This window comes from Vibrio sp. SSH13-20 (assembly GCF_040104475.1).
GTDB classification, from domain to species: domain Bacteria; phylum Pseudomonadota; class Gammaproteobacteria; order Enterobacterales; family Vibrionaceae; genus Vibrio; species Vibrio harveyi.
Window position 1 is genome coordinate 1 of sequence record NZ_JBECOU010000002.1, and the last position, 57,671, is coordinate 57,671.

Annotated in this window: 52 protein-coding genes and 6 tRNA genes (1 of these 58 running past the window's edge); 44 read left to right on the forward strand and 14 right to left on the reverse strand. The window is 45.3% G+C overall.

Features of this window, described 5'->3' with window-relative positions:
- Positions 1 to 623 precede the first annotated feature (623 nt).
- The 8 genes from ftsB to rpoS all read left to right on the forward strand — a co-directional run bounded on the left by ftsB (position 624) and on the right by rpoS (position 6,601).
- Positions 624 to 905, forward strand: a complete 282-nt coding sequence (gene ftsB / locus ABMY42_RS05260; protein ID WP_005452106.1) for a cell division protein FtsB — start codon at positions 624 to 626, stop codon at positions 903 to 905.
- Position 906: 1 nt separating this feature from the next.
- Entirely contained in the window at positions 907 to 1,617 is a 711-nt protein-coding gene (gene ispD, locus ABMY42_RS05265) for a 2-C-methyl-D-erythritol 4-phosphate cytidylyltransferase (RefSeq protein WP_050907763.1), read from the forward strand.
- Positions 1,618 to 1,631: 14 nt separating this feature from the next.
- On the forward strand, positions 1,632 to 2,108 hold the full coding sequence (gene ispF / locus ABMY42_RS05270) for a 2-C-methyl-D-erythritol 2,4-cyclodiphosphate synthase (RefSeq protein WP_009698769.1): 477 nt from the start codon (positions 1,632 to 1,634) through the stop codon (positions 2,106 to 2,108).
- A 45-nt stretch (positions 2,109 to 2,153) separates the two neighbouring features.
- The gene (gene truD, locus ABMY42_RS05275) at positions 2,154 to 3,197 is read left to right on the forward strand and encodes a tRNA pseudouridine(13) synthase TruD (RefSeq protein ID WP_349266104.1); all 1,044 of its coding nucleotides are present in this window, start codon (positions 2,154 to 2,156) and stop codon (positions 3,195 to 3,197) included.
- On the forward strand, positions 3,197 to 3,973 hold the full coding sequence (surE, locus tag ABMY42_RS05280; protein ID WP_009698768.1) for a 5'/3'-nucleotidase SurE: 777 nt from the start codon (positions 3,197 to 3,199) through the stop codon (positions 3,971 to 3,973). The genes truD and surE overlap by 1 nt, the downstream gene beginning before the upstream one ends.
- Positions 3,973 to 4,599 (forward strand): protein-L-isoaspartate(D-aspartate) O-methyltransferase, encoded by a 627-nt coding sequence (locus ABMY42_RS05285; protein ID WP_017189122.1) that lies wholly within the window; start codon positions 3,973 to 3,975, stop codon positions 4,597 to 4,599. Before surE ends, ABMY42_RS05285 begins: the two co-directional genes overlap by 1 nt.
- A 14-nt stretch (positions 4,600 to 4,613) precedes the next feature.
- Positions 4,614 to 5,537, forward strand: coding sequence for a peptidoglycan DD-metalloendopeptidase family protein (locus ABMY42_RS05290; protein ID WP_009698767.1), 924 nt, complete (start codon positions 4,614 to 4,616; stop codon positions 5,535 to 5,537).
- An 80-nt stretch (positions 5,538 to 5,617) separates the two neighbouring features.
- A complete protein-coding gene (gene rpoS, locus ABMY42_RS05295; protein WP_005452115.1) occupies positions 5,618 to 6,601 on the forward strand; it encodes an RNA polymerase sigma factor RpoS in 984 nt (327 codons plus the stop codon).
- 93 nt (positions 6,602 to 6,694) lie between these two features.
- Here the strand turns inward: rpoS and mutS are convergent, their stop codons facing one another.
- On the reverse strand, positions 6,695 to 9,256 hold the full coding sequence (mutS, locus tag ABMY42_RS05300; protein WP_349266105.1) for a DNA mismatch repair protein MutS: 2,562 nt from the start codon (positions 9,254 to 9,256) through the stop codon (positions 6,695 to 6,697).
- 85 nt (positions 9,257 to 9,341) lie between these two features.
- On the opposite strand from mutS, the gene pncC reads away from it, so the two are divergent.
- The 21 genes from pncC to luxS all read left to right on the forward strand — a co-directional run bounded on the left by pncC (position 9,342) and on the right by luxS (position 28,330).
- A complete protein-coding gene (pncC, locus tag ABMY42_RS05305) occupies positions 9,342 to 9,824 on the forward strand; it encodes a nicotinamide-nucleotide amidase (RefSeq protein WP_050907765.1) in 483 nt (160 codons plus the stop codon).
- A gap of 201 nt (positions 9,825 to 10,025) precedes the next feature.
- Positions 10,026 to 11,069, forward strand: a complete 1,044-nt coding sequence (recA, locus tag ABMY42_RS05310) for a recombinase RecA (protein ID WP_050907766.1) — start codon at positions 10,026 to 10,028, stop codon at positions 11,067 to 11,069.
- Between the two features lie 206 nt (positions 11,070 to 11,275).
- Entirely contained in the window at positions 11,276 to 11,743 is a 468-nt protein-coding gene (recX, locus tag ABMY42_RS05315) for a recombination regulator RecX (protein WP_009698765.1), read from the forward strand.
- Between the two features lie 142 nt (positions 11,744 to 11,885).
- Positions 11,886 to 14,468 (forward strand): alanine--tRNA ligase, encoded by a 2,583-nt coding sequence (alaS, locus tag ABMY42_RS05320; RefSeq protein WP_349266106.1) that lies wholly within the window; start codon positions 11,886 to 11,888, stop codon positions 14,466 to 14,468.
- Positions 14,469 to 14,670: 202 nt separating this feature from the next.
- Positions 14,671 to 15,858 (forward strand): aspartate kinase, encoded by a 1,188-nt coding sequence (locus tag ABMY42_RS05325; protein ID WP_005452123.1) that lies wholly within the window; start codon positions 14,671 to 14,673, stop codon positions 15,856 to 15,858.
- Positions 15,859 to 15,950: 92 nt separating this feature from the next.
- Complete coding sequence (gene csrA / locus ABMY42_RS05330) at positions 15,951 to 16,148, forward strand: carbon storage regulator CsrA (protein ID WP_004415691.1); 198 nt, start codon at positions 15,951 to 15,953, stop codon at positions 16,146 to 16,148.
- Positions 16,149 to 16,391: 243 nt separating this feature from the next.
- Positions 16,392 to 16,483 (forward strand) — tRNA-Ser (locus tag ABMY42_RS05335).
- A 31-nt stretch (positions 16,484 to 16,514) separates the two neighbouring features.
- Positions 16,515 to 16,591, forward strand: a tRNA-Arg gene (locus ABMY42_RS05340).
- A gap of 29 nt (positions 16,592 to 16,620) precedes the next feature.
- Positions 16,621 to 16,712, forward strand: a tRNA-Ser gene (locus ABMY42_RS05345).
- An 85-nt stretch (positions 16,713 to 16,797) separates the two neighbouring features.
- A tRNA-Arg gene (locus ABMY42_RS05350) sits at positions 16,798 to 16,874 on the forward strand.
- A gap of 56 nt (positions 16,875 to 16,930) precedes the next feature.
- Positions 16,931 to 17,007: transfer RNA gene (locus ABMY42_RS05355), tRNA-Arg, on the forward strand.
- A 57-nt stretch (positions 17,008 to 17,064) separates the two neighbouring features.
- Positions 17,065 to 17,141 (forward strand) — tRNA-Arg (locus ABMY42_RS05360).
- Between the two features lie 595 nt (positions 17,142 to 17,736).
- Positions 17,737 to 17,994 (forward strand): oxaloacetate decarboxylase subunit gamma, encoded by a 258-nt coding sequence (locus ABMY42_RS05365; RefSeq protein WP_005448441.1) that lies wholly within the window; start codon positions 17,737 to 17,739, stop codon positions 17,992 to 17,994.
- A gap of 33 nt (positions 17,995 to 18,027) precedes the next feature.
- Positions 18,028 to 19,821, forward strand: a complete 1,794-nt coding sequence (gene oadA, locus ABMY42_RS05370) for a sodium-extruding oxaloacetate decarboxylase subunit alpha (protein ID WP_005448438.1) — start codon at positions 18,028 to 18,030, stop codon at positions 19,819 to 19,821.
- Between the two features lie 9 nt (positions 19,822 to 19,830).
- The gene (locus ABMY42_RS05375; protein WP_005448436.1) at positions 19,831 to 20,961 is read left to right on the forward strand and encodes a sodium ion-translocating decarboxylase subunit beta; all 1,131 of its coding nucleotides are present in this window, start codon (positions 19,831 to 19,833) and stop codon (positions 20,959 to 20,961) included.
- Positions 20,962 to 21,109: 148 nt separating this feature from the next.
- Positions 21,110 to 22,060 (forward strand): NADP-dependent oxidoreductase, encoded by a 951-nt coding sequence (locus ABMY42_RS05380; RefSeq protein WP_009701936.1) that lies wholly within the window; start codon positions 21,110 to 21,112, stop codon positions 22,058 to 22,060.
- The gene (locus tag ABMY42_RS05385) at positions 22,054 to 22,515 is read left to right on the forward strand and encodes a YqaA family protein (RefSeq protein ID WP_349266107.1); all 462 of its coding nucleotides are present in this window, start codon (positions 22,054 to 22,056) and stop codon (positions 22,513 to 22,515) included. The genes ABMY42_RS05380 and ABMY42_RS05385 overlap by 7 nt, the downstream gene beginning before the upstream one ends.
- A gap of 9 nt (positions 22,516 to 22,524) precedes the next feature.
- Positions 22,525 to 25,368, forward strand: a complete 2,844-nt coding sequence (locus ABMY42_RS05390; RefSeq protein ID WP_349266108.1) for a pitrilysin family protein — start codon at positions 22,525 to 22,527, stop codon at positions 25,366 to 25,368.
- Positions 25,369 to 25,531: 163 nt separating this feature from the next.
- The gene (gene gshA, locus ABMY42_RS05395) at positions 25,532 to 27,100 is read left to right on the forward strand and encodes a glutamate--cysteine ligase (RefSeq protein ID WP_017817672.1); all 1,569 of its coding nucleotides are present in this window, start codon (positions 25,532 to 25,534) and stop codon (positions 27,098 to 27,100) included.
- A gap of 19 nt (positions 27,101 to 27,119) precedes the next feature.
- Positions 27,120 to 27,725: a hypothetical protein gene (locus ABMY42_RS05400; RefSeq protein WP_029790340.1), complete on the forward strand. Its 606-nt coding sequence runs from the start codon at positions 27,120 to 27,122 to the stop codon at positions 27,723 to 27,725.
- Positions 27,726 to 27,811: 86 nt separating this feature from the next.
- Positions 27,812 to 28,330, forward strand: coding sequence for an S-ribosylhomocysteine lyase (gene luxS / locus ABMY42_RS05405; protein ID WP_005448429.1), 519 nt, complete (start codon positions 27,812 to 27,814; stop codon positions 28,328 to 28,330).
- A gap of 92 nt (positions 28,331 to 28,422) precedes the next feature.
- Here luxS and ABMY42_RS05410 read toward each other — a convergent pair whose 3' ends face one another.
- Both ABMY42_RS05410 and ABMY42_RS05415 read right to left on the reverse strand, forming a co-directional pair.
- Entirely contained in the window at positions 28,423 to 29,697 is a 1,275-nt protein-coding gene (locus ABMY42_RS05410; protein WP_005446238.1) for a CNNM domain-containing protein, read from the reverse strand.
- Between the two features lie 154 nt (positions 29,698 to 29,851).
- Positions 29,852 to 30,646 carry an inner membrane protein YpjD gene (locus tag ABMY42_RS05415; protein WP_038897985.1) on the reverse strand — a complete coding sequence of 265 codons (795 nt, stop codon included), beginning with the start codon at positions 30,644 to 30,646 and terminating at the stop codon, positions 29,852 to 29,854.
- 213 nt (positions 30,647 to 30,859) lie between these two features.
- On the opposite strand from ABMY42_RS05415, the gene ffh reads away from it, so the two are divergent.
- The 5 genes from ffh (at position 30,860) to rplS (ending at position 34,444) form a co-directional block, all read left to right on the forward strand.
- Positions 30,860 to 32,242 carry a signal recognition particle protein gene (ffh, locus tag ABMY42_RS05420; protein WP_005446242.1) on the forward strand — a complete coding sequence of 461 codons (1,383 nt, stop codon included), beginning with the start codon at positions 30,860 to 30,862 and terminating at the stop codon, positions 32,240 to 32,242.
- 210 nt (positions 32,243 to 32,452) lie between these two features.
- On the forward strand, positions 32,453 to 32,701 hold the full coding sequence (gene rpsP, locus ABMY42_RS05425; RefSeq protein WP_004410028.1) for a 30S ribosomal protein S16: 249 nt from the start codon (positions 32,453 to 32,455) through the stop codon (positions 32,699 to 32,701).
- A 28-nt stretch (positions 32,702 to 32,729) separates the two neighbouring features.
- Positions 32,730 to 33,278: a ribosome maturation factor RimM gene (gene rimM, locus ABMY42_RS05430; protein ID WP_005446245.1), complete on the forward strand. Its 549-nt coding sequence runs from the start codon at positions 32,730 to 32,732 to the stop codon at positions 33,276 to 33,278.
- Between the two features lie 27 nt (positions 33,279 to 33,305).
- Positions 33,306 to 34,049: a tRNA (guanosine(37)-N1)-methyltransferase TrmD gene (trmD, locus tag ABMY42_RS05435; protein ID WP_349266109.1), complete on the forward strand. Its 744-nt coding sequence runs from the start codon at positions 33,306 to 33,308 to the stop codon at positions 34,047 to 34,049.
- A 41-nt stretch (positions 34,050 to 34,090) separates the two neighbouring features.
- Positions 34,091 to 34,444 (forward strand): 50S ribosomal protein L19, encoded by a 354-nt coding sequence (rplS, locus tag ABMY42_RS05440; protein WP_005379971.1) that lies wholly within the window; start codon positions 34,091 to 34,093, stop codon positions 34,442 to 34,444.
- A gap of 288 nt (positions 34,445 to 34,732) precedes the next feature.
- Here rplS and yacG read toward each other — a convergent pair whose 3' ends face one another.
- The 8 genes from yacG to nadC all read right to left on the reverse strand — a co-directional run bounded on the left by yacG (position 34,733) and on the right by nadC (position 41,876).
- Positions 34,733 to 34,933 (reverse strand): DNA gyrase inhibitor YacG, encoded by a 201-nt coding sequence (gene yacG, locus ABMY42_RS05445; protein ID WP_026000212.1) that lies wholly within the window; start codon positions 34,931 to 34,933, stop codon positions 34,733 to 34,735.
- Between the two features lie 56 nt (positions 34,934 to 34,989).
- On the reverse strand, positions 34,990 to 35,730 hold the full coding sequence (zapD, locus tag ABMY42_RS05450; protein WP_005446251.1) for a cell division protein ZapD: 741 nt from the start codon (positions 35,728 to 35,730) through the stop codon (positions 34,990 to 34,992).
- Between the two features lie 27 nt (positions 35,731 to 35,757).
- The gene (gene coaE / locus ABMY42_RS05455) at positions 35,758 to 36,372 is read right to left on the reverse strand and encodes a dephospho-CoA kinase (protein WP_017817675.1); all 615 of its coding nucleotides are present in this window, start codon (positions 36,370 to 36,372) and stop codon (positions 35,758 to 35,760) included.
- Positions 36,373 to 37,242: an A24 family peptidase gene (locus tag ABMY42_RS05460; protein ID WP_005446255.1), complete on the reverse strand. Its 870-nt coding sequence runs from the start codon at positions 37,240 to 37,242 to the stop codon at positions 36,373 to 36,375.
- A gap of 72 nt (positions 37,243 to 37,314) precedes the next feature.
- Entirely contained in the window at positions 37,315 to 38,538 is a 1,224-nt protein-coding gene (locus tag ABMY42_RS05465) for a type II secretion system F family protein (protein ID WP_017817676.1), read from the reverse strand.
- Positions 38,539 to 38,571: 33 nt separating this feature from the next.
- Positions 38,572 to 40,257, reverse strand: a complete 1,686-nt coding sequence (gene pilB, locus ABMY42_RS05470; protein ID WP_017189132.1) for a type IV-A pilus assembly ATPase PilB — start codon at positions 40,255 to 40,257, stop codon at positions 38,572 to 38,574.
- Positions 40,257 to 40,724 (reverse strand): prepilin-type N-terminal cleavage/methylation domain-containing protein, encoded by a 468-nt coding sequence (locus ABMY42_RS05475; RefSeq protein ID WP_050933475.1) that lies wholly within the window; start codon positions 40,722 to 40,724, stop codon positions 40,257 to 40,259. Before ABMY42_RS05475 ends, pilB begins: the two co-directional genes overlap by 1 nt.
- A 264-nt stretch (positions 40,725 to 40,988) precedes the next feature.
- Positions 40,989 to 41,876, reverse strand: a complete 888-nt coding sequence (nadC, locus tag ABMY42_RS05480) for a carboxylating nicotinate-nucleotide diphosphorylase (protein WP_349266110.1) — start codon at positions 41,874 to 41,876, stop codon at positions 40,989 to 40,991.
- Between the two features lie 92 nt (positions 41,877 to 41,968).
- Here nadC and ampD point away from each other — a divergent pair, with 92 nt between their 5' ends.
- From ampD to lpdA, 5 genes are all read left to right on the forward strand, one after another.
- Positions 41,969 to 42,520 carry a 1,6-anhydro-N-acetylmuramyl-L-alanine amidase AmpD gene (gene ampD / locus ABMY42_RS05485; protein ID WP_017189135.1) on the forward strand — a complete coding sequence of 184 codons (552 nt, stop codon included), beginning with the start codon at positions 41,969 to 41,971 and terminating at the stop codon, positions 42,518 to 42,520.
- Between the two features lie 404 nt (positions 42,521 to 42,924).
- Positions 42,925 to 43,692: a pyruvate dehydrogenase complex transcriptional repressor PdhR gene (pdhR, locus tag ABMY42_RS05490; protein ID WP_005446261.1), complete on the forward strand. Its 768-nt coding sequence runs from the start codon at positions 42,925 to 42,927 to the stop codon at positions 43,690 to 43,692.
- A 55-nt stretch (positions 43,693 to 43,747) separates the two neighbouring features.
- Positions 43,748 to 46,411 (forward strand): pyruvate dehydrogenase (acetyl-transferring), homodimeric type, encoded by a 2,664-nt coding sequence (gene aceE, locus ABMY42_RS05495; protein WP_005446262.1) that lies wholly within the window; start codon positions 43,748 to 43,750, stop codon positions 46,409 to 46,411.
- A 30-nt stretch (positions 46,412 to 46,441) separates the two neighbouring features.
- Positions 46,442 to 48,343 (forward strand): pyruvate dehydrogenase complex dihydrolipoyllysine-residue acetyltransferase, encoded by a 1,902-nt coding sequence (gene aceF / locus ABMY42_RS05500; protein WP_017817680.1) that lies wholly within the window; start codon positions 46,442 to 46,444, stop codon positions 48,341 to 48,343.
- 243 nt (positions 48,344 to 48,586) lie between these two features.
- Positions 48,587 to 50,017 carry a dihydrolipoyl dehydrogenase gene (lpdA, locus tag ABMY42_RS05505; RefSeq protein ID WP_005446266.1) on the forward strand — a complete coding sequence of 477 codons (1,431 nt, stop codon included), beginning with the start codon at positions 48,587 to 48,589 and terminating at the stop codon, positions 50,015 to 50,017.
- 320 nt (positions 50,018 to 50,337) lie between these two features.
- On the opposite strand, the gene opaR is transcribed toward lpdA, so the two are convergent.
- On the reverse strand, positions 50,338 to 50,952 hold the full coding sequence (gene opaR / locus ABMY42_RS05510) for a transcriptional regulator OpaR (RefSeq protein ID WP_349266111.1): 615 nt from the start codon (positions 50,950 to 50,952) through the stop codon (positions 50,338 to 50,340).
- Between the two features lie 321 nt (positions 50,953 to 51,273).
- Between opaR and hpt the strand changes: the two genes are divergently transcribed.
- Complete coding sequence (gene hpt / locus ABMY42_RS05515; RefSeq protein ID WP_005446271.1) at positions 51,274 to 51,804, forward strand: hypoxanthine phosphoribosyltransferase; 531 nt, start codon at positions 51,274 to 51,276, stop codon at positions 51,802 to 51,804.
- Between the two features lie 88 nt (positions 51,805 to 51,892).
- Here hpt and can read toward each other — a convergent pair whose 3' ends face one another.
- Positions 51,893 to 52,561 (reverse strand): carbonate dehydratase, encoded by a 669-nt coding sequence (can, locus tag ABMY42_RS05520; protein ID WP_005446273.1) that lies wholly within the window; start codon positions 52,559 to 52,561, stop codon positions 51,893 to 51,895.
- Positions 52,562 to 52,844: 283 nt separating this feature from the next.
- On the opposite strand from can, the gene ABMY42_RS05525 reads away from it, so the two are divergent.
- From ABMY42_RS05525 to ABMY42_RS05540, 4 genes are all read left to right on the forward strand, one after another.
- Positions 52,845 to 54,515, forward strand: coding sequence for a SulP family inorganic anion transporter (locus tag ABMY42_RS05525; RefSeq protein WP_005446275.1), 1,671 nt, complete (start codon positions 52,845 to 52,847; stop codon positions 54,513 to 54,515).
- A gap of 233 nt (positions 54,516 to 54,748) precedes the next feature.
- Positions 54,749 to 55,666, forward strand: coding sequence for an ABC transporter ATP-binding protein (locus ABMY42_RS05530; protein WP_005446278.1), 918 nt, complete (start codon positions 54,749 to 54,751; stop codon positions 55,664 to 55,666).
- Positions 55,666 to 56,436: an ABC transporter permease gene (locus ABMY42_RS05535; RefSeq protein ID WP_005446280.1), complete on the forward strand. Its 771-nt coding sequence runs from the start codon at positions 55,666 to 55,668 to the stop codon at positions 56,434 to 56,436. Before ABMY42_RS05530 ends, ABMY42_RS05535 begins: the two co-directional genes overlap by 1 nt.
- A 141-nt stretch (positions 56,437 to 56,577) precedes the next feature.
- Entirely contained in the window at positions 56,578 to 57,507 is a 930-nt protein-coding gene (locus tag ABMY42_RS05540; protein WP_349266112.1) for a Kdo(2)-lipid IV(A) acyltransferase, read from the forward strand.
- A gap of 63 nt (positions 57,508 to 57,570) precedes the next feature.
- On the opposite strand, the gene panC is transcribed toward ABMY42_RS05540, so the two are convergent.
- On the reverse strand, positions 57,571 to 57,671 hold the final stretch of the coding sequence (panC, locus tag ABMY42_RS05545; RefSeq protein WP_029790348.1) for a pantoate--beta-alanine ligase. Its footprint extends 802 nt past the window's final position; the window shows 101 of its 903 coding nt (coding positions 803-903); its start codon lies beyond the right edge, outside the window; the stop codon is at positions 57,571 to 57,573.

A 57,671-nucleotide genomic window follows, 5' to 3' on the forward strand; every position in this document is an offset into this window, starting at 1 on the left:
GGAAGCTCTAAGTGAGCGCGCTCCTCCATGTTTCAAGGAAGCGGTCTCAAAGAAGTTAAAGGTCAAGCTTAATTCTTAACTGAATTAACAGCTTAACTTAAAGCTTTTGAAAACGCCTCGCACTTGCGGGGCGTTTTTTTATATGACGGAAGCTCTAAGTGAGCGCGCTCCTCCATGTTTCAAGGAAGCGGTCTCAAAGAAGTTAAAGGTCAAGCTTAATTCTTAACTGAATTAACAGCTTAACTTAAAGCTTTTGAAAACGCCTCGCACTTGCAGGGCGTTTTTGTATCTAACATATGAGAACGCTATGCTTCGAGAGGCAGGAACGGGCTTCGCCCTTCGGGAGCGCTTCTCTTCGAAAGGTAGGAGCGGACTTGGCTCTTCGAGAGCACTTCACTTAGATACATGAGAACAGGCTTTGCTTTTGGATGTCTTTCGCTTACGTTGATTTGTCATTCCCTAGAACGACGAAGGAGAGAGTAGGGAATCTCTTTGTTTCATTTTGCTGCTTTTTTCCTGTAAGGAGCGTGTGAGTCTCTTTTTCTACCCTAGAGCCAACCACGCATTTATGCTATATATGTCACCTTATCTAATCCCTTCCGGTACAGAATGTTAGCAACGATATGCGAATCTTTGTTATAGCCCTTACGTTACTGTTTGGCTGGCTTCAATATACCCTCTGGTTTGGCAAAAACGGGGTGTCTGACTACTACACAGTAGAAGATGAAATTGAAGTGCAGCAACAAGTAAACAGCAAGCTGCAAGCTCGTAATAACGAGATGTTCGCTGAGATTGATGACTTACGACAAGGTCTTGATGCAATCGAAGAACGTGCACGTCATGAACTTGGTTTGGTTAAAGATGGCGAAACCTTCTACCGAATTGTCGATGAGGAAGAGCATTAATATGTTGGATACTAACACTCCAACCCATATTGCTATTGTGCCAGCCGCAGGTGTTGGCAGTCGCATGAAGGCAGATCGCCCAAAACAATACCTGTTGATTGACGGCAAAGCGGTACTGGAACATACCGTAGAGAAACTGCTTTCTCACCCAAAAATTTCTAAGGTTGTCGTGGCTATTACCGACGGCGACCCATACTACCCTGAACTCTCCATTGCTCAACACCCTGATGTGATTCGCGTGGCTGGTGGTAAAGAAAGGGCAGACTCTGTGTTATCAGGGCTAAACTATGTAAGTACACATCTGGAAAGCGAGTGGGTATTAGTCCACGACGCTGCAAGACCGTGTGTATTAACATCCGATATTGACCATTTGATCGACGTTTGTAGCGCACACCCAACTGGTGGCATCCTCGCATCTCCAGTGAGAGACACAATGAAGCGAGCAAACGCAGCACAAGATATTGATCATACGGTAGATAGAGAAGCATTGTGGCATGCATTAACTCCACAAATGTTTAAAACTCAGCTGCTTACTCAAGCACTGACTGACGCATTAGAACAAGGTGCAACCATCACTGATGAAGCCTCGGCTTTGGAATGGTTAGGTGGAAAGCCGGCACTTGTTCAAGGGAATGCGAATAATATAAAAATTACTCAGCCAGAAGATCTTGCGTTAGCCGAGTTTTATCTAAGCCGTGAGCGCGGCGAATAAAGAAAGGATAGAAAATGATTCGAATTGGTCATGGTTTCGACGTACATAAATTCGGTGGTGAAGGTCCGGTAATCATTGGTGGTGTAGCGATCCCTTACGAACAAGGTTTGATTGCACACTCTGACGGTGATGTAGCGCTGCATGCGTTAACGGATGCCCTGCTTGGCGCTATTGCTGCAGGCGACATTGGTCGTCACTTCCCTGATACGGACGAAAAATGGAAAGGTGCAGACAGTCGTGAACTACTGAAAGACGTTTATCGCCGAGTCAAAGAGCAAGGCTACCGTCTTGGTAATGCCGATGTCACTATCATGGCACAAGCGCCGAAGATGGCGCCGCACATTGACGCAATGTGTGCTGCTATTGCCGAAGACCTTGAAACCGACATTAGCAACATTAACGTAAAAGCAACGACGACAGAACGTCTTGGTTTTACTGGACGCAAAGAAGGCATTGCAACGGAAGCAGTTGTACTTCTGTTTAAGCAATAATTAGCAATTTGCTCCTCTAAGCTGTGATATCAGCGGAAATACATCATGTCAGACATTTTATCTTCATTGGCTTACCTAACAGGTAAGCCAGTTGCATCTGCAAAAATCAAAGCGCAGCCAGAGCACTTTCAGGTTCGCGAAGATTTAGGTTTTGCCTTTACGGGTGAAGGCGAGCATTTAATGGTTCGTATCCGTAAAACAGGTGAGAACACCAGTTTCGTTGCTAACGAACTAGCAAAAGCCTGTGGTGTTAAGTCGAAAGACGTTAGCTGGGCGGGTCTTAAAGACCGTCATGCTGTGACTGAACAGTGGCTAAGTGTGCATTTACCAAAAGGTGAAACGCCAGATTTTTCAGCATTTTTGGCGCAATACCCGAGCATCGAGATCCTAGCAACGGATCGTCACAATAAAAAACTGCGCCCTGGTGACTTAGTAGGGAACGAGTTCGTGGTTACTTTGTCTGAAGTGACAGATATAGCGGATGTTGAACAACGTCTTGAAAAAGTGAAACAAGTGGGTGTGCCAAACTACTTTGGTAGTCAGCGTTTTGGTAACGATGGCAACAACCTTGAAGAAGCACGTCGATGGGGACGCGAGAACGTTCGTACCCGCAATCAAAACAAACGCAGCATGTATCTGTCAGCGGCTCGTTCGTGGATCTTCAACCGCATTGTTTCAGCTCGCCTAGAGAATGGTGTATTTGATAAGTTCATCGACGGTGATGTTGCGCAGACAGCTTCTGGCACTCAGTTAGTTGATGCAAGCAACATCGCCGAGTTACAAGCACAATTTGCTCAAGGCGAAGTGGCGATCACCGCGGCAGTGGCGGGCGATAACGCACTACCAACTCAAGCGGATGCGCTAACCTTAGAACAACCGTTCTTAGATGAAGAACCAGATTTGATGGCACTGATTCGCGGTAACCGTATGCGTCACGACCGCCGCGATATCGCACTCAAGCCACAAGACCTAGCTTGGACGGTCGATGGTAATAACATCACGATGACATTCTCGCTGGATGCGGGTTCATTTGCGACCTCAATCGTGCGTGAGCTGGTCATCGAAGAAAAGGTAGAAAGAGAATATTAATGGAAATGGATTCACACAACGCGAAGCCATTAAGAATACTGCTCAGCAATGATGATGGTGTTCATGCTCAAGGAATTCATGCGCTTGCTGATGAGCTGAGAAGCATTGCCGAAGTAACGATTGTCGCACCAGACAGAAACCGCTCTGGTGCATCTAACTCATTGACGCTGGAGCAACCGCTGCGTGTCACCGAGATTGCGCCAAAGACATTCTCTGTGCAAGGTACGCCAACAGACTGTGTACACTTTGCGCTGAATGAGTTGATGAAAGATGATTTGCCAGACCTTGTGCTGTCAGGCATCAATCATGGCGCAAATCTAGGTGATGACGTTTTGTACTCCGGCACGGTGGCTGCTGCTATGGAAGGACACTTCCTTGGCGTGCAGGCGATTGCTTTCTCTCTAGTCGGTAAACAACATTTTGAATCTGCTGCTAAAATTGCTCGCCAGTTGGTTGAGCAGCATCTGATTCGCCCAATCCCAACTAACCGTCTATTGAATGTAAACGTTCCTGATCTTCCGTTTGAAGAACTTGGTGAGATAGAAGTGACTCGCTTGGGTGCGCGTCATCACGCTGAGAATATGATTAAGCAGAAAGATCCACGCGGACATGATATTTATTGGCTTGGTCCTCCGGGTAAAGAGCAAGATGCTGGCATCGGTACGGACTTTTATGCCATTGAACATGGTTTTGTTTCAATCACGCCGCTGCAAGTCGATCTCACCGCTCATGAGTCGCTGCGCGCAATGGACAGTTGGTTAAAGGAAGAGAGTTAATGAGTAACCCACATGCTGACAGGTTGATAGCGTTTCTTATCTCCAGTGGCATCAGTGATCAACGTGTGTTGGATGCGATTTATCGACTACCGCGTGAGAGCTTTGTCTCACAAGCAATGATGCACCAAGCGTACGACAACAATGCGCTGCCGATTGGTCAGGGACAAACTATTTCTCAGCCTTATATCGTTGCAAAAATGACAGAGCTGCTTGATCTAAAATCGGACAGTAATGTTTTAGAAATCGGCACGGGCTCGGGTTACCAAACTGCAGTGCTTGCGCAAATTGTCGATCATGTCTATTCCGTTGAACGCATTAAGTCTTTGCAATGGGATGCTAAGCGCCGTCTGAAACAACTGGATATTTATAACGTCTCTACCAAACATGGAGATGGCTGGCTTGGATGGGAAGCGAAAGGTCCATTCGATGCGATTATTGTCACTGCGGCAGCGGAAAGTGTTCCCCAAGCACTTCTATCCCAGCTGAAAGAGGGCGGTAAGATGGTCATTCCTGTTGGTGAAGATGAACAACAACTATTAAAAATTGAACGTCAGGGTGAACAATATCTGTCGACCGTGGTAGAAATGGTAAGATTTGTGCCATTAGTTGCAGGTGATTTAGCTTAAGGGTTAAAGACTAGGTGAAGAAGTTATTACGTCGTTTTGGTATTAGCTGTTTATTGGCTGCGGGACTGGTTGGTTGCGCGGCTCATTCACCTGCACCTGTTTCAAGCCTAAATAAAGATTACTCGACGGTTGAGCGTGGTAGTTATAGAGGGAGTTATTACGAAGTAAAGAAAGGTGATACCCTTTATTTTATTGCCTACGTCACAGATAAGGATGTAAATGATCTTGTTCGTTACAATGAATTGTCTGCGCCTTACACGATTTTCCCGGGGCAGAAGTTAAAACTTTGGGCTCCGAAATATGTTGCGCCTAAATATGGTCATAAAGTGGAACCCGTTGTTGCTCCTGTAGTTGCGGCGAAACCTGTTCCAGTGACTAAAACATCAACAGCGTCAAAGCCGTCAAATTCAAGTAAAAGCTCTACTCAAAAACCTAAACCGACTAAGACTCAAGTTGCACAAAAACAGCCTCCAAAGAAGGTTGAACAATCCAAACCAAAGGAGTATGTTGGGTCAAAAGGTAATCAGAATGTTAAACCGAAACCGCCAGTAACTACCGCGAAAAACGATAAAGTATCGAAGTGGTTATGGCCAACAAAAGGGAGAGTAATCAAGAATTTCTCAGCGGGAGAACAAGGAAATAAAGGCATAGACATCGCAGGACAGCGTGGTCAGCCAATCGTTTCAACCGCAGCCGGCACAGTCGTGTACTCAGGTAATGCGCTACGAGGTTATGGCAACCTAATTATAGTGAAGCATAACGACAATTATTTAAGCGCATACGCACACAATGACAGATTGCTGGTCTCAGAAGGACAAAGTGTTAAGAGCGGACAAAAAATAGCGACCATGGGTAGTTCTGGTTCTAAATCCGTCAAACTTCACTTTGAAATTCGCTATCAAGGTAAATCAGTGAATCCAAAGCGCTATTTACCGTAGAACTTTGAATAACAACTTGCGACATCATTTAGCGACATATTGAGTTGTCATGTCTTGCTAACTCGCCAGGGGGAGGCGTTATGAGTATCAGCAACACAGTAACCAAAGTTGAAGAGTTCGAATATGATAATGCACAATCGGAAGGCATTTCTAACGGACTTGAAAAACCATCTAACGGAACCAAAACAGCAGCACGCGAAGAGTTTGATGCGAGCAGCAAGAGCCTAGACGCGACTCAGCTTTACCTAGGTGAAATTGGTTTCTCACCTCTACTTACTGCAGAAGAAGAAGTACTTTATGCACGACGTGCACTGCGTGGCGATGAAGCCGCTCGCAAACGCATGATCGAAAGTAACTTGCGTCTTGTAGTGAAGATCTCTCGCCGATACAGCAATCGTGGTCTTGCGCTTCTTGATCTTATTGAAGAAGGTAACTTAGGTTTGATCCGTGCGGTCGAGAAGTTTGATCCAGAACGAGGCTTCCGTTTCTCAACTTACGCGACGTGGTGGATTCGCCAAACGATCGAACGTGCGTTGATGAACCAAACTCGTACAATCCGTCTGCCAATTCATGTGGTTAAAGAGCTGAACATTTATCTGCGTACAGCGCGTGAACTTTCTCAGAAGCTCGACCATGAACCAACAGCAGAAGAGATTGCTGCACAGTTAGATATCCCAGTAGAAGACGTAAGTAAAATGCTTCGCCTTAACGAGCGTATTAGCTCTGTCGATACTCCAATCGGTGGTGACGGCGAGAAAGCGTTACTGGATATTATTCCTGATGCAAACAACTCGGATCCTGAAGTTTCCACTCAAGACGATGACATCAAATCTTCATTGATCCATTGGCTAGAAGAGCTGAATCCAAAACAGAAAGAAGTGCTGGCACGTCGTTTTGGTCTGCTTGGTTATGAGCCATCAACGCTTGAAGAAGTGGGACGTGAAATTGGTTTAACACGCGAACGTGTTCGCCAGATCCAAGTGGAAGGCTTACGTCGACTACGCGAGATCTTGATTAAACAAGGTCTGAACATGGAAAACTTGTTCAACGTAGAAGACGACTAAACGTAGGCAGCGATAGAGGCTAGATCAGAATAAACAAAAGGCTATGGGTGACCATAGCCTTTTTGCGTTTTACTGTACCAGTTAGCCCAAGAACTAGAGCATCTTCTTCAAGCGGTATAGCTCTTCCAGTGCCTGACGCGGCGTTAAATCATCAGGGTCGATATTCGACAATGCTTGTTCAACATCACTAGGTTCAGGGATCAGGCTGAGTTGGTTTGCCACATCAACGGTACTCGGACGAGGTGAGTCATTATCTTGACCTAATTGTTCAAGCTGCGACAGTTTGTGACGTGCATTCTTGATGACTGGTTTTGGAACGCCCGCTAAACCAGCAACCGCTAGACCATAAGACTTGCTTGCCGCGCCTTCTTGAACTGCATGCATAAAAGCAATGCTGTCACCGTGTTCTACCGCATCAAGGTGAACGTTAGCGAGATTTGGCAGCAAGTTTGGCAGCTCAGTCAGTTCGAAGTAGTGCGTTGCGAACAGAGTCATTGCCCCAATCTGAGTTGCAAGCCATTCTGCACTTGCCCATGCCAAAGACAGACCATCGTAAGTACTGGTACCGCGACCAATTTCATCCATCAGCACCAAGCTGTTCTTAGTGGCGTTGTGAAGAATGTTGGCGGTTTCAGTCATTTCTACCATGAAGGTTGAACGACCAGATGCCAAATCATCAGATGCGCCGATACGAGTAAAGATACGGTCTAGAGAGCCAATATGAGCTGATTCTGCAGGAACGTATGAACCAATGTGAGCCATCAAAGCAATCAATGCAGTCTGGCGCATGTAGGTCGATTTACCACCCATGTTTGGACCGGTGATGATCAGCATCTTACGATTTGAGCTCAGTTCAATTGGGTTAGCAATAAATGGTTCGCTTGTTACTTGCTCCACGACAGGATGACGACCCGCTTGAATGCTAATGCCCGCTTCTTTGTCCAATGTTGGGCGACAGTAATCAAGTGAATCTGCACGCTCGGCTAGGTTTTGTAGTACGTCCAACTGAGAGATCGCCGAAGCAAGGTTTTGCATCTTCTCAAGGTTTGGCATCAACAAATCAAATAGTTCTTCCCACAGTTTTTTCTCAACTGCTAGCGCTTTTGATTTTGAATTCAGAACTTTATCTTCGTGCTCTTTCAGCTCTGGAATGATATAGCGTTCTGCATTTTTCAGTGTTTGGCGACGTACATAGTGTGGTGGAACCAAGTGGCTTTGACCACGGCTAACCTGAATGAAGAAACCGTGTACAGCGTTGTAGCCAACTTTTAGGGTGTCGATACCATGACGTTCACGCTCGTCTGCTTCGAGTTTTTCAAGATACTCGGTTGCACCGTCTGCAAGCTTGCGCCATTCATCAAGTTCCGCATTGTAGCCTTCTGCAATCACGCCTCCCTCGCGAATAACCACTGGCGGGTTTTCTTTGATTGCGCGCTCAAGTAAGTCGCATACCTCATCCATTGGCGCAGCAAATTGAGCCAACTTTTTAAGGTATGGGTGAGCTAGAGAAGAAGTGACTGCTTCCAACTCTGGCAACTGTTGCATCGCATGGCGTAGACGAGCCATATCGCGCGGACGTGCTGAGCGCAGCGCCAAACGGGCTAGGATACGCTCGATGTCACCAATTTGTTTGAAGATTGGTTGAATGTCGGTGAACAAGCTCTGATCTTTGATCTCACCAATTGCATCAAGACGGTTGTTAAGAGTATCGACACAGCGCATTGGTTGATGTAACCAGCGCTTCAGCATACGGCTGCCCATTGGGGTCGCACAGTGATCGAGTACTTCGGCTAGCGTGTTATCGGTCCCACCAGATAGGTTTTGCGTCAACTCTAAGTTGCGACGTGTTGCCGCATCAAGAATGACTGAGTGATCTTGGCGATCAAACGTCAATGAACGAATGTGTGGTAGGGCAGTACGCTGAGTATCTTTTACGTATTGGATCAAACAACCCGCAGCACACAGACCCAGTGAAGCGTGCTCAACCCCAAAGCCTACCAAGTCGCGCGTACCAAATTGTTGGTTCAATTGCTGCTTAGCGGTATCTAGCTCAAATTCCCAGACAGGACGACGACGGTTACCGTTACGGTTCGACATCAGATGTACGGGTTCAAAATCTTCAGGGAAGAGTAATTCACGAGGTGCAGTACGTTGCAGTTCAGCAGCCATTGCTTCTTCGGTTTCAGGCTCAACTAATTGGAAGCGACCCGAAGTCACATCCAATGTCGCGTAACCAAACTTACCATTGTGATGGTAAATAGACGCAATCAGGTTGTCGATACGCTCTGACAGCAGTGCTTCGTCGGTTACTGTACCTGGTGTAACAATGCGTACTACTTTACGTTCAACTGGACCTTTGCTTGTTGCAGGATCGCCAATCTGTTCACAGATCGCGACAGACTCACCAAGCTGAACAAGTTTGGCTAGATAACCTTCAACGGCGTGGAATGGAACGCCAGCCATCGGGATAGGTTCACCTGCCGATGCACCACGTTTAGTCAACGAAATATCAAGCAATTGAGATGCGCATTTAGCATCGTCGTAGAAGAGTTCGTAGAAGTCGCCCATGCGGTAAAACAGCAAGATTTCTGGGTTCTCAGCCTTTAGCTTGAGATATTGCTGCATCATCGGAGTGTGTTTTTGTTCAGCTTTCACAGGTAAGTACTTTTGTTTATTTCCGTAGCGGCTTAGGATACGTGAATCCCTATCAAGTAAAAAGAGACAAAGGGCATTTTTGGCTATGGAACGAGCAACAAAATTGAGTGCCGATTTAGGTGGATTATTGGTTAAGCATGGACATGTTTTAACGACGGCAGAATCATGCACGGGTGGCGGTGTTGCAACTGCTATTACTGATATTGCTGGCAGTTCTGCGTGGCTTGACCGGGCGTTTGTCACTTACAGTAATGAAGCCAAAATGGAGATGCTTGGTGTACAAGCTTCAACGTTGGAAGCACATGGTGCGGTGAGCGAACCTGTCGTGATTGAAATGGTACAAGGTGCCATTCGTAATTCGAATGCTACTATCGGCGTGTCCATCAGTGGTATTGCTGGACCAGGAGGAGGCAGTGAAGAGAAACCTGTCGGTACGGTCTGTTTTGCCTTCGCTGATAACCAAAACTGGCAGCAAGTGGATACCATGCATTTCACTGGTGACCGTGCTCAAGTTCGCAAAAAAGCGGTCGAACACGCACTGACTCAATTGTATCAACATCTGATTTAGAATTTGTGAAATTGCCTTAGCCCAGATTTGATAAGGGCTAGAGCAAATCATGACTTTAGGTCAGTCAAATTTTTTTCATACAGGTATAGACACTGTATGAATCAACAGTATAATGGCTTTCATTGCTGAGCAGTTCTTCTGCTTAAGAAAAATGAATTACTATTCGTCGCCCAAAACAAGATGAATAAATCGGAGAAAGTAATGGACGAGAACAAACAGAAAGCGCTCGCCGCTGCGCTAGGTCAAATTGAAAAGCAATTCGGTAAAGGCTCTATTATGCGCCTTGGTGATAACCGCGCAATGGACGTAGAAACCATCTCAACGGGTTCTCTTTCTCTTGATATCGCTTTGGGTGCTGGTGGTCTACCAATGGGTCGTATCGTAGAAATCTACGGTCCAGAATCTTCAGGTAAAACAACGCTAACTCTTGAGCTGATCGCTGCTGCGCAACGTGAAGGCAAAACTTGTGCGTTTATCGATGCAGAGCACGCGCTAGACCCTGTATATGCGAAGAAACTTGGCGTTGATATCGATGCACTATTGGTTTCTCAGCCAGACACAGGTGAGCAAGCGCTAGAGATCTGTGACGCACTTGCACGCTCTGGTGCTATTGACGTTATGGTTGTTGACTCTGTTGCAGCACTAACACCAAAAGCAGAAATTGAAGGCGAAATGGGTGACAGCCACATGGGTCTTCAAGCACGTATGCTTTCTCAAGCGATGCGTAAGCTAACGGGTAACCTAAAGCAATCTAACTGTATGTGTATCTTCATCAACCAAATCCGTATGAAGATTGGTGTGATGTTCGGTAACCCAGAAACAACGACTGGTGGTAACGCACTTAAGTTCTACGCTTCTGTTCGTCTAGATATCCGTCGTACTGGCGCAATCAAAGAAGGTGACGAAGTAGTAGGTAACGAAACGCGCATCAAAGTTGTTAAGAACAAGATTGCTGCACCGTTTAAAGAAGCAAACACGCAAATCATGTACGGCCAAGGTTTCAACCGCGAAGGCGAACTGATTGACCTAGGCGTGAAGCACAAGCTAGTTGAAAAAGCAGGTGCATGGTACAGCTACCAAGGCGACAAGATTGGTCAAGGTAAAGCAAACGCTTGTAACTACCTACGCGAAAACCCAGAAATCGGTAAGACTATCGATACTAAACTGCGTGAAATGCTACTTTCACCAGCACTACCTGAAACACCAGAATCAGGTGAAAAATCAGAGCAAGAAGAAGAGTTTTAATCTTCTTACTGAGTCATATTGAACAAGGCCCTGCTATGCGGGGCTTTGTTGTATCTGCTGAAATAAAAATCGAAAAAACAAAGGCTGGGCTTATATCAATTAGGGTAGGCAAGCGATCAGAACTAGCGTGTTAGTAGGTTAGAGTGAGCGGTTATTTACTACGATTGAGATAAATCCTGTACAGCAAAAACAGTTTTAGGATCACCATGTACCAAAAGCGTCAAGCGCCGGCTCTATCTAGCAAAGAAGCGGCTATTCAATTATTGAGCCGTCGAGACCATGGGCAATACGAGTTATACCAAAAGCTGGCTCTAAAAGGTTATGAAGAGGCAGACATAGAATCGGCAATCAATTTTTGTCTCGACCACAACTATTTGGATGACCTGCGTTATGCCAAAAGCCAAGTGCGTCAACATGTTTACAAAGGGCATGGCGAGCGCCGAATTCGTCAAGAATTGAACCAAAAACGTGTAGCAGAATCCATCATCGATATGGCAATGGCAGAAGAGCCACAAGACTGGTTTGAACTGGCAAGAATGGCTGCTGAGAAGAAATTCAAAGGAATAAAAGCCAAAGACCAGAAAGAGTACGCTAAACAAGTGCGATTTCTGCAATATCGTGGCTACAGTTTTGACCAAATTAGCTACGCGCTGAGCTTTGAGGACGAAGATTAACGGTCAGTCGTTCGCACTGTTTTTTGTTTTGCTTCAAATTTTTTCTTCTAATGCCTCTTTTCCGCAAGAAAACTAGTCGTAGCTGATTGCATGATCTACAATACGGCAAAATTCTAACTCGACTATTTTCAGGAAGAGCTGCATGTACATGAGCACTGATGAGGTTCGTAACGCGTTCCTCAAGTTCTTTGAGAGCAAAGGACACCAAATCGTAGAAAGTTCATCGTTAGTTCCACATAACGACCCAACCCTGCTGTTCACAAACGCGGGTATGAACCAATTTAAAGATTGTTTCTTAGGCTTAGAAAAACGAGCCTACACTCGAGCGACTACGGCTCAACGTTGTGTACGTGCTGGTGGTAAACACAACGACCTGGAAAACGTTGGCTTTACAGCTCGTCACCACACTTTCTTTGAAATGCTAGGTAACTTCAGCTTTGGTGACTACTTCAAGGAAGACGCAATTTCTTTCGCATGGGAATTCCTAACAGAAACCCTTAAGCTGCCAGCAGACCGTCTACTTGTAACAGTTTACGAGACAGACGACGAAGCATTCGATATCTGGAACAAAAAAGTAGGCGTTCCAGCAGACCGCATTATTCGCATCGGCGACAAGAAAGGTGGTAAACCATACGAGTCAGATAACTTCTGGCAAATGGGTGACACAGGTCCTTGTGGTCCATGTACTGAAATCTTCTACGATCACGGTGAGCACATCTGGGGTGGCCGTCCTGGCACACCTGAAGAAGATGGTGACCGTTTCATCGAGATCTGGAACAACGTATTCATGCAGTTCAACCGTCACGCAGACGGCACTATGGAACCGCTACCAAAACCATCGGTAGATACTGGTATGGGTATCGAGCGTATCTCTGCAATCATGCAAGGCGTTCACTCAAACTACGAAATCGATGTATTCCAAGCTCTTATCAAAGCTGCTGCTGAAGTGATTGGTTACGAAGATCTATCAAACCAATCGCTACGCGTTATCGCTGACCACATCCGTTCATGTTCATTCCTGATCGTTGATGGCGTTATGCCTTCAAACGAAGGTCGTGGTTACGTTCTACGTCGTATCATCCGTCGTGCAGTTCGTCACGGTAACAAGCTAGGCGCACAAGGTGCATTCTTCCACAAACTGGTTGGTGTACTAGCGGAAATCATGGGTACGGCTGGTGAAGAGCTGAAGCGTCAACAAGCTGTGGTTGAAAAAGTACTGCGTATCGAAGAAGAAAACTTCGGTCGTACACTTGAGCGCGGTATGGCGATTCTAAACGAAGCGCTAGATAACCTAGACGGTAAAGTTCTAGACGGCGAAACCGTATTTAAACTTTACGATACTTACGGCTTCCCAGCTGACTTAACTAACGACGTTGCACGTGAACGTGAGTTTGCAATCGACGAAGAAGGTTTCGAGAAAGCGATGGAAGAGCAGCGTCAACGTGCGCGTGAAGCTGGTAACTTTGGTACTGACTACAACGCAGCAATCAAAGTTGATACGCAAACAGAATTCTGTGGTTACGCAGGCACTAAAGGCTCTAGCTCTGTAGCGGCGATGTTCGTTGAAGGCAACGAAGTAGAATCTCTATCTGCAGGCGACAAAGCAATCATCGTGCTTGGTGAAACACCATTCTACGCAGAGTCAGGCGGTCAGTGTGGTGACGCTGGTGAAATCCGCACTGAGTCTGGTGTATTCCGTGTTGAAGACACTCAAAAACTAGGTAACGCAATCGCACACCACGGTGTAATGGCAGAAGGCGTTCTAGCGAAAGGTGACGAAGTAGCAACTATCGTTGACGCAGAGCGTCGCGCAGCTATTTCTCTAAACCACTCAGCAACGCACTTGCTACACGCAGCACTTCGCCAAGTTCTTGGTGAGCACGTAACGCAGAAAGGCTCTCTAGTGAAAGCTGACAGCCTACGTTTCGACTTCTCACACCTAGAAGCCGTAACGGCAGCAGAGCTGAAAGAAGTAGAGCGTCTAGTCAACGCGCAAATTCGTCGCAACCACACGATTGAAACTAACGTGATGGACATTGAGTCTGCGAAGAAGAAAGGCGCAATGGCACTATTCGGCGAGAAGTACGACGACGAAGTACGCGTACTGTCTATGGGGGACTTCTCTACTGAACTTTGTGGTGGTATCCACGCTTCAAACACAGGTGATATCGGTCTATTCAAGATCACATCTGAAGGTGGTATCGCAGCAGGTATCCGTCGTATCGAAGCGGTAACGGGTGAAGGTGCGCTAGACGCAATCGAAGCTCAAGCGGCTAAGTACGAAGAGAAACTGGCTGAATCAGCGCAGAAAGCAAAATCTCTAGAGAAAGAAATCCAGAAACTGAAAGACAAGATGGCTGCGGCAGAAAGCGCAAACATCATGGGTAAAGTTCAGGATATCAACGGTACTAAAGTACTGATTGCTGCTCTAGAAGGCGCAGATAACAAGAACCTACGTACTATGGTTGATGACATCAAAAACCAAGTCGGTAGCGGCGTTATCCTTCTTGCAAACGTGAACGATGACAAGATCGGTCTGATTGCAGGTGTAACCAAAGACCTTATCGGCAAAGTGAAAGCGGGTGAGCTAGTTAAGATGGTTGCTGAGCAAGTTGGCGGTAAAGGCGGTGGTCGCCCAGATATGGCGCAAGCAGGTGGTACTGATGTTGCAGCGCTACCTGCGGCGATTCAGTCTGTACAGCCTTGGCTAGAAGAACGCCTATAAGCTTTTAAAAAATGATTTACGCTCAATCAAGCTTCTTTGATTGGGCGTAATTTTTTTATGGTAACCAAGTGGTTTAATTGACCGTATTTTAACCAGGTCATTTACGCTGCTTGGTTTTTGTTGTAACTACCGCTTATATAATTTATCTCAATGGAGTATGAGTGGTCCTAATGAGACTTTGGTCTTGGGAAGGTGAAGACTGGTGAAAAAGCCCCTTATCGTGCAAAAGTTTGGTGGAACCTCTGTGGGTTCAATTGAAAGAATCCACCAGGTAGCTGAACACATCATTAAGGCGAAGAATGATGGTAATCAAGTTGTCGTTGTTGTGTCTGCAATGTCAGGCGAAACAAACCGACTAATGGAACTGGCTAAGCAAGTAGATAGCGTTCCAACTGCTCGAGAACTTGATGTTTTGCTCTCTGCTGGTGAGCAAGTGTCGATGGCACTGCTAGCAATGACTCTGAATAAATTGGGTTACGCTGCACGCTCACTTACCGGAGCACAAGCGAACATTGTGACGGACAATCAACACAATGACGCGACGATTAAACACATTGATACTTCTACGATTCTGGATTTACTTGAACAAGACCAAATCGTGATCGTGGCAGGATTCCAAGGTGTGAATGAAAATGGGGATATCACCACATTAGGTCGAGGTGGCTCAGATACGAGCGCAGTGACACTGGCTGGTGCGTTAAGCGCTGATGAGTGTCAAATCTTTACCGACGTTGATGGTATTTATACTTGTGACCCACGTGTAGTAAAAAACGCTCAAAAGATGGCAGTTATTGATTTTCCTTCGATGGAAGCGATGGCTAGCCGCGGAGCAAAGGTCTTACATCTTCCTTCTGTGCAGTATGCGTGGAAGAACAATGTACCGCTACGCGTGCTTTCGACATTTGATTTGAACGAAGGCAGTTTGGTAAAAGGGGAAGCAGGCTCAAAAGCCGTCTCTGGTATAGCCATTCAACGTGACCTTGCCATTATTGAAGTCGACAACGAACATTTGTCTAGCATTACAAAGCAATGTCAGATGTTGGGTATCGACATTTGGAATGTGATCGAGGAAACAGAACGAACAGGTATCATGATAAAACAAGATGCATGTGCCAAGTTGGATCTGGTGTTCAGCGATAAAATCCGTAATAGTGAAGCTGTAAGCCTGTTGACCGCTGTGGGGCTAGAAGCCAATGGAATGGTTGACCATGCCTGTGAATTGTTGGCACAGCAAGATATTGCAATCAATTTCTGTTCAACGAATGCACTCACTATGATGCTAGTCTTACCACCTATGTGTGTGGATGCAGCAGCAAACATTCTTCATGATGCTTACGTTACATCTAGTGAAGCATTGAACATTCAGCAAAAACATGCCTTTTTGGGCTAATTTTCAGTGACAAGGTAGTTTACGAAAATATAACTTTTGTTGGATAATAGCTTTGTAGCAAGAAAATTTAGAGATTACTCAAGGAGCAAAGAATGCTAATTTTGACTCGCCGCGTAGGCGAAACACTTATGATTGGTGATGAAGTGACTGTAACTGTACTAGGTGTTAAAGGTAACCAAGTACGTATCGGCGTTAACGCTCCGAAAGAGGTTTCTGTTCACCGTGAAGAAATCTACATGCGCATTCAAGCTGAAAAAGGCAATGGTAACGTTGCTTCTGGTAACTACTAAGCTGCTCCTGTTTACAGAGCTTAGTTTGAATGAAAAAGGCTAGCCGAAGGGCTAGCCTTTTTAGTTTCTGATTAATGTCATTTTTTAAGAGAAGACTCTCTTTTTTTCATCATAATAGGGTGGTAAAGTTTGTTTAATAGTCACTTTGATTAAATCCGCATCGGTTAAGCGATTTTTGCGTTTTTTTTCAAAGAAAGTGTTTGACATATTTTCGGTAAAACGTAATATGTGCCTCCGCAAGACGGTGAGGTGGCCGAGAGGCTGAAGGCGCTCCCCTGCTAAGGGAGTATACGGTTTATCCCGTATCGAGGGTTCGAATCCCTCCTTCACCGCCATTCTTGCAACGTTGAGAAATCAACAAAAAGTGCGTCCTTAGCTCAGCTGGATAGAGTACCTGGCTACGAACCAGGCGGTCGGAGGTTCGAATCCTCCAGGACGCGCCATATCTCTTTTGAGATATAACAATGAAAACGGTGAGGTGGCCGAGAGGCTGAAGGCGCTCCCCTGCTAAGGGAGTATACGGTTTATCCCGTATCGAGGGTTCGAATCCCTCCTTCACCGCCATTCATTGACTGGCCCGACGGCCTTTTTTTTGTTTCGTAAGAAATGAATGTGATTTACTTCACAACTTCTTAGCAAGAAGATCTGCGCGTCCTTAGCTCAGCTGGATAGAGTACCTGGCTACGAACCAGGCGGTCGGAGGTTCGAATCCTCCAGGACGCGCCACTATTTAATAATTCGTTTGATAAACGGGTTATACAAAGTAAAATAAAGATTACTGCGCGTCCTTAGCTCAGCTGGATAGAGTACCTGGCTACGAACCAGGCGGTCGGAGGTTCGAATCCTCCAGGACGCGCCACTCTTTAGGGTTTCCTTGTGAACTCCTGATATTGGGAATACTGATATCGAAAACCGTGCGTCCTTAGCTCAGCTGGATAGAGTACCTGGCTACGAACCAGGCGGTCGGAGGTTCGAATCCTCCAGGACGCGCCACTCTTTAAAAAAGCCTCGCTTATGCGAGGCTTTTTTGTATCTGCTGCTTGGCTAAGATATTGTGTCTCTCTTGCGTATTTATCACCGCTTCTTCGCGCTAGATTCTGCTTCAAGCGCCTGATCCTGAGCTATTTTCGCTAATACGCTTGTTTCGCTTAAATAGTCATCTTAAAGCTCCACCTTGCGCTTTCTCGAGCCTGATTGATTTACGATGGTAGAGAACCCCATCCAAACATCGATAATAAAACTAATGTTTTATTATTGTTAATATCGTGTTTTTGGTGTGTTAATTTATTCTATCCTTTTGTTTTTATTTCACTTTATTCTTAAAGCCTCTTTTCATTTTGAAATCCCAATCGCAGTTTTTGCAAGTACTTTAATTTAGTGTGGTTATATGTTGAGCGATCCCACTAGGGAAGTGAATTTTAGTGCAATTTGTGATCTGAGTAGTGAATAAATAATCAATGTTAGAGATTATTTAAAAGCTTCCTTAAACAAAATTGACAAAATTTAACCAATCGAGATAATCCATTGGTCGGGATTTGACGCTATTAAAGTCCTGCGCATTGTCAGGATGACAAAGAAAGGAAGCAACATGACGAATATAGGAAGCCTGCTAGTAGATGCGGCCACCCTGATGCTAACAGGGATGGCGGTCGTATTTATTTTCCTCACCATTCTAGTTTATCTCGTTCGGCTAATGTCTAAATTGGTGCCAGAAGAAGTACCAGCGCCGATCGCAGCACCGAAAACAAATACCAACGTTCAATCAACCTCTTCAGCTGTTAGTCCACAAGTAGTGGCGGCGATCTCGGCTGCGATTCATAAACATCGCGCCTCAGTCGCGAAGTAGCCGAAAGATAGGATTAAAAAGGAGTTTAAGAGCATGTCTAAACCACTAGCTATCACTGATGTGGTCCTTCGTGACGCCCATCAATCCCTGTTTGCTACGCGTATGCGTATCGAAGATATGCTGCCTATCGCAGCTGAGTTAGATAAGGTTGGTTACTGGTCGTTAGAGACCTGGGGTGGCGCAACATTTGATGCGTGTATCCGTTTCTTGGGTGAAGACCCATGGGAGCGCCTACGCGAATTGAAAAAAGCAATGCCAAATACACCAATGCAAATGCTACTGCGTGGTCAAAACCTTTTAGGATACCGCCATTATGCCGATGACGTAGTAGAGAAGTTTGTTGAGCGTGCGCACGTGAATGGTATGGATGTATTCCGTATCTTTGATGCAATGAATGACGTACGTAACTTCCAAAAAGCGGTGAAAGCCACTGTTGATGTTGGTGCACATGCGCAAGGAACATTGTCTTATACCACGAGCCCAGTGCATAACGCAGACACATGGGTTGACCTTGCTAAACGTCTTGAAGACTTAGGTTGTCACTCTCTTTGTATTAAAGATATGTCTGGTCTGCTTAAACCTTATGAAGCGGAAGAGCTGATCACACGCATCAAAGCATCTTGTGATGTGCCACTAGCGCTTCACTGTCATGCAACGACCGGTCTATCTACTGCTACTGCCGTGAAAGCTGTAGAAGCAGGTATCGATATTCTTGATACTGCGATTTCTTCGATGAGTTGTACATACGGTCATACGCCTACTGAGACCGTGGTTGCGATGCTGCAAGGCACTGAGCGCGATACCAATCTGAAACTAGACCAAATCGAGCCTATCGCGGCTTACTTCCGTGAAGTACGTAAAAAATACGCGAAGTGGGAAGGTCAGCTAAAAGGTGTAGATTCACGCATTCTAATCGCCCAAGTTCCAGGGGGCATGCTGACCAACATGGAAGGTCAGTTAAAAGAGCAAGGCGCTGCGGACCGAATTGATGAAGTATTGGAAGAGATCCCACGTGTACGTGAAGATCTTGGCTTTATTCCACTGGTCACGCCGACATCTCAGATTGTTGGTACTCAAGCGGTAATCAACGTTCTGACAGGTGAGCGCTACAAGAGCATCACCAAAGAAACGGCAGGTGTTTTAAAAGGTGAATACGGTGCCGCTCCTGCGCCAGTTAATGCTGAGTTACAAGCGAAAGTACTTGATGGTAAAGAGGCAATTACCTGTCGTCCAGCGGACTTGCTTGAAGCGGAAATGGAAACCCTAACTGTTGATTTGATGGAGAAAGCGCAATCTGAAGGCATTAAGCTTGCGAGCGAACGTGTCGATGATGTATTAACTTACGCGTTATTCCCTCAAGTTGGTCTGAAATTCCTGAAAAACCGTGGCAACCCAGATGCGTTTGAGCCAGCACCAACGTTAGAAGCTGCGAAACCTGCCGCTGCACAAGTAACACAGGCTGCTGCTGGTGGTGTTGAAACATACAGCGTGCGAGTTGATGGGCAAGTTTATGAAGTTGAAGTAGGTCCGCAGGGGCAATTAACATCGGTAACGCCAAGTGGGGCAACCGCACCGGTTCAACCTGCAGCGCCAAATGCTCCTGTTAATAGTGCTGCTGAAGCGGTTCCTGCACCTCTTGCTGGTAACATCTTTAAAGTGAATGTTCAGCCCGGTGCTGAAGTAGCGGAAGGTGACGTTCTACTCATCCTAGAAGCTATGAAGATGGAAACTGAAGTTCGTGCTGCGCGCGGTGGGGTGGTTCAAGAACTGAACGTGAAAGAAGGTGATGCCGTTACTGTTGGTTCACCGCTGCTGAGTCTGGCGTAAGGGAGTATCATGGACGGATTGATGACCTTATGGTCAGAAACAGGGATCGCTAACTTTGAGTTCGGCCAAATCTGTATGATGCTGGTTGGTTGCACCTTGCTGTTTTTGGCGATCAAAAAAGGCTTTGAACCCTTACTGTTATTACCTATTGGTTTTGGTGCCATTTTAGCGAACATTCCCAATGCTGGCTTTACCGAACCAGGTGGTTTGCTCTACTACGTTTATTACATTGGTATCGAATCGGGCGTGTTCCCGCTGCTGATCTTCATGGGCGTGGGGGCGATGACTGATTTTGGTGCTTTGATTGCAAACCCAAAAACCTTGTGGCTAGGTGCTGCGGCGCAGTTTGGTATTTTCGCGACGCTGTTTGGGGCGATTCTGCTTAACTATGTTCCGGGTATGGAGTTCTCCATGGCGGATGCGTCGTCTATCGCGATTATCGGTGGTGCGGATGGCCCAACGGCGATCTTCTTAGCGAGTAAGCTCTCTCCAGACCTGTTAGGTGCGATTGCCGTGGCGGCATACAGCTACATGGCACTGGTGCCGATCATTCAGCCGCCGATCATGAAAGCCCTAACCACGAAGGAAGAACGCCAGATCAAGATGGCCCAGCTGCGTCACGTTGGTAAGTGGGAGAAAGTGATCTTCCCGCTTGCTGTGTTACTGATGACGATTTTGTTCTTACCTTCCGCGACACCGTTGGTTGGTATGTTCTGTCTGGGTAACTTGATGCGTGAAGCTGGCGTGGTGGATCGTTTATCGAAAACCGCTCAGAACGAGCTGATCAATATCGTAACGATCTTCTTAGGTCTTGGTGTGGGCTCTAAGCTGCAAGCTGAGCAGTTCTTGAATCTAGAAACGCTAGGTATCTTGGGACTCGGTGCAGTCGCATTCAGTATCGGTACTGGGGCAGGTGTTTTGATGGCGAAGCTTCTCAATAAGTTCTCGAAAGAAGACATCAACCCACTTATCGGTGCTGCAGGCGTTTCTGCAGTACCAATGGCAGCGCGTGTTGTGAACAAGGTCGGTTTGGAAGCAAACCCACAAAATTTCTTGTTGATGCACGCAATGGGACCAAACGTAGCCGGTGTTCTTGGATCGGCGGTTGCCGCTGGTATCTTACTGGCACTGGTGGGGTAGTACACCATCTTGAGTTGTTTGTTGGAAAATTGGTGAAATAGAATTATCTACCAATTTACAAATTGACGATTAACTTCGGTAAACAAAATGGTTTATAGTCAAAGGGATGCTCTTGCATCCCTTTTTGTTTTCTCTCAGGGAATGGGTTATGGAACACAAACAGATCGCTATTACCGAATTCGGCAACGCAGAAGTTCTTGCAATTCAAACCACCTCAACACCAACCCCACAAACAGGGGAAGTCTTAGTTAAAGTGGCATACTCTGGCGTTAACCCTATTGATGTCAAAACGCGAGCGGGGCTTGGTTGGGCTGCGGCACAAAACAAAGACAACTTACCTTGGGTACCCGGTTATGATATTTCGGGGAAAGTCGTTTCATGTGGCGAAGATACCTCTCGTTTTCAAGAGGGTGATGAGGTAGCTGGCTTTATCGGTTTCCCTATTCGAGGAGGCGGTTACAGCCAATACGTTTGTGTTCCTGAATCTGAATTAAGTCACGTTCCCAATTCGGTCGCCTTAGAGGCAGCGGCAGTATTACCACTTGCAGGTCAAACTGCGGCTCAAGCGCTGAGTAAAGCTAATGTGACCGAAGGTGACCGTGTATTGATACTTGCCGGAGCTGGTGGTGTTGGTCACTTAGCCGTGCAAATTGCAGTTGCGACCAAAGCAGAAGTGTTTACCACCTGTAGTGAACGAAATTTGGACTACCTCGCTACTTTAGGTGCACACGCAGTGAACTATCAATTTGCACCAGTGTCAGAACGTGTTGAAGATGTGGATGTTTTGATTGATCTTGTTGGTGGCGATGCCGCTTTAGACGCACTCAAATGCCTGACAGATAACGCTCGAGTCATTACTGTTCCAACGATTACTGCAGAACTGATTTGTGAAAAAGCCAAGCTACTTGGTTTTGAAGCCAGCGGTATGTTAGTCGAACCTGACCGTGAACAACTTGACACTTTGTTGTACATGGTTGGCGTTGGGCTGTTAAAAACTGAAGTACAACACGTCTATCCGATGACCGATGTTATTGAAGCTCACAAACAAGTCGAATCGGGGCGGACGCGAGGCAAGATCTTGCTTGATATGACATGTTAGAGGCATTTAATGCTGCCTTTGAAAACTTAGCTTTATGGTTTTCTGACTCCGCATTGTGGGTGCTATTCATTACTGGTTTTATTAGTGCCACTCTATTGCCAGGTGGCTCTGAAGCTGGATTGATTGCCACCTTATCGTTAAACCAATACTCGGTTTCTTCCATCATTATTGTTGCCACCATTGGTAATACCTTGGGCGGTCTCACCAACTATTGGTTGGGTTTGTGGATTCCAAATAGAACTCAGGATGAGAAGCATGGGCATACCGCATTGAAGTGGCTGTCCAAATACGGGTATTGGGGATTGTTTTTTAGTTGGTTGCCAGTGATTGGCGACCCGCTATGTTTAGCGGCAGGATGGTTAAGGATGAAATTTCTGCCGTGTTTGGTTCTTATATTTTTAGGCAAAGCCGCAAGGTATAGCTTGTTGGTCGCCATCTATCTCGGTTTATTTTAAGGAAAGCGCATGAGAATGTTTTGGGTTAGCGCGTGTTCACTATTAGTGGTCACGGGCTGTGCATCAAACTCCCCTGTATCATCATTGCCTGATGGAGTTACTTTCGTAGAGTCATCAAAAGCGGAAGAAGGCAAAGTGAAAATTCCATACCAGAAGTATCAGTTGGACAATGGTTTGACGGTCATTCTGGCACCTGAAGCGTCGGATCCACTTGTACACGTTGATGTCACATATCACGTTGGTTCGGCACGTGAAGAAATTGGCAAATCTGGTTTTGCTCACTTCTTCGAGCATATGATGTTCCAAGGTTCTGAGAACGTTGGTGACCAAGAGCACTTTAAGATCATTACAGAAGCTGGCGGTACACTAAACGGCACGACTAACCGTGACCGCACGAACTACTTTGAAACTGTTCCTGCTAATCAGTTAGAAAAAATGTTGTGGCTTGAGTCAGACCGCATGGGCTTTTTGCTCGATGCCGTCTCACAGCATAAGTTTGAAATTCAACGCTCAACAGTTAAAAACGAACGCGCGCAGCGTTATGACAACCGTCCTTATGGTTTGATTTGGGAACGCATGGCAGAAGCGCTGTACCCAGAAGGTCATCCATACTCGTGGCAAACGATCGGTTACGTTGAAGATCTTGACCGCGTTGATGTGAACGATCTGAAAGCCTTCTTCCTGCGTTGGTATGGTCCAAACAACGCAGTACTAACCATTGGTGGTGATATCGATGTTGAGCAAACATTAGCGTGGGTGAATAAGTACTTTGGTTCAATCCCTCGCGGACCTGAAGTGGAAAATGCACCTAAGCAGCCTGCAAAGCTAGCAGAAAGCAAATTCATCACCTTAGAAGATCGTATCCAGCAACCAATGGTTATGGTGGCATGGCCGACAACCTACAATGGCGAAGCCACTCAAGCGTCACTTGATACTCTATCAAGCGTGTTAGGTAGTGGTACTAACAGCGTGCTTTACCAAGACCTAGTAAAAACACAAAAAGCAGTAGATGCAGGTTCTTTCCATGACTGTGCTGAGCTTTCTTGTAATTTTTACGTCTACGCGATGGGTGATTCTGGTGATAAAGGCGACCTCACCAAGCTATATGATGAGCTGATGACATCGTTGGGTAAGTTTGCGAAGGACGGGGTGACGAAAGATCGTTTGGAGCAACTTAAAGGTCAATCTGAAGCCGATGCGATTTTCGCTTTAGAAAGTGTGAAAGGTAAAGTGACACAGCTAGCGTCGAATCAAACTTTCTTCGGCAAGCCAGATTTGATTGAGGAACAGCTTGAGCAACTTCGTGCTGTAACGCCTGAGTCGGTAGAAAAAGCATACAGTGATTTTATTCAAGGTAAGAACAAGGTTACCTTGAGTGTTGTGCCAAAAGGTAAAACAGAGCTTGCTGTGAAACCAGCGACATTCGTGACACCAAAACGCACTCTTCCTAAGTATGAAAAAATCTCAGACGATCAATTGGCTTACCGCCGAGCAACTGACAACTTTGACCGTTCTATTCAACCACCTGTGGGGGCGCCTGTTGAGGCAACCATGCCGAAGTTGTATGACATCCACTTCAACAATGGTTCTGAGTTGCTGGGTACAGTAAGCAGTGAAACACCAACCGTCACCATGCAGTTTAGTTTACCTGCGGGAACACGTTTCGTTGAAGCTGGTAAGGAAGGTTTGGCTCAACTGACTGCCGCTATGCTGCAAGAAGGAACAACCAAACGTTCAGTAGAAGAGATTCAAGCTGAACTTGATAAGTTGGGTAGTGTTATTTCTGTCGATGCGACAGGTTACACAACAGACATTAGTGTTTCCGCCCTGAAGAAAAACCTAGCGCCAACACTTAAGATTGTCGAAGAGATGTTGTTGTCTCCGGCATTTAAGCAAGAAGACTTTGACCGAGTTAAGACGCAAGCGTTAGAAGGCTTGGTGTATGAGCATCAAAAACCTAGTTGGATGGCGTCGCAAGCTAGCCGTCAAGTATTGTACGGAGATTCTATTTTTGCTCGTCCAAAAGATGGCACCAAAGCGGGGCTCCAAGCTCTGACTCTCGATGACGTGCGTGATTTCTATGCGAAGCACTACACACCTCAAAGTGCGCAAATTATTGCGGTTGGTGATATCAGCAAAGCTGACGTTGAGAAACAATTGTCGTTTTGGGCAAATTGGGAAGATGAAGCGGCACCTTTGTATGCCCCTCAAGCCATTGCTCCGCTAGGTCCACAAAAAGTTCATTTGGTTGATAAGCCAGGAGCTCCGCAAAGTGTGGTCATGATGGTCCGTCAAGGCATGCCTTATGATGCGACGGGAGATTTCTATCTGGGTCAGTTAGCAAACTTCAACTTAGCCGGTAACTTTAACAGTCGTATCAACCAAAACCTTCGTGAAGACAAAGGCTACACTTATGGTGCCTATGGCTATTTCTCTGGAAATGTAGAAACGGGTTCTGTTGTATTTACAGCGCAAGTGCGTGCGGACTCGACCATTGCCTCTATTGTAGAAATGGAGAATGAGTTGAATGAGTTCTCACAATCGGGCATGACTGAAGATGAATTGAAATTTATGCGCCAAGCAGTCGGTCAAAAAGATGCACTGAAATATGAGACGCCTACACAGAAAAGCAAACTCATCAGTGATATTTTGAAATACAACTTAGACAAAGACTACTTACAGCAACGAAACGCTATTGTTGAGACTGTCGAAAAACAGACTCTCAACGCTCTAGCACAGAAATGGTTCGACCCGAATGACTACCAGATAGTTGTTGTCGGGGACGCGAAATCCCTTCGCCCTCAACTAGAAAAGTTAGGGAAAGACGTGGAAGAGCTTGAAATCATTCGATAGAGTACACATTTAATAGCGGAGAGGAGACTCTCCGCTATTCGTTTCTAACTAGATAAATGACTTTTTGATGGGTTATTTATCTAGATGGATTATATATCAACAACTTAGCTTTCACTTGCCACGCTTGGCGAGTGTCCTGCTCCCAATATAAGCGAACCTCATTTTGACTGATTTTGCTGCGCGACTAAAACAAGTTGCATCAAACCCAGAAGTATTTAAGCAGTTTGGACGCGGTGTTGAGCGAGAAACTTTGCGCTATCGTCAGGATGGACACCTAGCAACAACACCTCATCCCGAGGGTTTGGGCTCAGCGTTCACAAACAAATGGATTACGACCGACTTTTCAGAATCTCTGCTGGAGTTCATTACTCCTGTATCGCACGAGATCCCTGAATTAATGGGGCAGTTGAAAGATATCCATCACTTCACTCAAACCAAAATGGGTGAAGAGAAAATGTGGCCACTTTCAATGCCATGTTACGTGGGCTCGGAGGATGATATTCAGCTGGCACAATATGGCTCATCGAACTCAGCTAAAATGAAAACGCTTTACCGTGAAGGTCTAAAACGCCGCTACGGTAGCCTGATGCAAATTATCTCGGGCGTGCATTTTAACTTCTCTTTTCCTGAATCATTCTGGGACGCTTTGCATGGTGAACAAGATGAAGAAGCACGCCAAGAAACGAAATCTGCTGCGTACTTTGCGCTGATTCGTAACTACTACCGTTTTGGCTGGATGATTCCGTACTTCTTTGGGGCGTCACCAGCACTTTGTGGTTCATTCATTCAAGGTCGTGAAACTGACCTACCATTTGAGAAAGTTGGCGGCACTCTATACTTGCCTAAAGCGACGTCGCTGCGCCTAAGTGATCTCGGTTACACCAACAGCGCACAAAGCGTACTTAAGATTGGCTTTAACTCTATCGAGCAGTATCTTGATGGTCTAGACGATGCAATTCGTCACCCATCGGAAGAGTTTGCTCAGATTGGGGTAAAAGTGGATGGTCAATACCGTCAACTTAACTCGAACATTCTGCAAATTGAAAACGAACTGTACGCGCCAATTCGTCCTAAACGTGTAACTAAGAGTGGTGAAAAACCTTCTGAAGCGCTTAAACGTGGCGGTGTAGAGTACATTGAAGTTCGTTCGCTAGACGTGAACCCGTTCAGCGCCGTTGGTGTGAGTGAAGAGCAGGTTCGCTTCCTTGATCTATTCCTTACTTGGGCGGCACTTTCAGATTCTGACCCAATGGACAACTGTGAGCTTGAATGCTGGCGTGACAACTGGAACAAGGTCATTGTGTCTGGTCGTGAGAAAGGTTTGATGCTACAAATCGGTTGCCAAGGTGAGCGCCTGTCTCTACAAGACTGGGCACATCGTGTGTTTGCTGACCTTCGTCAGATTGCGGTTGAAATGGACTCGGTTGCTGGTGGAAATGCGTACCAAGCAGTTTGTGACAAACTTGAGTCTTGGATTGATGAGCCAGAGCTAACCATTTCTGGTCAGTTGCTTGAGCTGACAAAAGAGCATGGTGGTTTAGGTAAAGTGGGTTGTGCGCTTGGCATGAAATTCCGCGAAGAAAACCTAGCACACAACTATGAACAATATTCAGCCGATGCAATGGAAACGGAAGTTGCAACATCGGTAGAGAAACAAAAACAAGCAGAGCAAAGCGATACTCTATCGTTCGATGATTTCCTAGAAGATTACTTTGCTTACTTAAAACAATAACCAGCAGTAAGGGCAGGGATTGGACATTAAGCCGTTAGTGGTGTCTGTGCTTGGGAGCGTGATGTTAGCCGGTTGTGCAACTGCGCCCCCAAAGCAACAAGATAACCTATGTGAAATATTCCGAGAAAAATCCGGTTGGTACGAAGATGCCAAAGACATGGAAGAAGAGTGGGGCACACCGATAAATGTTGCCATGGCGATCATTAAGCAAGAAAGTAGCTTTCGTCATGATGCTCGACCGCCAAAAGATTACATTCTCGGTTTTATTCCATGGGGACGTGTCAGCAGTGCTTACGGTTATGCTCAAGCTCAAGACCCTGCTTGGGAAGATTTTCAAAAAGCGACAGGACAAGGTGGTTCACGCACCAATTTTGACGATTCAATGATGTTTGTCGGTTGGTATACCCATGAGACTCGTCGTCAATTAGGCATTTCGTTATGGGACCCTTACAACCAGTATCTTGCGTACCATGAAGGACGTGGTGGCTATAAGCGTGGGACCTATAAAAGCAAACCTAGCTTAGTTAAAGTTGCAAGACGCGTGGAGCAAACCGCCAAGACTTATGGCTGGCAGCTGAAGCAATGTCGTCAGGAATTAGAAGACAACAGCAGCTGGTTCTTTTAGTCTCCCCCCTAATAGTCAGAGGGGAAATGAACAGAAATAATGACCAATACGTGTAAGTATTGGAGGTTACAATCAGGAGAGATGTAATGCCTTTATTAGACAGTTTTACCGTAGACCACACACGTATGCATGCGCCAGCAGTTCGTGTGGCTAAAACGATGCAAACTCCAAAGGGAGACACCATCACAGTATTTGACTTACGTTTTACTGCACCGAACAAAGACATCCTTTCTGAGAAGGGAATTCACACTTTAGAGCATTTGTACGCTGGCTTTATGCGCAACCACTTAAACGGTGATAGCGTTGAGATCATCGATATCTCACCAATGGGTTGCCGTACCGGTTTTTACATGAGCTTGATTGGTACGCCTTCAGAGCAGCAAGTGGCGGATGCTTGGGTTGCAGCAATGGAAGACGTATTGAAAGTAGAAAGTCAAAACAAGATCCCTGAGCTGAATGAATACCAATGTGGTACAGCTGCAATGCACTCTTTAGATGAGGCAAAGCAAATCGCGAAAAACATTCTAGAAGCGGGCGTTGCAGTCAATAAGAATGATGATTTGGCACTGCCAGAATCTATGCTGAAAGAGTTACGTATCGACTAACTTAGCGTTGAGTTTAGATCTCTGAAAACAAAAAAATAGCCTGACACTGTCAGGCTATTTTTTTGTTGATTAGAATATTCAAAGTGGTGAAGTTAACTGCTCTTCTTGAGCTTTGGGTACACCTTCACCAGCTTGATGCGGTTCTCTTCAATATCGACAATTTCCATTGGATGTCCGGCAACTTGCACACTCAAGTGGCTTTCAGGAATGTCTTCTAAATGCTCTAGAATCAGACCATTCAAAGTGCGTGGACCATCGGTTGGTAGTTTCCATTTCAAGCCTTTGTTGATGTCACGAATGTTGGCGCTACCTTCAATCAGGAAGCTGCCGTCACCTTGAGGAGTAATCTCTTCTGACAAGCTTGGTGCAATGGAAGTCGTAAATTCACCAACAATCTCTTCTAAGATATCTTCCAAAGTGACGAGACCATTAATGTCACCATACTCATCGACAATCAAACCGATACGCTGCTTGTTACGCTGGAATTTCAACATCTGCACATTCAGTGGCGTACCTTCTGGGATGTAGTACACCTCATCAGCAGCGCGCAGTAGTGTTTCTTTGTTGAATTCATTCTTCTCTAGCATTAATCGGTATGCTTCACGTAGGCGCAGCATACCAACGACTTCATCAATCTGATCACGGTACAACACAATGCGACCATGAGGAGAGTGAGTCAGCTGACGGACGATAGATTTCCAATCATCATTGATGTCGATCCCTGTGATCTCATTGCGTGGCACCATGATGTCGTTAACGGTGACGTGTTCTAGATCCAGAATCGATACCAGCATGTCTTGGTGACGACGAGGGATAAGACCGCCTGCTTCGTTAACGACGGTGCGCAGTTCTTCTGAGCTTAGATGATCTTCTGTGGTGTGGTCGGCTTTCACACCAATCAAACGGATAAAACCGTTAGTAATGAAGTTCACTAACCTCACCAGAGGTGACAGAATTTTCATTAGAATGGTGAGGAGAATGCTGCTCGCGTAAGAGACGCGCTCAGGGTAAAGCGAGGCGATGGTCTTCGGTGTGACTTCTGCAAACACAAGGACAACCATGGTGAGTGCGCCAGTGGCAATCGCAACCCCTAAGTCTCCGTATAACCGCATACCTAAAATGGTTGCGATGGCAGACGCGAGAATATTGACGAGGTTGTTACCGATAAGAATAAGACCAATCAGTCGATCTGGGCGGTCTAGTAGTTTTTCGACTCGCTTCGCCCCTTTATGCCCATTATTGGCTAAGTGCTTTAAGCGGTATCGGTTCAAAGACATCATCCCTGTTTCTGAACCGGAGAAGTAACCTGATATGACGATAAGACACGCGAGTAGCGCAAATAAGATACCCGTAGATATGTCGTCCAAAACGCTGCTGTTCCTTGTATGTGTTTGGTTAATTTATGACCGAGCTTGGCCATTAAGTCAATGCAATAAGGGTTACTCTATTTTATTTGCCCTTTAATATAAAGGATAAGGAGCCCTAGGCTCCTTATTAATTGCATTTTATAGATGGAGAACATCAACTTAAGATGATTTCTTTCACAAAGCGACTACCGAAGTACGCTAAGGTTAACAAGGTCGCCCCTGCTACCGCGAACCATGTCACTTTCTTGCCTCGCCAGCCTTTCTGGTAATGCCCCCAAAGTAGAATTGAGTACACAACCCAAGCGATGAAAGAAAGGATACCTTTATGAGCTTTTCCTTGAGCAAACATGTCTTGTACAAAAACAAAACCAGTAATCAAGGTTCCCGTTAGGAGCAAGTTACCAATCAAAATAATCTTGAACAGTTGACGCTCTACCATCATCAAAGGTGGCAAATTCGGATTAATTGCTAACGACTTCTTGGTTTTTAGTTTGTGGTCGAGCCACGCAAGTTGCAGTGCGTATAGGGCACCGATAGTTAAAGTTGCGTAGGAAAAGAGCGCAAATGAAATGTGTATAAGTAGCTTAGGGTCGTTCTCTAAATGCTTAATAAAAGTGCTTGGTAAGAAAGTAGCAGCAGTTAAATTGATGGCAGCAAAGCTATAAACCACAGGAAGAAGGAACCACAAGCGGTTCTTCAACATCGCAACGCTCATCACCAGTGAGATAATAAAGCTGATAAGAGAGGCGACATTAAGAATGCTGAGATTTTGCCCTGAACCGTCGAAAATCAGATCACTCAGAATCCAAGCGTGAAAAACCAACGCACATGCCGCGCTGGCAAATACGGTTTTCGCTTTAATTCCTGACTGTTGAGAGAGTCCGGGAATGATGGTCGCAATTGCCAGAACGTAAAGAATGGCGGCTGCGATGGCAATTAAGCTATCCATGAATCTTAAGAGTTATTGTGCACAATGGTGAAAATTATACCTTGCATTACTCTTTGGGGCTATGGGCTATGCCTCATCAATCACGAGAGATGAGATATTGAAATTAACGAGTTAGCCCTCAAGTTAAGGATAAGAGCCGTGTTCGGGTATGACTGTGACCTTGGCTAAGGTATACTCACACTAATTAATCGCCATTTTAGCGAAGAGACAAAGATGTTTGAGAATTTAACGGATCGATTATCCAAAACGCTGAAGAATATCAGTGGTAAAGGTCGTCTGACCGAAGACAACATTAAAGAAACCCTACGTGAAGTACGCATGGCACTATTGGAAGCGGACGTTGCGCTTCCTGTTGTACGTGAATTTGTAAACCGCGTTAAAGAAAAAGCGGTAGGTGTAGAAGTTTCTAAATCCCTAACGCCGGGTCAAGAGTTCATCAAGATCGTTCAAGCTGAGCTTGAAGCGGTAATGGGTGAATCTAATGAAGCACTGAACCTAGCAGCGCAGCCGCCAGCAGTGCTTTTGATGGCGGGTCTACAAGGTGCGGGTAAAACTACATCGGTAGGTAAGCTATCTAAGCTTCTAAAAGAGCGTGATAAGAAGAAAGTTTTGGTTGTGTCTGCCGACGTTTACCGTCCTGCAGCGATCAAGCAGCTAGAAACCCTAGCATCAGACATCGGTGTCGATTTCTTCCCATCTTCACCAGATCAAAAGCCACTTGATATTGCTAATGCAGCAATTGACCACGCAAAGAAGAAATTCTACGACGTATTAATTGTCGATACCGCTGGTCGTTTGGCTATCGATGAAGAAATGATGGGTGAGATTAAAGATCTTCACTCAGCGATTAACCCGGTTGAAACACTGTTCGTTGTTGATGCAATGACAGGTCAAGATGCGGCGAACACAGCAAAAGCATTCGGTGATGCACTACCACTAACTGGTGTGATTCTGACTAAAGTGGATGGTGATGCACGTGGTGGTGCGGCGCTATCAGTTCGTCACATTACGGGTAAGCCAATCAAATTCCTCGGTGTGGGTGAGAAAACCGACGCACTAGAACCATTCCACCCTGATCGTGTTGCATCGCGTATTCTAGGCATGGGTGATGTACTGTCACTGATTGAAGACCTACAACGCAATGTTGACCAAGACAAAGCAGAGAAGCTAGCGAAGAAGTTCAAGGAGAAGAAAGGCTTCGACCTTGAAGACTTCCGTGAACAGCTGGGTCAAATGCAAAACATGGGTGGCATGATGGGCATGCTAGACAAGCTTCCAGGCATGTCTCAGTTACCATCAGACGTGAAAGACAAAGTTGATGACAAGATGTTCAAGCAAATGGAAGCGATCATCAGCTCAATGACAATGAAAGAACGTCAACGCCCAGAAATCATCAAAGGGTCGCGCAAGAAACGTATCGCTGCGGGTTCTGGTGTTCAGGTTCAAGACGTTAACCGTCTGCTGAAACAGTTCACCCAAATGCAGAAGATGATGAAGAAAATGCAGAAGGGCGGCATGAAAGGCATGATGCGTAACATGCAAGGCATGATGGGTGGCATGGGCGGAGGCGGTGGCTTCAACCCATTTGGTCGTTAAACGATTGCCTAGACTTTAGTTTCAGGGTGTTAGCTACGTCACAAACTTGGATTTCAATTTATGTTGGTGAAAAAGTAACTAAACCCCTTGCATTGCTCCGGGATAAGAGTAAAATTCCGGAGCTTTATTTTGGCACGAGACCCCAGATTATTCAGTTTTTTGGATGATTGTTGGGGTTAATTTTATTTTTGAGAAAGCAAAGAGGACGACATGGTAACCATTCGTTTGGCACGTCACGGCGCTAAGAAGCGTCCATTTTATCAAATCGTAGTAGCGGACAGCCGCAACGCTGCAACTGGCCGTTTCATCGAGAAAGTTGGTTTCTTTAACCCAACTGCACAAGGTCAAGAAGAAGGTCTACGTCTAGACCTAGACCGCGTTAACCACTGGGTTGGTCAAGGCGCGTCTCTATCTGACCGCGTTGCTAAGCTAGTTAAAGACGCTCAAAAAGCGGCTTAATTTTTACTTTAGAAGTAGAAACTAGTTTATGTCGATGAAAGGTAAAGAAACAATGAGCAACGAAAAGATTGTTGTAGGCAAGTTTGGTGCTACTTACGGCATTCGTGGTTGGCTTAAAGTTTTTTCCTACACAGACAATGCTGAAAGCATTTTCGATTACAGCCCTTGGTTTATTAACCAAAAGGGTACGTGGGTTGAGTTCAAAGTAGAAAGCTGGAAGCGCCATAACAAAGGTATGGTGGCTAAGCTTGAAGGTCTGGAAGTTCGTGAAGACGCACACTTACTGACGAACTTTGAGATTGCTATTGACCCTGCGGTACTACCTGAATTGTCAGAAGATGAGTTCTACTGGCGTGAATTGTTTGGGATGCAAGTAGTAACTACTAAAGGTTACGATCTCGGTGTCGTATCTGACATTCTAGAAACTGGCTCAAACGATGTTCTGGTTGTTAAAGCAAATCTAAAAGATGCTTTCGGGCAAAAGGAACGATTAATCCCGTTCCTTGAAGAGCAAGTGATCATCAAAGTTGATCGCGAAGCTCAACGGATCGAAGTTGACTGGGATCCTGGATTCTAATCTCCAAAATTACAGAGCGAGATAAACATGTGGGTTGGCGTTATTAGCCTTTTTCCTGAAATGTTCCGTTCTGTTACTGATTTTGGGGTAACAGGTCAAGCGGTTAAAAAAGGTCTTTTGTCGATTGAGACTTGGAATCCTCGTGATTTCACTCATGACAAACATCGCACTGTCGATGACCGACCTTACGGTGGTGGTCCTGGTATGTTAATGATGGTTCAGCCTTTGCGCGATGCCATTCATACCGCGAAAGCAGCCTCACCGGGTAAGACGAAAGTCATTTACCTTTCTCCTCAAGGTCGTAAGCTCGACCAGAAAGGCGTTGAAGAACTGGCAACGAATGAGAATTTACTTCTGATTTGTGGTCGTTACGAAGGGGTAGATGAGCGCATCATTCAATCTGAAGTCGACGAAGAATGGTCGATTGGAGATTTTGTGATGACGGGTGGTGAGATACCTGCCATGACGTTAATCGATTCTGTCGCTCGGTTTGTTCCGGGTGTACTAGGGGATTTCGCGTCAGCAGAAGAAGATTCTTTTGCAAATGGTTTGTTAGATTGCCCTCACTATACGCGTCCAGAAGTATTGGATGACAAAGAAGTACCAGCGGTACTGATGTCAGGCAATCACAAGGACATTCGTCAATGGCGACTAAAACAGTCGCTGGGCCGAACTTGGCTTAGAAGACCAGAGCTCCTGGAAAACCTAGCTCTGACTGACGAACAGGAACAATTACTTGCTGAGTTCATTAGTGAACATAGTGCAAAGTAACCTAATTTATTTAGTATCAGTTTATTCTAGGAATTTAAAAAATGAGTAACATCATCAAGGCTCTTGAAGAAGAGCAAATGAAATCAGACCTACCTAAATTTGCACCAGGTGACACTGTTGTAGTTCAGGTTAAAGTTAAAGAAGGTGACCGTGAGCGTCTACAGGCTTTCGAAGGCGTTGTAATCGCAATCCGTAACCGTGGTCTTCACTCTGCTTTCACTGTACGTAAGATCTCTAACGGTGAAGGTGTTGAGCGTACGTTCCAAACACACTCTCCAATCGTTGATAGCATCGAAGTTAAACGCCGTGGTGCAGTACGTCGTGCCAAGTTGTACTACCTACGTGAGCGTTCTGGTAAGTCTGCTCGTATCAAAGAGAAACTTGCTAAGAAGTAATGCTATAACTAGCGTTCTCATAGTAAACGGAGCCCATTTGGGCTCCGTTTTTTTATGCGCGAAAAAGGACGTTATGCTTCGAGAATCAGGAATACTTGCTCTGATATAGTGGAGCGCTTCGGTTAGTGAGCGGCATTTGTCCTGCGAGAGAGTAAAAAAGGGATCCCCAACTCGCTCGTCCCTCGCTCTTGAGGATGACGAATAAAAAACAAAAAGGGCCGATGTTCTCACATCAACCCTTCTTTTTATTCTCGAAGCGTGGTGCTCTCGTTTCTGAGTTCTAGCTTCTTAGTATTGGTCTTCAGACCAACCATCACTGTCCGACATATCTGGTGCGCCAGGAATGGTATTTTCTTCGTCAGCCCATTCGCCAAAATCAATCATTTGGCACTGTTTGCTACAGAAAGGGCGGTGAGGACTTTGCTCTCCCCACTCTACGTCGGCACCACATTGTGGGCATGGAACGACTGTAATTTTAGACATCGTCATTCGTCCTATTTATTCGGTGTTCAAAGGTGTTATGGCAATAGTAGTGCGAGTTGCGCTTAGCTACAAACAGCGAGTTCAAACTCAACGTCTTGAGTACAAGCTTGACCGCTTTCAAAAGCCATGAATTTGATGGCAAAACGGTTTTTATGACCCGAGATCATCGGGTAGACACCGTATTCCATTGGAATGTGTAAACGCAGGATGTTGGCTTCGTCCGCGTCGCTTTGGAAGAATCCAGTGCGAGCGATTTGTGCTTTGAAATGTCCTGTTTCGCGAGTCAGCTTGAGCCAGAGTGCTAAGGCATCAGACAAAGGTTTTAAACTCGCTTGCCACTGTTCTGCATCGTGTTTTTTACGCTCAATAGGTAAATGAAGCCAGTAGTGCAACGCAGGAAGATCAAAACAACATGACCCTCCAGGTAAGTTAAAGCGTTGGCGAATTGAACTTAAGAAGCGATCTTCTTTAAGTGCCTGACCAAAACGCTCAGCAGTCATCAGTTGGCTATGGACCACGTCGATCTCTTTTAAGAGTTCGCTAAGGGCTTGCTGATCGACACCATCGACATTAAGCCAATTGCGATAAGCTAAACGTTGCTTTTCAAGATCTTTTGCCAGTTCGCTTTTTAATTGAATTTGCTCAAAGATCTCGATCATATCAAAGAGTGCACGGAAGAACAGTTGATACTGATGATTGTCAGCAAAACCAGAGGCTAGGTGAGCCTGACGCAACAAAGACTCAACTCTTAAATAAATGCGAGTTTTTTCATTTAGCGGATGTTCAAATTTGTGCGTGGTCATCGACAGTAGCCTTGGTGAGTTTCATTCCTATTTTCGCAGATTTTTCTTACACATGGCTAGGTACTTTTCGTGTAAATCTGTGATTTGAAGCAAAAGATCTGGGTCATCTGGATTATTCTTAACCACATCATCAGCCAGAGCAAGTCGTTGTTCACGAGATGCTTGAGATGCCAAGATAGCTTTTGCTTGCTCTTCGCTCACGTTATCGCGTTTCACCGTTCTTGAGATCTGGGTTTGTGGCTCGACATCAACAACAAGTACACGATCGCACAAACTATCGAGCTTGTTTTCTACCAATAAAGGTACAACTAAAAGAGCGTAGTCTGATGTGACTTGCTCCAAGTCTTCGATCATCTTTTCGCGAATCATTGGGTGCAATAACCCATTCACCCATGCTTTCTCCTCTGGGTTAGAGAAGATTTTTTCTCTCAATTTGGCTCTATCAAGTGTTTGATCATCTCGGACAATATCAGTGCCAAAGTGCTCAATGATGGCATTAAGTCCAGGTGTGCCTGGCTCTACGACTTCACGAGCCACAATATCAGCGTCAACGATGTCTATTTTGAACTGTTGTTTGAATAGGTTTGCCACGGTGGTTTTGCCGCTCGCAATACCGCCGGTTAGGCCAATAACAAAAGCCATTTACACTCCTAGAATCGACGTAAAGTACCAGTTGAGGATTTGATTGCCCCAAATTAGGCTCACCCATCCTGCAATTGCAAGGTAAGGACCAAAAGGAAAGGCTTTTTCGATACCTTGCTTTTGCAAGCGCAGCTGGATAAGACCAAAAATGACGCCTACTACCGAAGAAAGTAAAATGATCATTGGCAGAGATTGCCAGCCCAGCCAAGCTCCTAATGCAGCAAGGAGTTTAAAGTCACCATAGCCCATTCCCTCTTTGCCTGTGAGGAGTTTGAATAACCAATAAACACTCCAAAGACATAAGTAGCCTGCCATTGCTCCAATAATAGAATCTTGAAGACTCACAGGGCTGATACCGGCAAGAGCAAGAGCAATACCCGCCCACATCAATGGCAGTGTGAGTTGGTCTGGCAGCAACATGGTATCAAGGTCGATAAATGTGGCAGCAATCAATACAAAGGTAAAGAAAACCAGCGCCACAGTGAAGTAGCTAAAACCGAAATGAAAAGCGATAAAACCCGAACAAAAAGCGGTAAGCAGTTCGATAAGAGGGTAACGGGCACTGATAGGTGATTGGCAGTTGTGGCATTTACCTTTTAGTAATAGCCAACTAATCACAGGGATATTGTCTCTAATGCGGATATGTGTACCGCATTGCTGACAAGATGAGCGTGGCACGCTTAAGGTTAATGTCTCTTTTGGTGGCTCGATCTTGTATTCAGGGAATGATTCAGCACACTCGCGTCGCCATTCTAGTTCCATGATCTTAGGTAAACGGTAAATAACTACGTTGAGGAAACTACCCACGATCAAACCAAAAATAGCGGTAAATACAACGAATAGCCATGGGTAGTACTGGAATACTTCCATATCAGTCTCTTGAGCGATAAATCAAACGAGCAAGGTGCTGTTTTGATAGAATTAATTTGCTAAAGGATCATTCTATCCCAATACGCTCATCAAGTTAAAGATTGGTAAGTACATTGCTGTCACCAAACCACCGACAACGACACCCAGAAAAACAATGATCAACGGTTCCAAAATCTTACTTAGGTTGTCGACGGTGTTATCGACTTCGAACTCATAAATAGCGGCTATCTTGTTGAGCATGTCATCTAAGCGACCTGACTCTTCACCAATCATGACCATTTGCAATACCAATTCTGGGAAGACATTACAGTTACGCATGGCAATGTACATTGGCATACCAGCGGCAGTATCTCGATATACCTCTTCGATTGCCAATTGATAGTGCATGTTACCAGAGGTTTTTGAGGTAGTTTTCAAGGCGGTTAGGATAGGAATACCTGCGCTAAAACTGGTCGCCAAAGTACGGCTAAACTTCGCAATGGCAGCTTTGGATAAAACTGGTCCTAAAATAGGTACTCTTATACTCGACCGTGCAGTCAAAAGACGAAATGAGTCGGAGCGTTGTGACATGATTTTGCCAGAAATGAGTAAGCTCACAAAGCTCAGCCCAATGAAGGGACCCCAATTTTGGGTCCAAGCAGAAAGGTTGAGTACCATCTGGGTGAAGGCGGGTAATTCGGCACCAAAACCTGTAAACATTTTTTCAAACTCAGGAATAACCTTTGTCAGCATTAAATAAGAAACCCCAAGTGCTACTAATACCACCATCGCCGGGTAAATGAGCGCTTTAATAACCTTTGCACGCAACTGCTCGCTTTTTTCTCGGTAGGTTGCCAGACGCTCAAAGACTTGGGATAAGTTACCGGACTGCTCACCTGTTGCTATTAAGTCGGTGTAAAGTGGATCAAAGTGCGTGCTAGCGGTACGCATGGCTTTCGACATCGGTGTCCCTGCTTCTACCGCTCGCGTCACACTCATTAGAATCGACTTCATTTCAGCTTTTTTATGGTTCTCTGAAACTAACTTGAGTGCTTGAACAATAGGGACGCCAGTCATCAACATGGTGGCGATTTGACGAGTAAACACCGTAATGTCTTTGCCTTTTACTCGATGACTTATCTTGGTGATAAAAGAAATACTGCCTTTTTTGAGTTTTTTTATCTTGATGTGCTGAGCATCAAGGCGCTCTCTTACCTCGACTTCTGTCATTGCGAGCACGTTACCAGAGGTTTTTTTTCCCGAGCTATTAATGCCTTTCCAACGGTAGTTCTTAAGTTGTGGAGCGATGGTTTTCATAGTGTAAGTAACTGCCTAATAAAATCTGAGAAGTTAAAAATAGAGAACGCGTTGCAGCTCACTAAAGCTGGTGACGCCTTGTTTGAGCTTTTCAATGCCGGACATTTGTAGAGTCTGCATACCATTGGCAATCGCTAGCTTTTCTAATTCATGCACTGAAGCGCCTTTGATGAGCGCATTTGATAGGGATTCATCAAACTTCATCACTTCGTAAATGCCAGTGCGGCCAGAGTATCCTTGGGTGCATTCGTTACAACCATCAGGGTTCGCTTGGAAGATATCTTCAGTGCTGGTAATTCCAATATGTTGAAGTTGGCTGTTTGGTTCTTGAGGTAGTCTGCAATGTGGACAAAGTTTTCGAGCTAAACGCTGAGCAATGATCAAACTAAGAGAGGATGCGAGGTTAAAGCTTTCTACCCCCATATTTGATAAGCGAATGACCGTCTCGGCGGCGGAGTTGGTATGCAGGGTAGAAAGGACTAAGTGCCCGGTTTGTGACGCTTTGATCGCGATTTCTGCCGTGTCGAGATCTCGGATCTCACCCACCATGACCACATCGGGATCTTGACGTAAGAAAGAGCGAAGCGCTTCTGCAAAGCCAAAGCCGATCTTAGGTTGAACTTGAACTTGGTTAATGCCGGGTAAGTTGATCTCAACGGGGTCTTCAGCGGTGGAAATGTTGATCTCGGTTTTATTGAGAATGCTCAAGCCAGTGTAAAGAGAAACCGTTTTGCCGCTGCCCGTTGGTCCTGTCATTAGGATCATGCCTTGTGGGCGGCGCAGTGCTTCTAAATACAATTGCTTTTGATGATCGCTGTATCCGAGTTTATTGATATCTAATGCTGCAGAACTGCTGTCGAGCAAACGCAGTACGATTTTCTCCCCAAACAGAGTTGGCAGCGTGGAGACTCGCATGTCAATCGCGGTGTCTTGGTTTAATTTGAGCTTGATGCGACCATCCTGTGGTAAACGGCGCTCAGCGATATCAAGCTTAGATAGGATCTTTATTCGGGCTGAGAGGCGACGGCTTAAATGGCTCGGAGGCTGTTGAATTTCGATCAAGATGCCATCGCAACGCAAACGCACTCGATACATGTTTTCATAGGGCTCGAAGTGAATATCAGAAGCCCCTTTACGAACGGCATCGAGCAGAATTTGGTTAATATAACGACTAACAGGCGATTCATCTTGGCTGAGATCTTCAATGTTCTCAATTTCGTCCTCACCAATATCAACGAGACCTGCCAGTTCATCTTGGTTGATTTCTTTAAGACCGGACTTTTCTTGACCGAGTGCACGACCATATAAACGACGAATGGCTGCGGTGAGTTCTTTAAAGTCCGCCAGAACAAGCTCGACTTGTAAACCGGTAGCAAAACGAAAGTCATCTTCCGCTTGCAAGTTAGTTGGGTCTGCAACTGCGAGTATTAATGTCGAAGATGTGCGATTGAGTGGCAAGGCATTATGTCGAGTGATCAGATCGCGTAAGCCAAGCTTTTGGCACAGCGACGAGTACTCATACTGACTGAGTGATGTGCAGGAAAGCCCAAAGATGGAGCTAAGGTGCTCAGTCAATTCATGTGATTGGAAAAAGCCAGAACTGAGTAAAGCCTCCGGCATCGAAATGCCAGAAGCTTTTGCTTGCTCAAGTAACGATTCTTCTTGGGAAAAGGTCAGTATTCCCGCTTGACGAAGAACCGTTGAGAGGTTGGTTAACATTATCGTTCAGGACACCAATCACCAGTTGTGCCAGTCCCTAAACATGTAATTGCCCAAGTAACCCCTGACGTAGAGATCGTTGGTGTCAGCACCACTTGAGCATCGGAAGGCAGTGCCCCTTTTGCACCGCTAACTGAAGCTAAGATTGCACCTGTCGCAGTACCAATTGTTGCTTGCTCAACGGTTGAAGAAACAGTAAAGCTGTCAGTTGCATTTTTGGAGAATGCTTGCTGTGCAGGAACACCGCCTACTCCATTTTTACAGTCAGCTTGACCGTCCAATAGACAAATACCAACGGCGGTTTTGAAAGCAGCCGTTGCACTAGCCATTTCACTAGCGTGTGTGCTTTTGGTGTAGTTTTGATATGCAGGTACTGCAAATGCAGCCAAAATACCAATAATTGCAACCACAATCATCAATTCAATTAGAGTAAAACCCTGCTGCTTCTTCTGTTTATTCGTTTTCATCTTGTTTCCTTAAGATAAATTTAGTTAATGCTTATGCATGGGGCAGAAGAGTAAAAAGAGTAGGGAAAAGAGAAAACTGGGAAGGGAGAAGCTCTCGACTGAGATAAAAATCTTTACACTCAAGTTGCATATTGCATGCAAGGTTTTGCGAGTGGTGTTATTTTTTATGCGGATAAAAATAAAGAGCCGTGCGGCTCTTTATTGGTGTTTAATGGCAGTAACTCTATGAGTTAACGAGAATTACTTTTGCTTATTTAGTTTGGATTACTTGAAGCGCATCGAAAGATCCATCGCTTTTAGGTGCTTAGTTAAAGCGCCCACCGAGATGTAATCAACGCCTGTTTCTGCGTATTCAGCGATGGTTTCTAGAGTCACGTTGCCAGAGTTTTCTAACGCAGCGCGTCCTGCATTGATAGTGACGGCTTCACGCATCATATCGGTGGTGAAGTTATCGAGCATGATGATATCTGCACCTGCTTCAATCGCTTCTTTTAGCTCGTCCAAGCTTTCCGTTTCCACTTCAACTGGTTTACCTGGGTTCAATGATTTTGCTGTGGTAATCGCTTGAGTGATCCCGCCACATGCAATGATGTGGTTTTCTTTAATAAGGTAGGCATCGAATACACCGATACGGTGGTTGAAACCACCGCCACAGGCTACTGCGTATTTTAGCGCACTACGTAAGCCCGGAATGGTTTTACGAGTATCTAATAGACGGCACTCAGTGTGAGCAATTTTCTCTGCGTACTCAGCGGTAATAGTCGCGCAACCTGAAAGGGTTTGAATAAAGTTCATTGCGTTGCGCTCGCCAGTGAGCAAATCACGAGCAGGACCAGTCAGTGTGCAAAGTGTTTGGTTTGGTTCAACCTTGTCGCCATCTTTTACATGCCATTCGATCGCGACTTTGCCACCCAGTTGTTTAAATACTTCATCTGCCCATGCTTGACCACAAAATACACCGTGTTCACGAGTAATGATGGTTGCTGCGTTAATAGCGTCTGCTGGGATAAGCGATGCGGTGATGTCTTTGTCTGCATCCAATGTGCCACCTAGGTCTTCTTTTAGGGTATCGGCTACGGCACGAGTGATTTCTAATGGAAGCTGTTGCTTAAGGTATACTAGGCGTTCTTGGCTGTTGTGTGTGTTCTTCATCGCAAATCTTGTCTTGAAAGGGAGATGGCAACGAATGATACTCTCCGGTGTCAATAATTTCAGCAGTTAATTTGCAAAGTAGAGAGGTTGATATGTGCCTAAAAATCGAGAATGGTTGGTTGACGCAAGCAAAGCATGTTCCATCGCCATTCTTTGATGCTCGTTCAGACAAAGATGACATCTCTCTGCTGGTGGTTCACAACATCAGTTTGCCGCCAGGGCAGTTTGGTGGTTCATATATAGAGGACTTTTTTACTGGCAATCTCGATCCTAAAGCACATCCATTTTTTGAAGTAATTCACAAAATGGGTGTTTCGGCACATTGCTTAATAAAGCGTAATGGCGAAATTGTTCAGTTTGTTTCGTTTTTAGATAGAGCTTGGCATGCAGGGCAATCTAGCTTTGCTGGTCGTGAACGTTGCAATGACTATTCGATTGGTATTGAGTTAGAAGGCACTGAGTTTGTGGCTTATACAGAAGAGCAATATCAATCACTTACGGCTTTGGCTCATGCGGTCATGCATTCTTACCCCAAAATCACCTTACCCCGAATCACGGGGCATCAGTATATCGCTCCCTTGAGAAAAGCCGATCCTGGTCTAAGCTTTGACTGGGTCAAGTTCAGGCAACAAATACAACGCTAACTTGTAGCGAAAGTGTAAATTCAAAAAACAGAAATAAATAAGGCATACACTCAAGTATGCCTTTTTTTGATACGAGAAATATGAATGCTTGTTAAAAGTTAACTACATTTTGAACGCTCAAAACAGCAGTTGGTGAAAAAATGTACGGATAATTTTGTCATTTTTTGTTTTTGTTGATCAAAATTACTAGCACGCAGAGCTCCCATCTGTTTTGTTTATGTAATTGGTAAGACCAATTTTATTGCTGTTTTAATAGTCGATTGTTATCAGAGTGTTGGTTGTAAGTCCATTCTATGATTTAGGTCAATTTTTGGCTGGACAGTGGCGTTTTAATTATGTTAATTTCTGCACCATCTTAAAATTGGTATTACCAATTACCTGCAAGAGTAGAAGAACAATAAATTATGGCTTATCAAAGGATTCGTCAGCCAAAGCTCTCTGATGTTATTGAACAAGAGCTAGAAAGGTTGATTGTGGAAGGAACATTGTCTCCGGGGCAGCAGTTGCCACCAGAGCGCGAACTCGCTAAGCAGTTCGATGTGTCTCGTCCATCTGTCCGTGAAGCCATTCAACGCTTAGAAGCAAAGCGTTTGCTTACCCGTCGTCAAGGCGGTGGCACATTCGTTAGTGAAAACATCTGGAAAAGCTTTTCAGATCCGTTGTTGAACTTGTTGTCGACTCACTCAGAAACGCAGTTAGACCTACTTGAATCGCGCCATGCGATGGAGGGGATTTCAGCGTACTTTGCAGCTTTGCGTGGTACCGATGAAGATTTTGCACGCATTCAAGCTTGTTTGAATCAAATTAGCGAAGAGCAAAAAGGCGATAACGTTGAGGCAGAAGCCGCTGCAGTGATGCAGTTTCTGATTGCTTTGACTGAAGCGGCACACAATGTCGTCCTGCTTCATATTGTTCGCAGCCTTGCGCCTTTGCTTGAGCAAAATGTTCTACAGAATCTAAAGCTCTTACATCGCCGCGATGAAGTGGTCGATAAAGTAAGTAAACACAGAGCTAATATCGTGGATGCGATTGTTTCTGGTCAGCCTGAAAAGGCACGTGAAATGTCTCACTCACATTTAGCTTATATTGAAGAAACATTGTTGGATTTGACTCGAGAAGAGTCTCGACGAGAGCGTTCTCTGCGTCGAATTCAGCAAGGTAACGATTCTTAATACAAGAACCGCTTACTTAAATAAGTAGATCCAACCAACAGAAGGATAGATCGCCATGTCTGACATGAAGCATGACGTAGATGCACTGGAAACTCAAGATTGGCTACAAGCCCTTGAATCAGTTGTTCGTGAAGAAGGTGTAGAACGTGCACAGTTTCTACTAGAAACCGTTCTAGAAAAAGCACGTCTAGACGGCGTTGATATGCCAACTGGCATCAACACAAACTACATCAACACTATTCCAGCAGCACAAGAACCAGCTTACCCTGGTGACGTAACTCTTGAGCGTCGTATTCGTTCGATTATTCGCTGGAACGCAATCATGATCGTATTGCGTGCTTCTAAGAAAGACCTAGACCTAGGTGGTCACATGGCTTCTTACCAGTCAGCAGCGGCGTTCTACGAAGTTTGTTTCAACCACTTCTTCCGTGCTCCAAACGAGACGGACGGTGGCGATCTAGTTTACTACCAAGGTCACATCTCTCCGGGCATCTACGCTCGTGCATTCGTTGAAGGTCGTCTAACTGAAGAGCAGCTAGACAACTTCCGTCAAGAAGTAGACGGTAAAGGTATCCCATCATACCCGCACCCTAAATTGATGCCTGAGTTCTGGCAGTTCCCAACAGTATCTATGGGTCTTGGTCCAATTTCTGCGATCTACCAAGCGCGTTTCCTTAAGTACCTAGACGGTCGTGGTCTGAAAGACACGTCTGCACAGCGTGTATACGCGTTCCTAGGTGACGGTGAAATGGATGAGCCAGAATCACGTGGTTCACTTTCTTTCGCTGCGCGTGAGAAACTAGACAACCTAACATTCCTAATCAACTGTAACCTACAGCGTCTAGACGGTCCTGTAATGGGTAACGGTAGCATCATCCAAGAGCTAGAAGGTCTATTCAAAGGCGCTGGCTGGAACGTTGTTAAAGTTATCTGGGGTAGCAACTGGGATGCTCTACTTGCTAAAGATACAACAGGCAAGCTTCTACAGTTGATGAACGAAACTGTAGATGGTGACTACCAAACATTTAAATCTAAGGACGGTGCTTACGTACGTGAACACTTCTTTGGTAAATACCCAGAGACTGCAGCACTAGTTGCAGACATGACTGATGACGAAATCTTCGCACTTAAGCGCGGTGGTCACGAGTCTTCTAAACTGTACGCAGCTTACAAAAACGCAGCAGAAACTAAAGGTCGTCCAACAGTAATCCTAGCGAAGACTGTTAAAGGTTACGGCATGGGTGAAGCGGCTGAAGGTAAGAACATCGCGCACCAAGTTAAGAAGATGGATATGACTCACGTACTACACCTACGTGATCGTCTAGGTCTTCAAGACATCCTAACTGACGAAGCAGTGAAAGAACTTCCATACCTGAAACTTGAAGAAGGTACAGCGGAGTACGAATACCTACACGCTCGTCGTAAAGAACTAAAAGGTTACACGCCACAGCGTCTACCTAAGTTCACTCAAGAATTCAAAACACCTGAGCTAGAAGAGTTCGCTCCGCTACTAAGTGAGCAGAAGCGTGATATCTCTACAACAATGGCTTACGTTCGTACCCTTAACATCCTGCTTAAGAACAAGAACATTGGTAAGAACATCGTTCCTATCATCTGTGACGAAGCTCGTACGTTCGGTATGGAAGGTTTATTCCGTCAGATCGGTATTTACAACCCGCACGGTCAGAACTACACACCTCAAGATCGCGACATCGTTTCTTACTACAAAGAAGCAACTTCAGGTCAGGTTCTACAAGAAGGTATCAACGAACTAGGTTCAATGGCTTCATGGGTTGCAGCAGCAACGTCATACAGCACGAACGATCTACCAATGATCCCGTTCTACATCTACTACTCAATGTTTGGTTTCCAACGTGTAGGTGATATGGCGTGGATGGCTGGTGACCAACAAGCTCGTGGTTTCCTACTAGGTGCTACTGCAGGTCGTACAACGCTAAACGGTGAAGGTCTACAGCACGAAGATGGTCACTCGCACATCATGGCAAATACAGTTCCTAACTGTATCTCTTACGACCCAACATTCGCTTACGAAGTTGCAGTAATCATGCAAGACGGTATCCGTCGCATGTACGGTGAGAACCAAGAGAACGTGTTCTACTACCTAACGGTAATGAACGAAAACTACGCAATGCCAGCAATGCCAGAAGGCGCTGAAGAAGGCATCCGTAAGGGTATCTACAAGCTTGAGTCTTACGCAGGTGACAAGTCTAAAGTTCAGCTAATGGGCTCTGGTACTATCATGAACGAAGTACGTAAAGCAGCGACTATCCTAAGCGAAGAGTACGGCATCGCATCTGACGTGTTCTCTGTAACATCGTTCAACGAGCTAACTCGTGACGGTCAAGACGCAGAGCGTTACAACATGCTTCACCCAGAAGCAGAAGCAAAAGTACCTTACATTGCACAAGTAATGGGTACTGAGCCAGCAATCGCAGCGACTGACTACATGAAGAACTACTCTGAGCAAGTTCGTGCGTTCATGCCTTCTGAGTCTTACAAAGTACTTGGTACTGATGGTTACGGTCGTTCTGACAGCCGTGAGAACCTACGTCGTCACTTCGAAGTTAACGCGGGCTACGTAGTTGTTGCAGCTCTTACTGAGCTAGCGAAACGTGGTGATGTTGAGAAGTCAGTCGTCGTTGAAGCGATTGCTAAGTTCAACATCGACACTGAAAAAACAAACCCACTTTACGCTTAATACAGCGCTTAACTAGAAGGTAAATAAGCAATGGCAATCGAAATTAATGTACCTGACATCGGTGCGGATGAGGTTGAAGTTACTGAGATTCTTGTAAGCGTTGGCGACAAGGTTGAAGAAGAGCAGTCTCTTATCACTGTTGAAGGCGACAAAGCTTCTATGGAAGTTCCAGCGTCTCAAGCAGGTATCGTTAAAGAAATCAAAGTAGCAGAAGGTGATTCTGTTACGACTGGCTCTCTAATCATGATTTTCGAAGCTGAAGGTGCCGCTGCAGAAGCGGCTCCTGCGGCAGCTCCTGCAGTTGAAGCTGCACCAGTTGCAGCTCCTGCAGCGGCAGAACTGAAAGAAGTTCACGTTCCAGATATCGGTGGCGACGAAGTAGAAGTTACTGAAATCATGGTTGCAGTTGGCGACAGCATCGAAGAAGAGCAATCTCTTCTAACGGTTGAAGGCGACAAAGCATCAATGGAAGTACCAGCACCATTCGCCGGTACTCTAAAAGAGATCAAAGTTGCTGCTGGTGATAAAGTAACAACTGGTTCTCTAATCATGGTATTCGAAACTGCCGGTTCAGGCGCAGCAGCGGCTCCAGCAGCCGAGGCGTCGGACCGAGTAGAAGCTCCAGCAGCTCCAGCGGCAGCAGCTGACAAAGAAGTGAATGTTCCAGATATCGGCGGTGACGAAGTTGAAGTTACTGAGATCATGGTTAAAGTTGGCGACACAGTAGAAGAAGAGCAATCTCTAATCACTGTTGAAGGTGACAAAGCTTCAATGGAAGTTCCAGCTCCATTCGCTGGTACGGTAAAAGAAATCAAGATTGCAGCTGGCGATAAAGTAACGACTGGCTCTCTAATCATGGTATTCGAAGTAGCTGGCGCAGCTCCAGCTCCTGTTGCCGCACCTGCACAAGCAGCAGCTCCAGCACCTGCAGCGGCTCCTGCTCCAGCAGCAAAAGTTGAAGCGGCACCTGCAGCGAACGATTTCCAAGAGAACAACGACTACGCACACGCGTCTCCAGTTGTCCGTCGTCTTGCTCGTGAATTTGGCGTTAACCTATCTAAGGTTAAAGGTACTGGTCGTAAGAGCCGTATCCTAAAAGAAGACGTTCAAGCTTACGTTAAAGATGCGCTTAAGCGTCTTGAGTCTGGCGCTGGTGCGGCAGCATCTGGTAAGGGCGACGGCGCAGCGCTTGGTCTACTACCTTGGCCAAAAGTTGACTTCAGCAAGTTCGGTGAGACGGAAGTTCAGAAGCTTTCTAAGATCAAGAAGATTTCTGGTGCAAACCTACACCGTAACTGGGTAATGATCCCTCACGTTACACAGTGGGACAACGCTGACATCACTGAGCTAGAAGCGTTCCGTAAAGAGCAGAATGCAATCGAAGCGAAGAAAGACACTGGCATGAAGATCACTCCTCTTGTGTTCATCATGAAAGCAGTAGCGAAAGCACTAGAAGCGTTCCCTGCGTTTAACTCTTCACTTTCTGAAGATGGCGAAAGCATCATTCTTAAGAAGTACGTGAACGTAGGTATCGCAGTAGATACGCCAAACGGTCTTGTTGTTCCGGTATTTAAAGACGTGAACAAGAAAGGCATTTACGAGCTATCTGAAGAGCTAATGGCAGTTTCTAAGAAAGCACGTGCAGGTAAGCTAACGGCAGCTGACATGCAAGGCGGTTGTTTCACAATCTCTAGCCTTGGCGGTATCGGCGGTACAGCGTTTACGCCAATCGTAAACGCGCCAGAAGTAGGTATCCTAGGTGTATCTAAATCTGAAATGAAGCCAGTGTGGAACGGCAAAGAGTTCGAACCACGTCTACAGCTTCCACTGTCTCTATCATACGACCACCGTGTGATTGATGGTGCAGAAGGTGCACGCTTCATTACTTTCCTAAACGGTGCACTATCAGACATTCGTCGCCTAGTACTGTAATATAGAAAGTAATAGTTAAGGTGGCTTTCGGGTCACCTTACTTCTTTATATAAAAGACTATTTTTAGACGACAATTTCTCACATCGTTCAGAATCTGAAAGATGAATTGTTGTCTAGCTCACAGGCTAACTTAAAGCTGCTTTCACACTGTTAACATCTCTGTAAAATATTGATCGTTTGAAAGCCTAATAATTTAAGAACATCTACTCAGCCTGTTAGGGATAATGACTACAAGAGGTCACAATGAGCAAAGAAATTAAAGCCCAAGTTGTTGTACTTGGTTCTGGTCCTGCTGGTTACTCAGCTGCATTCCGTTGTGCGGACTTAGGTCTAGAAACAGTACTAGTTGAACGTTACAGCACTCTTGGTGGTGTATGTCTAAACGTTGGTTGTATTCCATCTAAAGCACTTCTTCACGTTTCAAAAGTTATCGAAGAAGCGAAAGCGATGGCTGAGCACGGTGTTGTGTTTGGCGAACCGCAAACAGACATCAGCAAAATCCGTATCTGGAAAGAGAAAGTTGTAAATCAACTGACTGGCGGTCTTAGCGGTATGGCTAAGATGCGTAATGTTACTGTAGTAAACGGCTACGGTAAGTTCACAAGTCCTAACTCTATCCTTGTAGAAGGCGAAGGCGAGTCAACAACGGTTAACTTCGACAACGCTATCATTGCTGCGGGTTCTCGCCCAATCAAACTGCCATTCATCCCGCATGAAGACCCACGTATTTGGGATTCAACGGATGCTCTAGAACTGAAAGAAGTACCTGAAAAGCTGCTTATCATGGGCGGTGGTATCATCGGTCTAGAAATGGGTACGGTTTACCACTCACTAGGTTCTAAAGTAGACGTAGTTGAGATGTTTGACCAAGTTATCCCTGCTGCGGACAAAGACATCGTTAAAGTCTTCACTAAGCGTATTAAAGACAAGTTCAAGCTAATGCTTGAGACGAAAGTAACAGCAGTTGAAGCGAAAGAAGATGGTATCTACGTTTCAATGGAAGGCAAAAAAGCACCAGCAGAAGCTGAGCGCTACGATGCGGTTCTTGTTGCTATCGGTCGTGTTCCAAACGGTGCGCTTATCGACGCTGAAAAAGCGGGCATTGAAGTGGACGAGCGTGGCTTTATCAACGTTGATAAGCAAATGCGCACTAACGTTCCTCACATCCACGCGATCGGTGACGTAGTTGGTCAACCAATGCTTGCTCACAAAGGTGTGCATGAAGGTCACGTTGCTGCAGAAGTTATCTCTGGCAAGAAGCACTACTTCGACCCTAAAGTTATTCCTTCAATTGCTTACACTGAGCCAGAAGTGGCATGGGTTGGTAAGACTGAGAAAGAAGCGAAAGCTGAAGGCATCAACTACGAAGTGGCAACATTCCCATGGGCTGCATCAGGTCGTGCAATCGCATCTGACTGTGCAGACGGTATGACTAAGCTAATCTTCGATAAAGAGACTCACCGTGTTATTGGTGGTGCAATCGTTGGTACTAACGGTGGCGAACTGCTTGGTGAAATCGGTCTAGCTATTGAGATGGGTTGTGATGCTGAAGATATCGCATTAACTATCCATGCTCACCCAACTCTACACGAGTCAGTGGGTCTAGCTGCTGAAGTATTTGAAGGTTCAATCACTGACCTTCCAAACAAAAAAGCAGTTAAAAAGAAAAAATAATTTCTTTTGAAGACCGAGAGTCTTAAAACTTGAATGATAAAAACCGCTGATTCGTCAGCGGTTTTTTTATGCGCGGAACTTGAAGAGGGAATGAGGTCTCCTTTTAGGCGATTGTGCTTGATAGTTGGAAATCTCTTGGTTTAACACCAAGGAATCGAGAGGTATGTATTTGGATAATCATGAAAAGAGTTTCGATTAAGAAGGGGGGGCTGAATTTGTTCCTAGAAAGGCAAAATAAAATCCAGCTTCGCAGCTGTCTAAAACGAAAAAGGCCAACACTCCAGTGTCAGCCTTTCATTTAGTTAAACTCGCGTTTTAGCTTAGTGATCGCGGTTGTAGATGCACAACATATCTAGGTAAGCACTAACGAGTGTTGATAGCTCGGCTTCGTTCTTAGAGCGATTTGCTTGTACGAAGATAGAGTAACAAATACCATGGAACAGATTCGCCAAGTGTTCCGGTTCATGTTGGTCACAAACTTCCCCACGTTCGATAGCTTTGATGAACATGTTTTGCACCAGCAGTTGGTTGGTGCGGTTTGTCGTTACGAATAGCGGCCACACTTCATCACGTGTTGATGCACTCCACTCGAACCAAACTTTCAACCAATGGCAATCTTGGCTTACTAGTTCAATCATTGCGTTAGTGATGTTAGCGATGTTCTCGCGTGCATGAATGTCTAAGTCGATGTTATCTGATAAGAAGTTCGAGAATTGACGAACCACGTGATTCAGAACTTCATCCACCAAGTCTTCGCGAGTTGGGAAGTAGTTAAATACTGTCGCAACAGAAACTTGAGCAATCTCTGCAATATCAGCGTGACCACCACGACCAATGCCGCGACGAGCAAACACTTCAAGAGCGATTTCCATTAGTTGCTGTTTACGTTTTAGAGGGGAAAGCCTAGTACGAGGTCTCTTTGCAATTGAGTCCATAATCCATTTTCCTTGCCATTTGAGTTGATATTTTGGGGATAGTCCCCTAATTGATTATTTTAATAGTTGCTTAAAGCATTGATGAGTGTAATGGTGCATATGTGCAAGGTCAACATCTGATGCGTAATTTATAGACAGTAATGTCATTATTGATGTTTCATTCAATGATATAAGTTCTAAAATTAAGACTTTCATCCAAGAATTCAACGAAATGGGATGCGACTTTCCACCTATTGAGTGGGGTGTTACACTACACGCCGCAAGATAAGGTGATCGTTTGCGTACGACCTACCTCAACCCACAAAGAAAATTGAGCACAGTATGAAACATACAGTAGAAGTCATGATTTCTGAGCAAGAAGTTCAGGAACGTATTCGTGAATTAGGCAAGCAAATTACAGAACGTTACCAAGGTAGCGAAGATCTGGTTCTGGTTGGTTTGCTACGCGGTTCATTTGTATTTATGGCCGATTTGGCTCGTGCAATCGAACTGACTCACCAAGTCGACTTTATGACCGCTTCTAGCTACGGTAACACGATGGAAAGCTCTCGTGACGTACGTATCCTGAAAGACCTTGATGACGACATCAAAGGCAAAGACGTACTGATCGTGGAAGACATCATTGATACAGGTAACACACTGAACAAGATCCGTGAAATCCTGTCTCTACGTGAGCCGAAGTCTATTGCGATTTGTACGCTGCTAGACAAGCCATCACGTCGTGAAGTTGAAGTGCCAGTTGATTATGTTGGTTTTGCTATTCCTGATGAATTCGTAGTTGGTGTGGGTATCGACTACGCTCAAAAATACCGTCATCTACCGTTCATTGGTAAAGTGGTGCCTCAAGAGTAGTCATTAGTCTTGATAGAAGAATACAAAAAACGCCCGTTAAGCAATTAACGGGCGTTTTCTTTTATTTGGTTCGGCTTATGTTTTTAACTCAGCGACAAAGCAATTTGTTGTCTGAGTTAAGAATGGTTGAGAGCGCTTTTTGGTAAGAGGCTTCCACGGTCTCTTTTGAGTTTGAACGAATTCCCAAGTATTCAAGGCGACCATCTTCAATCCCGTAAACTACGCCATGAATCTCAACGTCCTGACCACGCTCCCACGCATTTTGCATGATGGTGGAGTTGCCTAAGTTATAGACTTGCTCAGCTACGTTGATTTCACCCAGTTTGTCAGCGCGGTCTTCAAGAGGCATCTGGTCTAGGTAGGGGCGATGTTTAAAGTAAAGGTCACGGATATGAAGTAACCAGTTATTGATAAGACCTAGTTGAGGATTATCAATAGCGGCGTTAACGCCACCACAGCCATAGTGACCACATACGATGATGTGTTTTACTTTCAATACGTCCACGGCGTATTGCACCACAGAGAGGCAGTTTAGGTCAGTGTGGATGACCTGGTTCGCAACGTTTCGGTGAACAAATAACTCGCCAGAGAAAAGACCGGTCAATCGCTCTGCAGGAACGCGACTGTCTGAGCATCCAATCCAAAGAAAGTCTGGTTTCTGACCTTCTGCAAGCTTTGCAAAGTATTCTGGACGATCAGATTTAATTTCTTCTGACCACTTAGAGTTATTTTCGAATAATTGTTTAATTTCCGGCATCTGACATCTACTTCCCTAAAAATTAAAAAAACCAACCACTCACCAGTGCTTATAAAGCGATCAGCGCTGTAACTATACACAATGTTACAATTTCGATCCCGTTAAATATTCATTCAAGATGACTCATCTGACTAGTTCTCGCTGTGAAAATCATAAAATATGCAGACATCATTCAGTATGCGAATAAGCCTAGCGAATTCGTGGTTTTATTGTGTTTTTTTCTTTGACGAAATATTTGTTAGATTGATGGCATTTTGTCTTTTTAATGCAGGGAGCAAATTCAATGTTCGGTAGTCGCTTTAAGGATATCAACTTGAAAGGGGATCTGTTTGGTGGCGTCACCACGGCCATTATTTCACTTCCTCTTGCGTTAGCCTTTGGTGTCGCATCTGGCGCTGGCGCAGAAGCAGGTTTATGGGGTGCGATCATGGTGGGGCTTTTCGCGTCACTGTTTGGTGGTTCCAACACTCTGATTTCTGAGCCTACCGGTCCTATGACAGTGATCATGACCGCCGTGTTGACTAGCATGATGGCGAAGTACCCAGAGACGGGAATGGCAATGACATTCACCGTTGTGATGATGGCCGGGGCGTTTCAAATTGTGCTTGGTACATTGAAACTCGGTAAATACGTGACACTCATGCCTTATAGTGTCATCTCGGGATTCATGTCAGGGATTGGCGTGATTCTGATTATCTTGCAGTTGTCGCCTTTACTCGGTCATGCTGCACCTTCTGGTGGGGTTATAGGCACATTATCGGCATTGCCTGATACCATTTCTAACCTGAAGTTTAGCGAGTTGTTTTTGGGCTTGCTGACATTAGGCATCTTATTCTTCTTTCCGAAGCAGTATCGTAAGTACGTACCCGCCCAACTTGTCGCGCTAGTAGCGGTTACGTTGTTATCGGTGATTTTGTTTGATGCAGAAGACATTCGTCGAATTGGTGAAATCCCCGCAGGCTTACCTTCTTTGGTCGTGCCACATATCGATCCTGCGATGTTCACCGAGATGGTCATTGATGCATTAGTTCTGGGTACGTTGGGTTGTATTGATACGTTATTAACCGCGGTAATCGGTGATTCATTAACACGTAAAGAGCATGACTCAGACAAGGAGCTACGTGGTCAAGGCTTGGCAAACATGATTTCTGGTTTGTTTGGCGCTTTACCAGGTGCTGGTGCCACAATGGGTACAGTAACCAATATCCAAGTAGGGGCTCGTTCCCCTTTGTCTGGTGTTATTCGTGCGCTGATTCTCGCGCTGGTGGTGTTGGTTGCAAGTGGCTTGACCGAACCTATCCCGATGGCTGTGCTGGCGGGTATTGCAGTGTATGTTGGCTTCAATATTCTTGATTGGAGTTTTATCCAACGTGCTCATAAGGTGAGCTTCCCAGGTATGGCGGTTATGTATGGCGTCATGCTGCTGACGGTCTTTGTTGATTTGATTGTTGCTGTGGGGTTAGGGGTATTTATTTCTAATATCATCATCATTGAGCGTTTGAGTCGTGAGCAAGCACGCCAAGTTAAGGCTATCAGTGATGCCGATGAAGATGATGTTCCGCTTACGGACAGTGAACGAGGACTGCTTGATCGAGCCAATGGTAAAGTCTTGTTCTTCTACTTGTCTGGACCAATGATCTTCAGTGTTTCGAAAGCCATTTCTCGTCAACACTCCAGTATTTCGGATTACGAAGTGATGATCCTCGATCTGACTGATGTGCCGATGATTGATGTTACGGTAGGCTTAGCGCTTGAGAATGCGATCAAAGATGCGTTGGATGCGGAGTGTGAAGTTTACTTGCTGTGTCCAAACCAACGCACACGTGAGCAATTAGAGAAGTTCCACGTGATTGATTTAGTCCCTGATCAGAACACTTACAAGTTCCGTTATGAGGCATTGAATGCTGCGATAAAGCATGTAGAAACAGATGAGCATCAAATGCTAACAATGTAATCTTGTTTTGTTTTTTAAAAGCGCTGCCAAAGTTGTTTGGCGGCGCTTTTTAGTATACAGAATCGGGGATTTATAGTTATTTCTAATTTTATAGAAAGGTTTATTTGTATTCATCGTTATTCAACGATAAACTAATTCAACTTCAGTGCAATACCGCTTTGACCGCTGAGTCATATCAACTCTCTATCGGTATTGGCATTCACGATTCATCAACAGATGGCAATTATTACGCAATGTACGCATTAGAAATTGAACAGCTTCGCAAGACCTATGCGGGCGGATTTGAAGCGTTGAAGGGTATTAGCCTAACAGTAGAAAAAGGTGACTTCTACGCGCTTCTAGGACCAAATGGTGCAGGTAAATCGACTACGATTGGCATTATCTCTTCTTTGGTAAACAAAACCTCAGGTACGACCAAGGTCTTTGGTTACGACATTGATACGCATCTTGAATTAGCAAAGCAAAACCTAGGTTTGGTGCCACAAGAATTCAACTTCAACCAATTTGAGACGGTTGAACAGATTGTGATGCAGCAAGCAGGCTATTATGGCGTGTCAAAGATTCAGGCGAAAGAACGTGCCGAGAAGTATCTGACAAAGCTCGATTTGTGGGAAAAACGCAAAGAGCGCGCGCGTAATCTATCTGGTGGAATGAAGCGTCGTCTTATGATTGCTCGCGCTTTAATGCATGAACCACAGTTGTTGATCCTTGATGAACCAACCGCTGGTGTCGATATCGAATTGCGTCGCTCGATGTGGGATTTCTTAAAAGAGATTAACCAAGAGCAGGGTATTACTATCATTCTAACGACTCACTATCTTGAAGAAGCAGAAATGTTGTGTCGCAATATCGGCATCATCAACAAAGGTGAGCTTATTGAGAATACGACGATGAAAGCGCTGCTTGGTAAGCTTCGTGTTGAAACCTTCATTCTCGATGTTGAGTTTGACGGTGAGATGCCAGAGCTTAAAGGGGTGAATAGTCAGGTTATGATAAATGGCTCGCTAGAAATTGAACTGGATAAGAGCCAGGGGTTGAACTCAGTATTCAGTCAGCTTTCCGAACATGGCGTAAAAGTTCTGTCTATGCGTAACAAAGCGAACCGCTTGGAAGAGTTGTTTGTCAGCATCGTTCGCGGAGGTAACCAATAATGTACAAGTTATATTGGACGGCTTTTTGCAGCCTGCTCACCAAAGAAATCAATCGCTTTACTCGTATTTGGGTACAAACGCTAGTTCCGCCAGCGATTACAATGACGCTGTACTTCATCATTTTTGGTAGTTTGATTGGCTCTCGTATTGGCGACATGAACGGTTTTAGTTACATGGAGTACATTGTGCCTGGTTTGATCATGATGTCGGTGATCACCAACTCGTATTCCAATGTGGCCTCATCGTTCTTTAGCTCGAAATTTCAGCGCAATATTGAAGAGCTTCTGGTTGCACCGGTACCAAACTACGTGATCATCCTCGGTTTTGTCATGGGAGGCGTTGTGCGTGGTTTATTGGTGGGAACTATTGTGACGTTTGTGTCTCTGTTTTTTGTGGATCTGCAAGTAGACCACTGGGGCATCATTATCGCGACGGTATTTATGACATCAGTTGTGTTCTCACTAGGTGGCTTAATCAACGCAGTTTATGCAAGAACGTTTGACGATATCTCTATAATCCCGACGTTTGTATTGACACCTCTGACCTACTTAGGTGGCGTGTTCTACTCTATCAGCCTGTTGCCTGAGTTCTGGCAAGGTGTGTCGAAGCTGAACCCTATCGTCTACATGGTGAACGCATTCCGTTACGGTTTCCTCGGGGTTTCTGATGTTGGCATTGTGACGTCATTTAGCGTGCTGACGGTATTCGTTGTTGCGCTTTATGCCGTGGCACATTACCTCGTGACCAAAGGAATTGGCTTGAGAAGCTAACATAAACAGATGTTGAAAGAGCAGCGATGAGAGCTGCTCTTTCTTTATGCATTTCTATACATTCCCATACAATTTTTCGACTTTTTACATGCTAGGTTTTACTCATTTCTGTAAATGCATTTGTTGTAAATGAGTCAAGCCATGAATACCGTTCCGTCCCCACCTTTCTCCTTGAAATTGCTTCTCCCTAAATACTGGTCTGTCTGGTTTGCATTTGGCTTGCTCGCGTTTGTTGTTAATGCGCTACCGTATCCGCTGCTGCGAGCACTGGGAAGAGGTATTGGCTCCCTTGCAATGCTGCCAATGAAGCGCCGCCGGAAAATTGCTAAGCGTAATCTCAAGCTCTGCTTCCCTGAATATAATGAACAACAGTGTGAGGAGTTGGTGAAGGCAAACTTTAAATACACCGGCATGGCACTGATTGAAACGGGCATGGCTTGGTTTTGGCCCGATTGGCGGGTAAAACGTTTGGTGACGGTGGTTGGTAAAGAGCGCATTCTTGAACAAGAAAGAAATGGACGTGGTGTGCTGGTGATATGCAGCCACCATCTTAACTTAGAGATGACGGCGCGTATTTTTAGCCAATTTGCGAAAGGGTACGGTGTGTATCGCCCGAACTCAAACCCTGCTTATGAGTTTATTCAGCATCGTGGTCGAACGCGCTGTGGGCATCAAATGATAGACCGAAAAGACGTAAAGTCGATGCTTAAAGTTCTGAAAAATGGTCAACGGCTGTGGTACCTACCAGATCACGATTATGGGGTGAACAATTCGGTATTTGCTCCTTTCTTTGCTGTTGAACAGGCGGCAAGTACGGTGGGCTCGAGTGTATTAATTGATGCAACCAAGTGTGCGGTGATGTCCGGAGTGACGGTCATGAACGATAACCGATATACGCTTTACATTGGTGAGGATCTGAGTGGGCAGTTTGAACGACGAAATCCAGTTAAAGCCGCGAGTATTTTGAATCAAGAGATTGAAGGGATGATAAAACGAGATATTCCCGCGTGGATGTGGTTGCACAAGCGATTTAAGACTCGCCCTGAAGGACTTCAATGCGTCTATTCATAAATCTCATTACTAGATACAAAAAAGGTCGGCTTAGTGCCGACCTTTTTTATTTAAGATTTAGATTTACTCTGCGCTTGCTGAGCTTTCTTCGCTTGATTCATCTTCTTTGGTTTCTACTGCCATATCAACCGTTTGGTTGTCGATTAGGCGGGCTTTACCTAAGA

Bases quoted from the DNA above. Each gene is read 5' to 3' on its own strand.
- ABMY42_RS05540 (WP_349266112.1), top strand. From the start codon at position 56,578: ATGAATACCGTTCCGTCCCCACCTTTCTCCTTGAAATTGCTTCTCCCT.
- ABMY42_RS05390 (WP_349266108.1), top strand. From the start codon at position 22,525: ATGAGAATGTTTTGGGTTAGCGCGTGTTCACTATTAGTGGTCACGGGC.
- ABMY42_RS05415 (WP_038897985.1), bottom strand. From the start codon at position 30,646: ATGGATAGCTTAATTGCCATCGCAGCCGCCATTCTTTACGTTCTGGCA.
- ABMY42_RS05385 (WP_349266107.1), top strand. From the start codon at position 22,054: ATGTTAGAGGCATTTAATGCTGCCTTTGAAAACTTAGCTTTATGGTTT.
- rpsP (WP_004410028.1), top strand. From the start codon at position 32,453: ATGGTAACCATTCGTTTGGCACGTCACGGCGCTAAGAAGCGTCCATTT.
- ABMY42_RS05380 (WP_009701936.1), top strand. From the start codon at position 21,110: ATGGAACACAAACAGATCGCTATTACCGAATTCGGCAACGCAGAAGTT.
- zapD (WP_005446251.1), bottom strand. From the start codon at position 35,730: ATGACCACGCACAAATTTGAACATCCGCTAAATGAAAAAACTCGCATT.
- truD (WP_349266104.1), top strand. From the start codon at position 2,154: ATGTCAGACATTTTATCTTCATTGGCTTACCTAACAGGTAAGCCAGTT.
- pilB (WP_017189132.1), bottom strand. From the start codon at position 40,257: ATGTTAACCAACCTCTCAACGGTTCTTCGTCAAGCGGGAATACTGACC.
- surE (WP_009698768.1), top strand. From the start codon at position 3,197: ATGGAAATGGATTCACACAACGCGAAGCCATTAAGAATACTGCTCAGC.
- pncC (WP_050907765.1), top strand. From the start codon at position 9,342: ATGGAACGAGCAACAAAATTGAGTGCCGATTTAGGTGGATTATTGGTT.
- aceF (WP_017817680.1), top strand. From the start codon at position 46,442: ATGGCAATCGAAATTAATGTACCTGACATCGGTGCGGATGAGGTTGAA.
- ABMY42_RS05525 (WP_005446275.1), top strand. From the start codon at position 52,845: ATGTTCGGTAGTCGCTTTAAGGATATCAACTTGAAAGGGGATCTGTTT.
- yacG (WP_026000212.1), bottom strand. From the start codon at position 34,933: ATGACGATGTCTAAAATTACAGTCGTTCCATGCCCACAATGTGGTGCC.
- ABMY42_RS05375 (WP_005448436.1), top strand. From the start codon at position 19,831: ATGGACGGATTGATGACCTTATGGTCAGAAACAGGGATCGCTAACTTT.
- ispD (WP_050907763.1), top strand. From the start codon at position 907: ATGTTGGATACTAACACTCCAACCCATATTGCTATTGTGCCAGCCGCA.
- rplS (WP_005379971.1), top strand. From the start codon at position 34,091: ATGAGTAACATCATCAAGGCTCTTGAAGAAGAGCAAATGAAATCAGAC.
- csrA (WP_004415691.1), top strand. From the start codon at position 15,951: ATGCTAATTTTGACTCGCCGCGTAGGCGAAACACTTATGATTGGTGAT.
- ABMY42_RS05475 (WP_050933475.1), bottom strand. From the start codon at position 40,724: ATGAAAACGAATAAACAGAAGAAGCAGCAGGGTTTTACTCTAATTGAA.
- nadC (WP_349266110.1), bottom strand. From the start codon at position 41,876: ATGAAGAACACACACAACAGCCAAGAACGCCTAGTATACCTTAAGCAA.
- hpt (WP_005446271.1), top strand. From the start codon at position 51,274: ATGAAACATACAGTAGAAGTCATGATTTCTGAGCAAGAAGTTCAGGAA.
- opaR (WP_349266111.1), bottom strand. From the start codon at position 50,952: ATGGACTCAATTGCAAAGAGACCTCGTACTAGGCTTTCCCCTCTAAAA.
- trmD (WP_349266109.1), top strand. From the start codon at position 33,306: ATGTGGGTTGGCGTTATTAGCCTTTTTCCTGAAATGTTCCGTTCTGTT.
- ftsB (WP_005452106.1), top strand. From the start codon at position 624: ATGCGAATCTTTGTTATAGCCCTTACGTTACTGTTTGGCTGGCTTCAA.
- can (WP_005446273.1), bottom strand. From the start codon at position 52,561: ATGCCGGAAATTAAACAATTATTCGAAAATAACTCTAAGTGGTCAGAA.
- recX (WP_009698765.1), top strand. From the start codon at position 11,276: ATGTACCAAAAGCGTCAAGCGCCGGCTCTATCTAGCAAAGAAGCGGCT.
- aceE (WP_005446262.1), top strand. From the start codon at position 43,748: ATGTCTGACATGAAGCATGACGTAGATGCACTGGAAACTCAAGATTGG.
- alaS (WP_349266106.1), top strand. From the start codon at position 11,886: ATGTACATGAGCACTGATGAGGTTCGTAACGCGTTCCTCAAGTTCTTT.
- ABMY42_RS05285 (WP_017189122.1), top strand. From the start codon at position 3,973: ATGAGTAACCCACATGCTGACAGGTTGATAGCGTTTCTTATCTCCAGT.
- ampD (WP_017189135.1), top strand. From the start codon at position 41,969: ATGTGCCTAAAAATCGAGAATGGTTGGTTGACGCAAGCAAAGCATGTT.
- ispF (WP_009698769.1), top strand. From the start codon at position 1,632: ATGATTCGAATTGGTCATGGTTTCGACGTACATAAATTCGGTGGTGAA.
- ffh (WP_005446242.1), top strand. From the start codon at position 30,860: ATGTTTGAGAATTTAACGGATCGATTATCCAAAACGCTGAAGAATATC.
- rpoS (WP_005452115.1), top strand. From the start codon at position 5,618: ATGAGTATCAGCAACACAGTAACCAAAGTTGAAGAGTTCGAATATGAT.
- ABMY42_RS05365 (WP_005448441.1), top strand. From the start codon at position 17,737: ATGACGAATATAGGAAGCCTGCTAGTAGATGCGGCCACCCTGATGCTA.
- ABMY42_RS05530 (WP_005446278.1), top strand. From the start codon at position 54,749: ATGTACGCATTAGAAATTGAACAGCTTCGCAAGACCTATGCGGGCGGA.
- pdhR (WP_005446261.1), top strand. From the start codon at position 42,925: ATGGCTTATCAAAGGATTCGTCAGCCAAAGCTCTCTGATGTTATTGAA.
- ABMY42_RS05465 (WP_017817676.1), bottom strand. From the start codon at position 38,538: ATGAAAACCATCGCTCCACAACTTAAGAACTACCGTTGGAAAGGCATT.
- rimM (WP_005446245.1), top strand. From the start codon at position 32,730: ATGTCGATGAAAGGTAAAGAAACAATGAGCAACGAAAAGATTGTTGTA.
- ABMY42_RS05535 (WP_005446280.1), top strand. From the start codon at position 55,666: ATGTACAAGTTATATTGGACGGCTTTTTGCAGCCTGCTCACCAAAGAA.
- ABMY42_RS05460 (WP_005446255.1), bottom strand. From the start codon at position 37,242: ATGGAAGTATTCCAGTACTACCCATGGCTATTCGTTGTATTTACCGCT.
- coaE (WP_017817675.1), bottom strand. From the start codon at position 36,372: ATGGCTTTTGTTATTGGCCTAACCGGCGGTATTGCGAGCGGCAAAACC.
- luxS (WP_005448429.1), top strand. From the start codon at position 27,812: ATGCCTTTATTAGACAGTTTTACCGTAGACCACACACGTATGCATGCG.
- oadA (WP_005448438.1), top strand. From the start codon at position 18,028: ATGTCTAAACCACTAGCTATCACTGATGTGGTCCTTCGTGACGCCCAT.
- lpdA (WP_005446266.1), top strand. From the start codon at position 48,587: ATGAGCAAAGAAATTAAAGCCCAAGTTGTTGTACTTGGTTCTGGTCCT.
- recA (WP_050907766.1), top strand. From the start codon at position 10,026: ATGGACGAGAACAAACAGAAAGCGCTCGCCGCTGCGCTAGGTCAAATT.